Source organism: Bradyrhizobium sp. AUGA SZCCT0169 (assembly GCF_018130085.1).
In the GTDB taxonomy this organism is placed as follows: Bacteria; Pseudomonadota; Alphaproteobacteria; order Rhizobiales; family Xanthobacteraceae; genus Bradyrhizobium.
The window spans coordinates 57,273-114,943 of record NZ_JAFCMC010000007.1; the positions used below are offsets into that span (position 1 = coordinate 57,273).

Below are 57,671 nucleotides of genomic sequence, written 5' to 3' on the forward strand. Positions count from 1 at the left end.
GAGATGACGATGGATTGGAACCGGATTGAAGGAAACTGGAAACAGTTCAAGGGCGCCGCCAAGGAGAAATGGGGCAAGCTCACCGACGACGATCTCGATGTGATCGAAGGCCGTCGTGAGCAACTCGAAGGCAAGCTGCAGCAACGCTATGGCTTCGCCAAGGACCAGATCCACAAGGACGTGGACGATTGGTTCAAGACCCTCAGATAATCACTGCAAGATGAAAAGCCCCGGCATCGCCGGGGCTTTTTGTCGCTAGATCACGGCGATGTATTTCAACAGCGAGATCACGCCGAGGATGATCACCACGACTCGCGCGATCTGTTTGGCGCGGCCATCAAGCGGCAGCAGGTTGATGAGATAGAGAACGAGAATAACGACGAGAAACGTGACGAGTACGCTGACAAGCATGCGGGCCCCCTCGGCTGGAATAGCGCTGTTGGTATTTTGTTAACGTGTCACCTCACATTGGGTTCCGGGCGGGGAACCTGCGTGTAAAAATGAAAACTTCAACCATTTCAATGGCTCCGTAGTTCTACTACGCAGGCGCTGTCTAAGTATTTACCCTTTTCGCCCCAAATGACCGCGGCTTTGGGGGAGCATCATGTTGAACCGTCTGACCGTATCCGCGCTGCTGAAGACCGTCATCCTGGCCACCGCCTTCTGCATCGTGGTGGGCTTCTCGCTCAACGCCTGGGATGCCTGGGGCCGCCTGCAGGTGGCAAACCGCATCTCGGTGGTCACCGACGCATCCGCCAATATGTTCAAGGCGATGCATAATCTGCGTACCGACCGCTCCACGACCAACCGGTTGTTGAATGGCAACGCGCCGATGGACAGCGACATCGAAAAGTATCTGCGCGGCCTTCGTGACACGGAAATGCCGGCGATGAACAGCGCACTTGGTCAGCTCGGCAAGATCGAGTTCGCGCAGCAAGCGACGCTGGTCCCCGAATTCGACCGCCTGTTCAAGCAACTGCAGGTGCAGCAGAAGGAATTCTGGGAAGCCATGGCTCAGCCCAAGGAATCCCCCCGCCGTCCGGCGCTCGCCAAGGAGTACATGGACACGACGGGCGCGCTGCTCACCACCCTCGACAAGCTCTCGGGGACGCTTGCCGCCAATGTCAACCATCAGGATCCGGTGATCGACCAGTTGCTCGCGATCAAGCAGATCGCCTGGTTGCTGCGTAACACCGCGGGCGAAGCTTCGCTGTTGATTTCCAATGGACTGGGCACCGGAAAGGCGACGGCGGAGACCCGCATGGCCCACACCAAGTTCAGCGGTGGCGCCGAGGCCGCCTGGAATGCGCTGGAACTGACCGCCACTGGCATGCAACTGCCGCCGGCGCTTTCGAGCGCGATGGCTGCGACCAAGAAAGCCTATTTCGAACCGGATTATCTCGCCTTGCGCGAACGCCTGCTGACGGCGCTGATCGCCGGCGAGAAGCCTGAACTGACGGCGAACCAGTGGAGCCCGATCACGGTGGGACGACTCTCGGCCGCCGTCAACGTCGCCGAAGCAGCGCTCGACGCTGCCCGGGACCATACCGTGATGCAGTATTCCTCGGCGAGGCGTGCGCTGGTGGTGCAACTGGTGCTGCTGGTCGGCGCGCTGGCGTTGACGTTCGGCGCGCTGATTCTCGTCACCCGCCGCGTCATCAAGCCGCTGCACAATATGCGCGACGCCATGCTGAAGGTCGCCGCCGGCGACCTGACCGTCGACACCGGCTATGCGGTGCGCAAGGATGAAATCGGCGCGCTCGCCGGCGCGCTGGAGACGTTCAAGCAGCAGGCCGAAGACAAGGTCCGGATCGAGGCGCAGGAGCGCGAACGCAATGCCGGCGCCACCGCGCGGCAGCAGGCGATCGAAAGCTATGTCGGCGAATTCGAGAGCCTGGTGCGCCAATCGCTCGACCAGCTGGGCGACGCGTCCGGCCAGATGCGAACCACCTCGGATGGGCTATCAGCGGTTTCCCGCCAGACCAACGCGCGGGTTGAGGTGGCCGAAAAGGCCTCCAGCGAAGCCTCGATGAGCGTCGAGACCGTCGCGGCCGCGTCGGAAGAACTGAGCGCCTCGATCAACGACATCAGCCAGCAGGCCGCGCACGCCGCCGGCATTGCCAGCCGCGCGGTGAGCCAGGCGCGTGAGACCGACGGCACCGTGCAGGGTCTTGCCACTTCCGCAGGAAGGATCGGCGAAGTCGTCGGGCTGATCAACTCGATCGCCGCCCAGACCAACCTGTTGGCGCTGAATGCGACCATCGAGGCTGCCCGCGCCGGTGAAGCCGGCCGCGGCTTTGCGGTGGTGGCTTCCGAAGTCAAATCGCTGGCAAGCCAGACCGCGAAGGCGACCGAGGAAATCTCCGAGCAGATCTCCGACATTCAGAAGGTCGCGAACGAGGCGATCGAAGCCATCAAGGGCATCGGCGGCATCATCGGCGAGGTCAACGAGGTCGCGACCGCGATTGCGGCCGCCGTGCAGGAACAGGGCGCCGCGACGCAGGAGATCACGCGCAGCACGCAATTCGCCGCGCAGGGCACCAAGAACGTCTCCGACAACATCTCGGGCGTGAAAACCGACGCCGATGCGGCAGCCGCCGCTGCCGACGACGTCAAGCACGCCTCCGAGACGCTGGAAACGCAGAGCAAGCAGTTGGGTGCTCAGGTCACTCAGTTCCTCGGCAAGATCCGCGCGGCGTAGTTGCGCGGACCCATGTCGCGTCCCTAACCAATCTCATTCACTCCCGCGCCACCACCGGCACGCGTTCATATTTCGCGCGCAGCTTGTCCGAGGCGGGTGAGAAGTTCAGCTCGGCGCCGCGCTTGTCGGCGCTGCGGCCGGCCACCAGCAAACCGTTTTCTCCGGCGACGATGTCGCCCTTGCGCAAGGTCGGATCGGCCTCGATCTTGACCGGCGCGAGCCCGATCTGATCCTTGCCGTTGCAGGTGCACCCGGCCACGAGTTCGTTGCGATAGCGGAACGCGTTCGGCAGTTCCGAATAGGGCTTTCCGTTCTCGGCGGCGTTGTCGATGTTGCTGCCGTAGAACACCTTGGTCTCGCTGGCCGGGCAGAAGCTGTCGCAGGACGCCGCACGGCTGGCATTGTCGGAGCCAGTCACCGGGAAATAGCGTCCGTCGCAGGTACGCACGCAAAACGCCTGACCGCCGCCGCCATAACGCCGCGCCTCGCTGCGCTGAACCGGCATCGGTCCGCCGTCGTTCGCAAACGGCAACGAAATATACGGGCCCCTCGCCCGGCCCATGCCGCCGAACAGGGCCGAGAAGAAGTCCTGGGCCTGCGCCGCAGGCGCCAGCGCAGAAGCGCCTGCCAAAGCCGCCGCGCCCAGGATTGCCATTCTACTCACGTGCATTCGCTTCTCCCGCTGGGTCGTCGGCTCAGTTGAGCTGCGACGCCGTCAAATTCATTGCCTGCCGTCCCGAGGGCGGCGTCGTCAGCGCCGGACGGGCCGGCCGCACGCTGATGGTGGTGCGCGTCTCCATGCGCGGCGCGTTCTTCGGCAACACCACGACCTTGGTGCCGACATCGACCCGGTTGAAGAGATCACTGACGTCCTCGTTCGTCAGGCGAATGCAGCCTGAGGAAACGAACTTGCCGATCGTCGAGGGATCGTTGGTGCCGTGGATGCGGTACTGGCTGGACCCGAGATACATCGCCCGGGCGCCGAGCGGATTGCCGGGGCCTCCGGCCATGAAGCGCGGCAGATAGGGCTGTCGCGCGATCATCTCGGCCGGCGGATGCCAATCCGGCCACTCCGCCTTGCGGCTGATGGTCTGTACGCCGGACCAGGTAAAGCCTTCGCGGCCGACGCCGACGCCATAGCGAACGGCGCGGCCCTGCCCAAGCACGTAATACAGCGCGGTGTTGCCGGTATCGATCACGATGGTACCGGGCGCCTCCGACGTGTTGAAAGCGACCACGGCACGGCGCAGCCGCTCCGGCACGACGCCCGCGTCGGGCGTTGCCGGCTCAACCATCACCTCATCCGCGGGAAACGCGTTTGGCTGGGTGGAGGCATAACCCAGCAGCTGCGCGCTCGCCGCGCTGGAGAATACGGAGGGGGCCAGCAGCATGGTGCTGATGAAGACGAGCGCGTGGGTTACGCGCGACGGACGCCGGCGATGAGAGGACTTCGTCATGGGACTGCCCCGGTTGGATACGCATCGTGTGATGCTCTGGATGGGCAACGCGACCGGGGCTGCGCAGTTCCCTGCGACTCGAGCTGGCAGGCTTGCTGTCAAGCCGCCGGCACTCACGCTTCCGCGATGGAACTTTTGCCTCGACCTTCTGTTGTGTGACCTGAGAATTCGGTTCGCGGGGCGACGTCGCGGCTGCCATGTCATCACCGCCTCGCGCGGGGGAGAACCGTTGTGCGTGTCTCGCCGCCCAAACCTTTGCCAGAAGAACGCAGGGCGCCGTCCGATGAAAGCAGCCCGACGGAACGCAAGCCGGCGCAAGGCGAGCACAAGCCAACTGAACGAAAGCCATCCGACGGCAAGGCTTCTGACAACAAGGCTTCTGACAACAAGTCCACCGACCACAGGACCTCTGACCACAAGGCTTCGCAGGGCGACCGCCAGAAAGCCAATGCGGCGGAAGGCAAACCGCTGCCCGACAGCCATGTCGAACTGCCCCCGCTGATCAGCCGCGCCGAAATCGTCGCCTTCTCGCTGGTATCGTTGCTGATCATCTGCATCGTCGCCGTGCTCTACGCCGCGAAACCGTTCTTCCTGCCAGTCACGATGGCGTTCATCGTCGGCACGATGCTGTCGCCGGCGGCGAACTTCCTCGAGCGCTATCGGATTCCCCGGGCGCTGGGCGCCGTCCTGATCGTGTCTGCCGTCGTCACCGGCGCAGCCTTCATGATCGGCCTGATTGCGTCGCCGGTGATGGAATGGAGCGGCAGGCTTCCGGAACTGGGGGCGGAGCTGAAGGAAAAAATGCGCGTCTTCGACCGGCCGCTGGCACTGTGGCAGCAGCTGCAAGGCATGCTCGGCAGCTCCGACACGCTGGCGACATTCCACATACCGAAAATCGAATGGGTGCAGCCGACGCTTGAATTCCTGTCGCCGACCCTCGCCGAGTTCCTGCTGTTCGTCGCCACCCTGATCCTGTTCATCGCGAGCTGGAAGGACCTGCGACGGGCAATGGTGATGAATTTCGGCGACCGGCCGGTACGGTTGCGAACGCTGCGGATCCTCAACGAGATCGAGGAGCACCTGGGCAGCTATCTGATCATGGTGACGATGATCAATGTCGGCGTCGGCATCGCAACCGGCATCATCTGCGCAGTCACGGGCATGCCCAATCCGGCAGCCCTCGGCGCGCTGGCCGCGACCTTGAACTACATTCCGATCATCGGACCGGTCGCGATGTTCGTCGTGCTGGTGGTGGTCGGCCTTGTCGCCTTCCCGACGATCAGCGCAGGGCTGCTCGCGCCGCTGCTGTTTGCGGCGATGACCTTCCTCGAGGGCCATTTCCTGACGCCGACGATCGTCGGCCGCAGGCTCGAGCTCAACGCGCTGGCGGTGTTCATCGCGCTGGCGTTCTGGACCTGGCTGTGGGGACCGATGGGCGCATTCCTGGCGTCGCCGATCCTTATCGTCGCGCTGATCCTCAAGGAGCATCTGATGCCGGTCAATTCGCCGCAGTTGCCCTAGACTCAAAGGGTTTCGCAGCAGGAACTTCCGCTTCGGGCAGGCGTTTCCTCGATACGCAAATTGAGTGCCCCGGAGCTTTTGATGTCGATGACGAATGGCGAAGCCGCAAAGAGCATGACGGATAAAGCGACCTACGAACGCCTGGAAAAGGATGTAACCGCCGTGAAAAACGATATCGCAGCCCTCACCGACCAGATCACCGATGCGCTCAACAGTTTTGCCGGCACCGCGGGCAAGCAGGCGCGCCGCGGCTACAGGCAGGCGCGCGCCAATGCGGAGCAGGCGGTGGACGACATGTCCGAGCGCGGCAGCGCCATGATGGACGCGGCTCAGGATGCGGCCTCCTCGATCGAGGAATCGCTGGAAGACGTCATCACGCAGCGGCCGCTGGCAACCGTCGGCCTCGCACTAGGCGTGGGCTTCCTGCTCGGCGCGATGTGGCGCCGGTAATCCGGCGATGATGCAATGATGACCCGCGCCGGAAAGCCAGCCTTCGTCTCTCGATGGCGGCGCTGGCGCGAGGTCGTTTCTTTTGTTGATGCTCTTTTCAGATCGAGGCGGGCCCATGTTTCAGCGACTGATCGATGACTTCAAGGATTCGACCGGCACTGCGCTCCGGCTGACCTCGCTGGCGGCAGCAGCCGCCGTTGCTTTGCTCGTCACCACATCGTTTCTGTGCGCGGCCGCCTTCATCTTCGTGCTGGAGAAGTATGGCCCCGTTTATGCTTGTCTGACCGGCGCCGGCATCTTCTTCGTGGTGACGATGATCGCGACGATCTCCTACATGGTGCGCAAAAAACAGATCGAGGCGCGCGTCAAGGAGACCACAAAATCCGCCGCCCAAACCATGCTGGCCGATCCGATGCTGGTCGCGGCCGGCGTCCAGTTGGTGCGCGCGATCGGCATCAAGAAACTGATTCCGATTCTCGCGGTCGGCGGCCTGGCGCTCGGATTTTTGGCCAGCCGCGGCCAGAGCCAGGCCGGAGGCGAGGCCCCGGCGGAGTAGGTTGGTACTCTCTCTGCTGTCGTCCCGGCCTTGAGCCGGGACCCATACGCCGCGGCAGTTCTTGTTTGCAGAAGGTCTCTAACGCCAGCGCTCCTAACCGATGGGCCGCGGCGTATGGGTCCCGGCTCAAGGCCGGGACGACAGCGTGCTTGTTGCTGCACTGTACTGAACACACCTTCGCGTTCTCGCGACGCATTGCGCCCGAGCTTTGCCAGAAATCCTTGCCCTCGAAATATGAGGGCGCAGGGAAGACCGGGTGCGCGCTGCACCCGCGGTCCCGTGTGCGGTTAGCACAAAACAAAATGCACACGAGCATACAGGGCAGCGGAGAACACCCGGCCTTCCCTGCGCAATGGCTTTACGGCTTATATCGCGCTCTCCCCGGAGACGAGTTCTTGGTTGACTCCGTCGCCGCCGTTCGGCTCTCGCCTACCCGACAGCTTGACACCTGCAACGGGTGCCAGGACCACACGGTTTTGCCGTACGCTTAATCCACGCCGTCGTCAGACGTGAACCAGCGTCCACTGCAACCCGCCCAACGTCCGTGACGACGGCCGACGCCCTTCTGACCAGGGCGGGATGGCGATAGATGCGCACTGATTTGGGTCGGCCGACAACAGAAATATTTTCGATTTACAGAAATTCTCTACTTGACACGATTTCCGCAAATCAGAACTGATTTGCCCGTCGGGTTGTTTTGTCGCAGTGCCGTCATTGCGAGGAGCGAAAGCGACGAAGCAATCTAGAGCCGCTATGCCGCGCTATGGATTGCTTCGCTTCGCTCGCAATGACGAACGACACCTACCTTTGCGGCAGCCGCTCGAAACTCGGCATGCCCTCGGGGACGTGGTGGTAGGGCTGCTTGTCGACGGTGTAGATCGCGATCTGCGGGCCGTCGAACAGGGAGGGATCGTCGAGCGTGCCGACTTTCACCACGACACCCGGCAGTCCCGGTGGCCTGGTCACGACATGGGTGCCGCATTCGGCGCAGAACTCCCGCGTCACCGCGCGTTCCAGATCGGTGCGCTTGAACTGTTTGGGAGTCTCCTTGGTGTATTTGAAGCCGGCGATCGGCATCACCAGGAACATGTTGGTCGAGCCGCCGGTGATATACTGGCATTCGCGGCAATGGCACTGCGCTTTCATCATCGGGTCGCCCTCGGCCTGATAGCGCACCTTGCCGCAATAGCATCCGCCTTCGAGTTTCATGACGTCCTCCCGGTTATTGTTGCGGTCAATTCTGCGCCGCGTGCAGGATTTGGCAATGCTTTTTTAGCTCTGGTTTCTGTTCCATCGTGATTTCAGCGATTCCCGGATTAGTTTGTGCACGACGACGAAGGCGAGTCTGCTGGCAGGAGCATGGGATGGACGAGGACGGTTTCTGGAAAATCGTGCAGCGCGCGCACGATAGTTCGGGCGGCGATATGGACCAGAAATGCGACGCGCTGCGGCACCAAATCGCGGCACTGCCGAAGGACGAGGCGCTCGATTTTGCGCGGTTGTTCAATGAAAAGATGGACCAGGCTTATGACTGGCCGCTCTGGGGCGCCGCTTACGTCATCAATGGCGGCTGCAGCGACGATACCTTCTCCGATTTTCGCGCCGCGTTGATTTCCAGGGGACGTCAGGCGTTCAAGCTCGCGCTGTCGGATCCGGACTCACTGGCGGACGACGGCTTTGATGAATTGGACTGGTTCTACGAAGGCTATCAATACGCCGTCAACGATGGTGTCGAAGCGGTTGCCGGCAGTCCACCGCAGCGGAGTGCGCCGGCCCATCCTTCCGGAGCCGAGTGGCAGGAAGACGAGGTCTACGACCTGTTTCCGAAACTCGCCGCGAAGTTTGGATGAAAGCGCGCGCGCTTGTACGAATGGTGCGCGGTTGCCCCCGCCGCACTCTCGCGGTCGCGACAAACGCCTATTGCGTCCGCGCCAACCTCACTTGGCCGAGGTGCATTTCTTCGCGGCTGCGCTTCTCAAGAATTTCGAGCTGACCGCGCTCCACGAGCAGCATCAGGCGTCGTTTCAACCACTCAAAATCAATGCTGACGATTTCGTCGTCAAGTTCGGAAGCCATAGCCGTCCCAATGATCCTCGATACGCGCTGCCAATCATCGGTTGCCAACTCCATCAGCTGGGAATCAAAATAAGAAGCTTCCGCCGATACTAGCATGCCATTTTCGATCACGCGGAGCGGCGCATTCTCAGAGATCAGTTGCCGCCACACGTCGAGGTACTGCTCGCGCCTGTTGGTCGGCAATGGCGCGGCGAGGTCCCAAAGTTGGTTAAGGCGAATGTTGTCGTCGCGCAGGTGGGCCAAGCAGGGGGCCAAGACGGGCAGTCGCGGTGGGCCGCGCTCCGGGGAGGGAGAGATCAATACTTCGCTTAAATCAATGATGTCGAATGGGGTATCACCCGACTGCCATAGCCAATTCAGAAAGCCGCAATACTCATGTGCAGACCGTCGGCTCAGCCACACGATCTTTCGATGGTCAGGAAAAAGAGCATCGTCCCAATCTCGTCCAGAAGAGACCCGGCTTTCGGGTTCGGTCCGACCGAGTTCTTTTTCGAGCCATATCGCGCGCGCTGAGGGATCAGACGGATCGATCGGACCAAGGTTCAGATCATGCCACGTCGTAACGACCTGATCTTTCCGGCCCGCTTCCCTCAGTGCCCGGACGAGGTTGCTCCCGCCTGAGAGCGTGAAAACGAAATGAACGATGGTTTGCGTCATCATCGATCCTCAACGGAGGGACCGTGATGGCATCTTCAGAATCTCGCGTCCAGCCCGGCATGCATCGCGACGAAACAAAAAGAAAGGGGCTCCAACTTGCGCTGGAGCCCCTCAACGGTCAGGGCATTGCCGGGTATGTGCCCGAACCGGAGTTGTGGGTGCGACCCCTTGGGGATCGCACCCCGGGAGAACTCACATGTTGTAGGCGCGTTCGGTGTGCTCGGTGACATCGAGGCCTTCACGTTCGGTCTCGACGTTGACGCGCAGGCCGACGATGACATCGACGACCTTGAACAGGATGGCAGAACCGATGCCCGACCACACCAGCGTGGTGCAGACGCCCCAGAGCTGCGAGACCATCTGGGCTGCGAAGTCGTATTCCGCGATCTTGCCGATGGTGTAGTCCATGACGCCGGTACCGCCGAGCGCCGGGTTCACCAGGATGCCGGTGCCGAGCGCGCCGACGATGCCGCCGACGCAGTGGACGCCGAACACGTCGAGCGAGTCGTCATAGCCAAGCGCATTCTTCACCACGGTGCAGAAGAACAGGCAGACGATTCCGACCACGAGACCGAGCACGATGGCGCCCATCGGACCGGCGTAGCCGGCCGCGGGCGTGACTGCTACCAGGCCCGCCACCGCACCCGACAACGCGCCGAGCACGGAAGGGTGACCCTTGACGATCCATTCCGCGAACATCCAGGCCATCGCCGCCGCAGCCGTTGCAACGAAGGAGTTGGTCATGGCGAGCGCGGCGCCGCCGGAGGCTTCGAGGTTCGATCCGGCGTTGAAGCCGAACCAGCCGACCCAGAGCAGCGAAGCGCCGATCATGGTCATGGTCAGCGAGTGCGGAGCCATCAGCTCCTTGCCGTAACCGACGCGCTTGCCGATCAGGAGCGCACCAACGAGACCGGCGATGCCGGCGTTGATGTGCACCACGGTGCCGCCCGCGAAGTCGATCGCGCCCTTCTTGAAGATCCAGCCCTGGTCATCCCCGAAGGCGGTCTTCGCCGCATCGAAGGCGGCCTGCGCAGCCGCTTTGTCCGTCGCGGCTTCGAAGGTCTTGAGCGCGGCAGTAATCGCGTCCGGTCCAGCCCAGTACCAAACCATGTGCGCGATCGGCAGATAGATCAGGGTTACCCAGAGCGGTACGAACAGCGCGACAGCCGAGAACTTCATGCGTTCGGCGAAGGCGCCGACGATGAGTGCGGGGGTGATGCACGCGAAGGTCATCTGGAAGCAGATATAGATCAGCTCGGTGATGTTGACGTCGGCGGAGAAGGTCGCCGCCTGAGCGTCGAGAATCGTCTTGCCTTCCGGCGCGATCTTCAGGAACGCCTTGGAGAAGCCGCCGATGAAGTCCGATCCGCCGGTGAAGGCGAGGCTGTAGCCGTAGACCGCCCAGATCAGGGTGACGATGCAGACGGTGTAGAAAACCTGCATCAGGACCGAGAGCATGTTCTTGGAGCGGACCAGACCACCATAGAACAGCGCAAGGCCGGGGATCGTCATCAACAGCACCAGCACCGTCGACGTGAGCATCCAGGCGTTGTCGCCCTTGTTGACTGTGGCTTCCGCGTAAGCGGAGGTTGCGGCGAACATGCCGACGGCGAGGGCCGTCAGTCCCGCGCTATAGGGACGTTTGAACGTCATTTGTTGTACTCCTGAGTGTCTGGGTTGAGCGCGAGATCAGAGTGCCGCGGCATCCGCCTCACCGGTGCGGATGCGAACCGCATGGTCGAGGTTGATGACGAAGATCTTGCCGTCGCCGATTTGTCCGGTTTTTGCTGCCGAGGTGATGGCGTCGATGGTCTTGTCGACCTGATCCGAGGCCACCGCGACCTCGATCTTGATCTTGGGCAGGAAGCTCACCGCGTATTCAGCGCCGCGATAGATTTCCGTGTGGCCTTTCTGCCGACCATAGCCTTTGACTTCCGTCACCGTGAGACCGTGAACGCCAATGGCGGTCAGGGCGTCCCGGACTTCTTCGAGTTTGAATGGCTTGATGATCGCCATAACAATTTTCATGGGTCCTATCCCCGCTTGGCCCGGTTCAGACGGACCGGGCGTTCTCGACTGAGGTTCACCACGCGGAGAAGTTCACTTCGCGGGCACAGCCAGAACCCTTAGAATCAAATGCCGTGCCAGAACGGCGGATTTCCCTAACAGTTTATGAATCCGGGCCTTTTCGGCCTTTCGGGGAGGGGAACCAAACTGCGCTATTCCGTCGCGCTTAAAAAATAGGCATGGCTGGTCAAGGAGCGGGCACGCCAGACTCCGGACATAATCCTGCCCAGTGCGAGGGCAGGAAGCCGCTATTCTAGATGGGTAGTTCTACTGAAGCGCCTCGCCGTGCTGCGAAATATCCAGGCCTTCCAGCTCCTGCTGCAGTGACACCCGCAGCGGCACGAACGCGCTCACCAGTTTGAGCAGCACATAGGTGACGCCGCCCGACCACACCAGGGTGACGCCGATGCCGTAGAGCTGGATCAGCACCTGCTGCGGGTTGTTCTCGATCAGGCCGGCGCTGCCGCCGATGGCTGACGTTGCAAACACGCCGGCGAGCAGGGTGCCGGTCATGCCGCCAATGCCGTGGACGCCGAACACGTCGAGCGAATCGTCATACTTGAAACGGTGCTTGAGCCAGGTGCAGGCCCAGAAGCAAACCAGACCCGCCACAATGCCGATGATGATTCCATGCCACGGTGCGACGTAACCGGAGGCCGGCGTGATCGTGCCGAGGCCGGCGATCGCGCCGGAGATCATGCCGAGCACGGAGGGTTTGCGCCGCGTCGCCCATTCGATCGCGCCCCAGGTCAGCGCGCCGGCGCAGGCCGCCAGATGCGTTGCGGTGATGGCCATCACGGCGCGTGAATTCGCCGCCAGCGCCGAGCCGCCGTTGAATCCGAACCAGCCGACCCACAGCAATCCGGTGCCGATGACGGCGAGCGACAGGTCGAACGGGGAAAGATTGTCGCTGCCATAGCCGTGACGCTGACCCATCACCTTGGCGGCAACCAGACCGCCGATGCCGGCGGACAGATGCACGACGAGGCCGCCGGCAAAATCCAGGACGCCCATGGTGGCGAGAAAGCCGCCGCCCCACACCCAATGCGCCAGCGGCACATAGACGAACATGAACCAGCCGATCGAGAACAGCAGATAGGCCGAGAACCGCATCCGGTCGGCCACCGCGCCCGCCACCAGTGCCACCGTGATGATCGCAAACGTCATCTGGTACAGCACGAACAGTATTTCCGGAATCGTCTTCGCCGCCGGGTGGACGCTGTCCATGGTGACGCCGATGAGGAACCAGCGGTCCAGCGTGCCGATCCAGGGACCTTCGCCGACGAACGCCAGCGAATAGCCGAAACACACCCAGAGAATCGAGATGATCGCGACCGCAGCCAAACTCTGCGCCATTGTCGCCAGCACGTTCTTCTTGCGCACCATGCCGGAATAGAACAGCGCCAGGCCCGGTATCGTCATCATCAGGACGAGCGCGGTGGCGACGATCATCCACGCGGTGTCGGCCGCGTTGATGGTCGATGTCTGCGCAAAGGCCGGTGTCGCCGGCCAGACGTTCATCGCAAGAATGCTGAGCGCAGCGATCTTCGCTGCACGAATCGAGAGTGCCCCCATGGAATTTCCCCGGCCTGTTGTCGTTCTGTTGTCGTTTTTTGTTCGCGCGTCAGGCGTCGTTGCCCGCGCGCGTTGAACTGAACTGCAAACTTTAGAGCGCGTCGCTGTCGGTTTCCCCAGTGCGAATGCGAAGTGCGTGATCGATCGGCGTCACGAAGATCTTGCCGTCGCCGATCTGGCCGGTGCGCGCATGTGCGGTGATGACCTCGACCGCCTTGTCCGCGACGTCGGAGGCGACCGCGATTTCGATGCGCAGCTTGGGCAGGAAGTTCACGACATATTCGGCGCCGCGATAGATTTCGGTGTGGCCCTTCTGGCGGCCGTACCCCTTGACCTCGGTGACGGTCATGCCGTGCACGCCGATGGCCGTCAGCGCCTGACGCACCTCGTCAAGTTTGAATGGTTTGATGATCGCGACGACGAGTTTCATGGTCAGGCCTTCATGTCTCTTGGGATGCACTCTTGGACGTTTCTCTTGGAAGTTTCTCTTGGAAGTTCTCGGTTGGTCTTTTGGACGGTCTTTCCAGCGGTGTTTTTGACGATCTTTTTGACGTTCTTTCGGGCGTGTTCGGCAGGCAGGCCGCCCGGCGGCGCGCTGCCAAAATCCAAATCTGGCATCTTTCTATGCAAATGGCACAAAAAACTTGCAGGTTTAAGGGGAAAACATTTGCAAGCGGTGACCTCGGTCACTGTACAGGGAATATGATCCTCCGACAGAATGGGTTTTTCGCCAGCCGCCCCGCCGGCTTCCGCCGTTTCCACGACCAAAGGGATTAAAAATGTCGAACCGATCGTGGTTTTATGCAGCGAATGGCCAGCAACAGGGGCCTTTTCCGGAAGCCCAGCTGCGCGATCTCATTACGAGGGGGACAGTCAGGGCCGACACGCTGGTCTGGTCCGAGGGAATGTCCGGCTGGCAGCGCGCGGGCGAAATTCCCGGCCTGATGCCGGCGGGTGGCGCCCCGCCGTCGGTTACCCAACCGGGCGGCCCGCCGCCGATGAGCAGCGGCGCTGGCGGTTATGCGGGCGGAGGCGGTTACGGGGGTGGCCCGCTGTCGATCGATTTCGGCATCCTGGAGTTTGTCTGGCGCAGCCTCGTGATGATTATCGGAATGGTGCTGGTGATTCCGGCGCCGTGGGTCCTGGTCTGGTATCTCAACTGGATCGTGCCGTGCGTAAAGGTGCCGGGCCGTCCGAACCTCAGCTTCACCGGCAATGCGATGACCATCGTTCCCTGGTATTTCGGATTTATCGCGATCGTTATTGCCGTCGCCTTCCTCGGCAGTGACGTTCTCAGCAATCTGATAAACCTTCTCCAGATCGTGCTCTACTGGCTGTTCGCCAAATGGTTCGTCGCGAACCTCGCGTCCAACGGACAGCCGCTCGGGCTCAGCTTCACCGGCTCGGTCTTGGCCTTTCTGGGATACTCGATCCTCGGGGTGCTCGCGATATTTACGATCATCGGCTGGGCGTGGGTGTATACCGCGATGATGCGGTGGTTCTGCCGCAACATTCAGGGTACGCAGCGCGAAGTGCTGTTCATCGGCACCGGGCTGGAGTTCCTGTGGCGTGCGATCGTGGCGGCCATTGCGTCGATCTTCATCATCCCGATTCCATGGGTGTATCGATGGATGTGGCAGTGGCTGGCGTCGCAGACGGTGTTGGCCGAGCGAGGCGCGCAGCCGAACGGGTAGGCGTGATCGCTCGAAAACGCTATGTCCGGCGCTGGCGGATCGAGCCTTCCTGGGCCACCGACGCCACCAGCGTGCCGTCGGGCTTGAAGATCAGGCCGCGGGCCAACCCGCGGCCGCCCTGTGCGCTCGGTGAATCCTGCGAATAAAGCAGCCATTCGTCGGCGCGGAACGGCCGGTGAAACCACATCGCGTGATCGAGGCTGGCCGGCATCACGTTGCTGTCGAACAGCGTGCGGCCGTAGCGCGCCATCACGGCATCGAGCAGCGAGAAATCCGACGCATAGGCCAGCGCGCACATATGCAGCGCCGGATCATCAGGGAATTTTGCCGCGGTGCGGATCCAGACATTGATGCGGCCGTCGTCGATCTTCTCGCCGAAATAGCGGCCGAGTTCGACCGGTCGCAACTCGATCGGCCGGTCCATCTCGTAATAGCGCTGGATGAACTCCGGCATCTCCTTGAACACCGGTTGTTTCGCCACTTCTTCGGCGGAGAGCTTTTCCGGCGGCGGCACGTCCGGCATCTTGTCCTGGTGGTTGAAGGCGCCTTCCTCCTCGGCATGGAACGAGACCATGATCGAGAAGATCGCGTTGCCATGTTGAATCGCCGTGACGCGGCGGGTCGAATAGCTCTTGCCGTCGCGCAAGCGTTCGACCTGGTAGATGATCGGTACCTGCGGGTCGCCCGGCAGGATGAAATAGCAGTGCAGCGAATGCGGCAGCCGGCCTTCGACGGTGCGGCACGCCGCCACCATCGCCTGTCCGATCACCTGGCCGCCGAACACCCGCTGCCAGGCGGTTTTCGGGCTGTTGCCGCGAAACAAATTCACCTCAATCGGTTCGATGTCGAGGATCGAAATCAGGTCGGTCACGCTTGCGGACATGGCGGCACTTTCGGTTGCTTGGGTCATTCCGGGGCGATACGAAGTATCGAACCCGGAATCTCGAGATTCCCCGATGTGCGATAGCACATCTGAGGTTCACGCGAAGGCGCGTGCCCCGGAATGACGGTTTGGCCTTGTTTCAGGCCTCTGTTTCACCCAGCTATAGTCATGTAGCAAGTACAGACCATGACCCGCGAGTAAGGATTGCATGCCGGCACAGCGAAGTATTGTCATCTGCGGCGGCGCCTTTGCGGGGCTGGCGCTGGCGCTGGCGCTGCGTCAGGGCCTGGGCCGCGATATTCCTGTCATCGTGGCCGATCCGGCGCTGGCCTCAAAGCCGAGCCGCGATCCGCGCGCCACTGCGATCGTCGCCGCCTGCCGGCGGCTGTTCGAGGCGCTCGGCGTCTGGGGCCAGATCGCGCCCACCGCGCAGCCGATAACAGACATGGTCGTCACCGATTCCAGGCTGGAAGACGCCACCCGTCCGGTGTTCCTCACCTTCGCGGGCAATGTCGAGCCCGGCGAGCCGTTCGCGCATATGGTCGAGAACCGCTATCTGATCGATGCGCTGGTGGCGCGGACCGAGGCCGAGGGCATCGAGCTGCGTGCCACCGCCGTGGCCTCGTTCGATTCACGCACCGACGGCGTCGACGTGACGCTGGCGGACGGCACGATCATCGAAGCCAGCCTTTTGGTCGCCGCCGACGGCGCGCGCTCAAAGCTGCGCGAACGCGCCGGGATCGCCACCCATGGCTGGGACTATGATCAATCCGGCATCGTCGTCACCGTCGGCCATGAGCGCGATCATCACGGCCGCGCCGAAGAGCATTTTTTGCCGGCAGGCCCGTTCGCGATCCTGCCCCTGACCGGAAAGCGCTCGTCGCTGGTGTGGACCGAGAACCGCACCGAGGCCGCCCGCATCACCGCGCTCGGCGAGGACGAATTTCATGGCGAGCTCGAGCAGCGCTTCGGCCTGCATCTCGGCGAGGTCAAGACGCTCGACAAGCCGCGCGCGTTTCCGCTCGGTTATTTCGTCGCGCGCTCCTTCATCGCCGAACGTCTGGCGCTGATCGGCGACGCCGCGCATGTGATCCACCCCATCGCAGGGCAGGGCCTCAATATGGGGCTGAAGGATGTCGCTGCCTTGGCCGAAGTCGTGGTCGATGCGGCGCGGCTCGGCATGGATCTCGGCCAGGCCGACGTGCTCGAACGGTATCAGCGCTGGCGCCGGTTCGACACCATGGCAATGGGAGTTGCGACCAACTCGCTGAACTTGCTGTTCTCGAACGAATCGACGCTGCTGCGCACCGTGCGCGACATCGGATTGGGCCTGGTCGACCGCGCGCCGCCGCTGAAAAGCCTGTTCATCCGCCAGGCCGCGGGCTTATCAGGCGAAGTGCCGCGGCTGCTGAAGGGCGAGGCGTTGTAAGGACGCGAATGGCGAATGGTTTTCCTATTCGCCATTCGCCACTCACTATTCGCCCGCTTCAATCGATCTTCCTCGCCTCTTCCGGCAGCATGATCGGGATGCCGTCGCGGATCGGGTAGGCGAGTTTGGCGGAACGCGAGATCAGCTCCTGGCGGGCGGCGTCGAACTCCAGCGGGCCCTTGGTGATCGGGCACACCAGGATTTCCAGCAATTTCGGATCGACGGTGCTGTCGAGGCGTTCGGTCGAATTCATTTGTGATCTCCAGCTTGGCCGGTCCCTTAGCACACCAAACTTGTCATCGCGAGGTGGCTATCCGCAGCATTTCGTCGAGCATGGCCTGTTGCTGCGCTTTCGGCAGCGGCTGGTCCGACAGGGCAAACCCGAGAAACGCCCAATAGAGGATTTGCGCGCGGGCGCGGGCCACCTCCGCGGCTAGGCCGGATTGCGTCAACAGGCTCTCGACATAGCCGAGCCTGCGGCGGTCGATCGCCTGCACCGCCGCCCGCGCCGCGGGATCGACGCTGGCCCAGGTGCGGACCGCGTTTTCCAGCGCCAGTCTTGCGCCGAACACCCGGCGCAGCAGCACCTCGAGCGGATTCTCTTCCTTTGATGCGGCCTCGACCCCGGCGATGATCTGCTCGGCGGCGATTTCGCGCCATTGCTTGAGGATCGCGGCATGGAACGCGGAAATATCCGCGAAATGCCAGTAGAAACTGCCGCGCGACACCCCCATCGCCTTCGCCAGCGGTTCCGCCTTCAGCGCCGTGAAGCCGCTTTTCGCCAGTGTCTTCAGACCCTGGTCGACCCAATCCTGCCCCGAGAGTTGATCGCCCATGTTCCCGTCCTGCGACATCCCACCATACACTACTGTATTGACAGACGCCAAGCCTCGGCGCATAACCATACACAACTGTATGGAGGCGTCATCCGATGCGCGATATCATTCTGCAATGCGCCGGCGCCGCCGGAATTGCGGTGTCCCTGATTCACGGCGTGCTCGGCGAAACCAAGGTGTTCGCCAAAGCGACCATCCAGCCCGAGAGCCTGCGGACCCTGATCCGGCTGGTGTGGCAGGCCGGCACCGTGGCGTGGATCGGCGGCGCCGTGCTGCTGATCGCAGCGCCTTCCTTCGGCTCCGAGAGCGCGCGGCACTGGATCGTCATTACCGTGATCGCGATCTACGCCTTTGCCGCCGCGGCGAATGCGTGGTGGTCGCGCGGACGCGGTTTTGGATGGAAGGCGCTGACCGCCGTCGTCGCACTGGCGGTCGCGGGATATTAGGCATCGCCCGACGTCGAAAGAACTGCCGCGGTGGCAAACGGCGGTGCTCTCCTGCCGTTCGCCGGGCTCGACCGGCGCACGCACGGTGTCGCCAATTTTGTGCAGCACATCGTCTGGCTATGGCGCGAGCTACCCGTCCCCGTGATCGCCGCCGTTCACGGCATTGCGCTAGGCGATGGCTTCCAGCTCGCCCTTGGTGCCGATATGCGATACGTCGCGCCGGGCACGCGCCTCGGTATTATCGAGGCGAAGTGGGGATTGGTGCCGAGTTGGAGCAACCCGTGAATACGAACCGTTTTTCTCTATGATCGCAGCAAACGCATTAACGTCAACGCTGCCGCAGCCCGTATCACCACGGAAAGTTCCGTACTACTACGGCTGCGCTTCCTCGCTAGTTCCGCTTTCGCTCAGCGCAAAAGTAGTTCCGCACGCGGTTCCGGATCGAGCGGTTCAATCGATCAAATGCACACTAACGGGCAGATAGATCGAGGTTTTCCGTAGAATCCCTGATGTATTCAACCATTATACATTCGCTCTTTACGTGCGGATAACTACGCCCTCGGAACCTGCAAGAAAATTAAGGAGTCGAATAGCCAGCGCGGGTAACCATGGTGAGGTACAACCATGGCCGAATGACATGTTCCGCGTTCTTAGCTGCCTTACGGTCGAACACGACTGGAGATTTGTTCTCCTCGCCGGCCTCGTTTGCTTTGTCGCAAGCGTCGTCGCCATCCATATCTTTCATCGGGCGATCTCGTCGCAATCCAGGACGCGGCTGATCTGGATTGCAATTGCGGGCGCCGCGATCGGGTACGGGATCTGGGCGACGCACTTCATCGCGATGCTCGCTTACGAGCCCGGTGTTACGACCGGATACGGCGTGGCCTTGACGGCACTGTCGCTCGCCGTGGCAATGATACTGACGTCCGGCGGGTTCGGCTTCTCCGCCAATGCGCCCGGCCGGTGGCGTGCGCCCATCGGCGGTGGAATCATCGGCGCGGGCATTGCCAGCATGCACTATCTCGGCATGTGGGCGCTCGAAGTCCCGGGCCGGGTCACCTGGTCGCTCGATCTCGTGTTCGCCTCCATCCTTATCGGCATGGCGTTCGGTTATGCGGCGCTCGCGTTCGCGGTCCGCTACAAGGATTTGTGGGGAACATTTGTCGCGGCGGTTTTCCTGACGCTCGCAATTGTCTCGCATCATTTCACGGCGATGGGCGCGGTAGAAATTGTCCCCGATCCGACGCGGGCACCTGACGAGATGTCACTTTCTCCCGCCTTTCTCGCTGTCGCGATTGCGGGCGTGGCGCTGTCGGTGCTCGGGATGAGCCTGGTCGGCGTGCTGGCGGATCGCCGCCTCGCCAACCGGACGCGCAAATTCGAGGAAATCATCGATCAGCTCTCGCACGCGCGACAGCAGGTCGAAGGCTCCCAAAGAGAATTGCAGGAGCAGAAGCTCAGGCTCGATTCGGCGATCAATAACATGGGCGAGGGTCTCTGCATGTTCGATGCGGAGAAGCGGCTTGTCGTCTGCAACGATCGATACGCGAAGATGTATCAGCTGCCGCCGGAACTGTTGCGGGCGGGAACATCACACCGCGAAATCATCGAGCATCGCATCAGCAACGGCATCCTCAAGACCGGCACCAATGACGGCGCCGCAAAGGTGATGTCGGCCCTGAATGCGCTGCCAAGCAACGTCCCGGCAAGCCGAGTCGACGAGCTCGCCGATGGTCGATTGATCTGCGTTACGAGGCAACCGATGCCCGGTGGCGGCTGGGTGGCGACGCACCAGGACGTCACCGAGCAGCGCAGGTCCGAGGCCAAGATCACGCATATGGCCCATCATGACGCGCTGACCGATCTGCCAAACCGCGTCCTGCTGAGGAAGCGCCTGGAGCTCGCCCTTTCCATCACGCGCAGGGGAGGCGCCGATCTCGCGGTGCTCATGCTTGATCTTGACCGCTTCAAGGAGGTCAACGACACGCTGGGGCACCCCACGGGAGACGCCCTGTTGCAAGCCGTTGCGGCGCGGCTGCTGGGGTGCGTCAGGGAAACGGCGATGGTCGCGCGGCTGGGCGGCGACGAGTTCGCCGTCATTGAGTGCGTGGAAAATCCGCTGGTGGAAGCCGTGGCGCTCGCCGAACGCATCAAGGCTGCGCTTTGCGAGCCTTTCGATCTTGGCGATCACCGGGTCACCGTCGGAACCAGCATCGGCATTGCCGTCGCGCCACGCGACGGAACCGATTCCGATGAGATTCTCAAGAAAGCGGACCTCGCTCTGTACTCCGCCAAGAATGGCGGGCGTGGTTCCTTCCGCTTCTTCGAGCCGGAACTCGACGAACTCATGCATGCCCGCCGCAACCTCGAACGGGATATGCGGAGTGCGATTTCCAATAATGAGTTCGAACTGCGTTACCAGCCGATCGTCAACTTCAAGAACGGCAAGATCAGCGGCTTTGAGGCGCTGCTGCGTTGGCATCATCCCGAGCGCGGTTGGGTCATGCCGGGCGATTTTATCCCGCTCGCGGAAGAAACCGGCTTGATCGTGCCGATCGGAGAGTGGGTATTGCGGACGGCGTGCGCGGAGGCGGCAAAATGGCCTGCCCATCTCAAGATCGCGGTAAACCTGTCTCCGGCTCAGTTCAGAAGCAAGGACCTGGTTCGGGTCATTATCAGCGCCCTGGCTGGTTCGGGAATTGCGCCGCAAAGGCTCGAACTCGAGGTTACCGAAACGGCCATCATGCACGACAGCGAAGCCGTGTTCGCTGCGCTCGGTCAGCTGCACGAACTGGGCGTTCGAATTGCCCTGGATGATTTCGGCACCGGCTATTCATCCCTGAGCTTCTTGCAGAAGTTCCCATTCGACAAGATCAAGATCGACCGCAGCTTCGTCAGCGAGCTGACGAGTCCGAAGAAAGAATCCCGCGTCATCGCGCGCGCGGTGGTTCGATTTGCCGTAAGCCTCGGCAAGACCACGACGGCAGAAGGCGTGGAAACCAAGGAACAATGGGACATCCTCAGCGGAGAGGCCTGCCTCGAATCGCAAGGCTATTACTTCAGTCCGCCGGTAACGAGCGCCGAAGTCGCGAAAATGGTGCGCTCGCGGGCCAAGGCAGCCGCGAACGCGGCGTAGCCGGCGCGGTCTACTGCAGGCCGGTATCGCCGCCGCTGGTGCGCTTCTTGGCGAGGTCCATCTCGGTTACCGCGATCAGGATTTCCGCGCGCGTCTTCAAATCGGGCGCTTCCAGCATCGCCTGCTTTTCGGCGGGGCCATAGGGCGACATCATCGCCAGCGCATTGACCAGCGCCTCGTTGGGCGCGCTCTCGATGCCCTCCCAATCCACTTTCAAATTGTTGGCGTTGAGAAAATCGGTCAGCACCTCGAGCAGCGCCTCGCGGTCGACTGCCTCTTCGCCCTTGCGCGCGGTGAAGTCGTCAACAAAGGGGAAGAAATCCACCTTGCATTGCCGGTACGCGGTCAGCACCGTCAGCTCTTCGACCACCCGAAAGCGCGAGATGCCGGTGAGTTCGAGGATGTAGCGACCGTCGCCGGATTCGGCGAGCTGGGTGATGCGGCCGACGCAGCCGACCTTGAACAGCATCGGCCGCGCTTCGTCCTTGCTGTGGGAAATATCCGGCTGGATCATCCCGATCAGGCGGTGACCGTCGCGCAGCGCGTCGTCGACCATCGCCAGATAGCGCGGCTCGAAGATGTTGAGCGGCATCTGGCCGCGCGGCAGCAGCAGTGCACCCGGTAGCGGAAACACCGGAATGATTTCGGGAAGCTCGCCGGGTCCGCGGTATTCGGCATTGATCGGCATCTGCGGCCCCGGCTCTACTGCATGAGATGTCTATGTCTTGTGCGTATTCTTAATCCAAAACCGGCGTCCACGGTTGCGGAATACGCAACTCACGAGAACAGGATTGTCGACAGCCGCCTGCGGCCATCCACGGTCGCTTCATCGGCGCCGCCCCACGCTTCGAAGAACTGCACCAGCTGCTTGCGCGCGCCATCCTCGTTCCACTTGCGGTCCCGCTTGACGATTTCGAGCAGCTGGTTGGTCGCTTCGGCGCGGTTGCCTTGTGCGTTGAGCGCGGTCGCCAGATCGAATCGGGCCTGATGATCGAGCGGGTTTGCGGCGACTTTCTGTTCCAGCTCGGTGACCGGGCCGACCGATTGCGCCTGTTCGGCGAGATCGATCGAGACCTGCACGGCCTTGACGGCGGCGTCATTGCGTTTGGATTCCGGGACCATCGCGATGGTCTGCTTGGCCTGCTCGATGGCACCGGTCGTCACGTAGCATTTCGCAAGACCCGCCAACGCGGCGATATTGGTGGAATCGATCGACAGCACCTCGGCATAGATCTGCGCCGCGGCAGCCGCATCGCCTTCCGCCAGCACGGCTTCGGCCTCGGCGAGAATTTCGGCAATGTTCGGTTCGCCCGGTGCGGCCATGCCCTTGGTCAGCTTGTCGATGAAGGCGGTGACCTGGCTCTCCGGCACCGCGCCCATGAAGCCATCGGCGGGCTGGCCGTTGACGAAGGCGATCACGGCCGGGATCGACTGGATTCCCATCTGGCCGGGGATCTGCGGATGCTGGTCGATGTTCATCTTGACCAGCTTGACCTTGCCCTTGGCGGCGCGGACGGCCTTCTCGATGATCGGCGTCAACTGACGGCACGGACCGCACCACTCCGCCCAGAAGTCGATCAGCACCGGCTGGCGCTTCGATTCCTCGATGACGTCCTTCACGAAGGTCTGGGTGGTGGTATCCTTGATCAGATCGGGTACGGCCTGCGGCGCGGGGCCGCCGCCCTGCTCAATTATCGTCACGATGTATCCTCGCCTGATGTCTTGAAAACTGGTCTCGAAAGCTGTCCCAGAGATTGGCGCCCTTCTAGCACGGAAGGGCGCGAAGTTCTCATCCGCTAGATGGCGGCTTGGTCACAAAATTCAATCGGCCCGGCCCGCAGCGTGCTGCCCCGAACGATGGGCGGCCTCCCCATCACGTGTCCAGCCGGCGCGACGAATTGACCGGGAGGGCGGATCGGGGGCATCCGGGCGGAAGTCCGAATCGGCGGGATTCCCGGCAATTTGACCCAGGAATTCGCGCTGAGGAGACAGGGGAACCGATTACCGCGGTTTGGGCGCCGTTTTGGACCGATTCACGCCAATAAATTATGAAAATCGGGCTATCTCGGTGGTTTCGGCCGCGTTCGCACTGTTGCATTCACGGCCTGCATTTGGCATAGCTCTGCCGTTGCCGGCGAGCGATCGCCGACATCTCGGATGCGGGTGTAGCTCAGTGGTAGAGCACGACCTTGCCAAGGTCGGGGTCGAGGGTTCGAGCCCCTTCGCCCGCTCCAGATTTTCTTGGCACAAGAATGGGTTAGGAATTCCTATCCGGCCCCATGGCTGCTTACGAAGCTTTGGGGGAGCGAGCAGGGGAGCGAAACCCTAGCTCAACCCGACCGCCCCAAACTTGAACGTACCGCAGGATTGGCTGCAATCGCTCTCCGCAATGGTCGAGATTGGACTGCAGCAGCCGTTGCTGCGCGCAAACGGTTGCCAGCGGGATGCAAGTCATTGGCCACGACGGGGTCGCAGCTTCCAGACCTGTTTGCGGCATCAGCTCTCCTCGCCGGGATCATCGCTCAGAAACGAACTTCAGGCCTTACAGCAAACTGCCGGTATATTGGCGTAGGCATCGGAGGCATTTTCCTTCGACCGCGGCGGCTCTTGTTACAGAGGGGTGACGTAAGATCCCATCCGTCGTCTCGGGCGGCTTTTCTTTTGTTTACAGACGCCCTCCGGGCCTAGCAGCGCAATACGTTCAGCACTGTTGAGTTTCAGATTTTACATGGGAGATGATTGGCAAATGAAATCAGTGTGCATCTCCGTGGTGCTTGATTGAAGAATGTTCGATTAATACCCAAGCGTTAACGATGCGAAGTCCTTGGGAGCGCCAATTAACGCTTCATCCGTTTGCCGTTGCCCGGAAGCGCTTGGCCGCACCGCAGAGCCTAAGTCTATGAAAATACTAAATGCTGCCGTTGCGAGCCTGTCCCTCGCGTCACCATCGAGCACCGGTCTGATAGCCCCACCTTGGAGATAGCCCGTGCCGATAATTCCCTTTGATCAGCTTGTTAGTGCCGATTTGCATATCGACGCGGTTTATGACGGCGGCCGTAAAGGAAACGCCGGTGATGATCCGTTTGGTCCTCTTCTCAAGATGAGCAACCAAGGCGGATTTCGCTATCGCGGAGATCTGACGGGTGATCTTGAGATGCTTCTCCTGACATCGAACTTCAGTGACCCGGATTGGCCGGACACTTTGGATCGGGAAACCGGCATATTTACCTACTACGGTGACAACAAGGAATCGGGTCGCCTTCATGATACCGGACGACGCGGCAACGCAATTCTCCAGCGCATCTTCGGGGATGCCCACAGTGGGGGAGCTGGACGGAAACGCGTCCCGCCAATATTCGTTTTTCGCACGGGTGCATGGCGAGCAGCGACGTTTCTGGGACTCGCTGTACCTGGCTCGTCCGATCTACTCCGTTCAGAGGACCTAGTCGCAATCTGGCACACGTCGAAAGATCAGCGTTTTCAAAATTATCGCGCGCGCTTTACCGTGCTGGATGCCACCGACATTTCGCGCGCATGGCTGAACAGTCTGATCGCAAGCGAGCCGGACGACTCAAAAGCGCCTGAGGCTTGGCTCAACTGGCGGGACTATGGGCGCTTTCAGCCACTCTTGTCTGCCCGATCCATTGAGTATCGCAGCCGGAGCGAACAGCTACCAACCGCACCTGACGAGGTCGGGATGCTCCTGGCTATTCAGGATTATTTCCGTGAACGGCCCGTGGCGTTCGAACACTGTGCTGCGGCTCTCTCGCGTATGATGATGCCGGATATTGGTTTGCTTGACGTGACGCGGCCGTCCAGAGACGGTGGCCGTGATGGAGTGGGCCAGCTACGGATTGGTGCCGGCCCGGGCTCCATCCTCGTCGACTTTGCGATGGAGGCAAAGCTTTATACCGCGCCCAATGCCGTGAACGTGCGGGACATGTCGCGTCTTATTTCGCGCTTACGTCATCGGCAATTCGGGGTGTTGGTTACAACGAGCTGCGTTGACGTTCAAGCGTACCGAGAAATCAAAGAGGATCGCCATCCGATTATCGTTATTGCGGCGGTAGATATTATTCAACTGCTGAAAGCGAGCGGGCGCGGGACAGTCGAACTGGTGCAGGAGTGGTTGCATGCATCCTTTCCGCGGCTACCCTGAGGTCTGTTGAACGTAGTGCTGCTCAAAATAATGATGTGCCAGCTTTCCGGTGTACGCATCAAGATTGTCCTGGACGGTCATGATGCGACACGTCTCTTTTCCGCCATTAGCCGGTCCACGTAAGCCGCGTCCGACCATCTGCATGTACAGCGAGGGGCTAAACACGGGACGCGCGATCACAATCAGGTCTGTGGCGGGGGCGTCAAACCCTGTCGTTAGCGCCGAGTGATTGCAAAGAACAGAAACTTCGCCGCGCTGAAATGCCTTAATAAACCAACGCCGCGACACGCGATCGGTTTCGCTGCTCACGCTTGCTGCGCGAATACCCATCACATTCAGACGAGCCGCTAATCGATGAGCGTGTTCAACGGACGTGGCAAAGACCAAAGCGGATTTCTCACGCGCACTCGTGATCTCTTCAAGAATTTTATCGTTCCGCTCGACGCTCTCTCCGAGCCGCTTCAATGCGCTATCATTAAGTTGTTGGAATCTCTCCAGATGCTTCTCTTCAACGTCGGTTAGTATGAAGCGTTCTTCGATCTTCAGACAGCTGTATGTGAAGTTTGCCAGTACCCCACGTTTCTGCATCATCTCAAATAGATCGCCCTGCTGCGATGGAATGAGCCGGTTGTCAAAGCGGCTCGCCAGAAGGCGCGTTTCCTCGCTGCTGCGGCCGCGGAACGGCGTAGCGCTCAAACCTACAACAGGTGGTTCCCGTTCGCTGTTCAGCGCATCCGGGCTAAGCCAGCGTAACATTCCAGTGTAGGCCGGTGTCAGCGCGTGATGACATTCATCGATGACGATTAATCCCGGCCGGCTGACCCATCCGAGCGTCGGATCGTTAGTGCGTGACGCGAGCGTCTGGATAGACGCGACAATTACAGTCGGCTCTTCCCGCCCGGCTGGTGTGGGATTGATCTGACCGCCCCATAACCGTATGAGGCGCAAGGTCTCGCCTGCAGCTCCGATATTTGACCAGAGTTCTCGGAAGCATTGGACGGCTTGTTCACAGAGCTCGTCGGATTGTGCGATCCAGAGCACAAGACGGTTCGTACTGTGAGTCGCCAGAACCTCTCGTACAGCCGTCTCCGCAGCAACGCGCGTCTTGCCGGCTCCAGTAGGTAGGCTTATTACTGCGCGCCGGCGGGGACTTTGCTTATCGGCGAGAAGCATCTTCAAGCTGGCAACGACATCTTCCTGGAAGTCGTGCAGCGGCTTGAGCGGGAGAGGGCCGGAAATTGCCAGCTCTGCTTCACGACGCTCAAGCGGCGAGTGACCGTATTCCGCAGGAAATCCGATCGCAGCTACAAAATCAGCGGCTTCATTTGTACCCCACCGCGCGGGAGGTTCGAGGCCCTGGTCTCTCATTGCATTCCGAACAAGGTCTATCGCCAGAAGCGTTGGACCGGAGAGTGTCAAAGCAACTTGGGCAAGTCGCAGCGGATCACCTGATAGCATAGCCTGAACGTCGTCTTCGAATAGGCGAGCAAGACGGGTTGCGCCGCCTGCTGCTCGTAGTAACCGGGCGGGAAGATCTGGTTCTGCGGCAACGAGCCTGCGTCGGGCGGATACGCCAGAATTGAGAACCTTCTCTTTGGCATGCGGATCATCAATCCAGCCCGCAGCTGTCGCCGCATCGACCAACAGGGTGGTGCGGTCATGCCAGTTCCGGCTCGTCAGAGCTTCTTGGGCAATCAGCAATAAACCGTTCTTGAGCGTCCAGTCGACATACGTCGAGTGCTCGCCGAGCTTGCGCAGCATGAGATCGGGCAGTGTCACCCTTGCTTGCATGACAACATCTGGTATCAGCACGTCGCGCAATGCAGGTTCCAGATCGAGCAGGAGTGCAACTTGCCCCTCCTCACCGTCCTGAATTGTTTCCAACGTAGCTTCCTGATCGAGGGAGCGTGCGCCGCGGAGTACCCATAGCTGCGCGGCTTCCTGTGCCAGACAAACGGCTGTCACGCCTGCCGCGCGCGCGAGTGAAATTTCGCGCATTGAAGTCGTAATGTATGTATCAATGAGCGGCAAGGAGCCTTGTTCAGTGCTGATTAGCGCTGGAACATATCCTTTTTCGGCAGCGATATTATACAGCCCAGCAAGGCCCTGCGGATCGCACCTTTCGCCACTGGCAAAACGTAACCAAGCCGACCAGACATCTTCATCCGCCAGTGGTTCATCGACAATCTTCTCGCGGAGCACCGCAAGACCGCTACCTACCGTCTGAAGAGACGGGAGAATACCGGCTAGGTTTATTGTATCAGGGGTAAGGAGAAAGGGGAGTGCCATCTGCTGGGTATGATTGGCAAGCACACCCTCCTGTAGCAGCAGGATCAAAAAAGGATGACGATAGCTGGTCGTTGAATAGGATTTGCGCCGGGTAGAGTGGCTGAACACGACTGGTGCATACTCCGATGATGCACTTGTGGTCAGAAGATTAAGATAAAAGGCAGTAACACGCGAGCGAGAGCTTGGTGGCGAGTAAAGAAGCAGTGGCCATCCGGCTGGCATAGAAACTTCGTCGGGACCGAGTAGACCAAAGTCTGGCTTGTACTGCAGGAACGCGTGGTATTTCCGGGTGTGGTCTCGCAGCCAACCTCGGAACCAGAGTGCGGCTTCGCCCTCATCACCTGGGATATATGTATGCGACCATTTGGAAGCAGGGGTCTCCGTGACGCCAAGTTCAGTCAGCCACGGATCATCGCCTGCGTGAAAGGTGGTATCAAGCAGAAGGCCGCTGATCTGACGGCGGGTTGGCTCGTCGCTGATAGCTTCAAGATCGCTCGGCGCTATTAATTTTCCCGGCCGTATGACTTCATCAGCCGGACGCCATCCTGTTTGTGTGCGGACATGGATGTGGTGGCGAGGCGCCTCCTCGGTGAAATCATCCCATGGCATCCGACGTATAAGCTTCCAAACCTCTGTCCAGTCGTTCTTCTCCGCTGCGCGATCCATCCACACGGAAAGCAGATGTTCCCAGTCCATAGTCTCATCATCAGGGACATTGAAACGGGTCCGCAGGATCCGATTTAGATCGACCTCACCGCGAAGAAAGGGATGTACTGGATAAAGCGGTGGCTCAGCGAGCTCGGCAAGCGACACCTCGGGTGCCGTCGCCAATTGACCGCCCGCTGTAAGGATAATTCGCACATGATCACGAATACGATCCCATTCGTACCCACGAACAGTTTCTGCGTAGCGATTAACAAAGCGCAGCGTATCGCCAGCCGCATGGGGGTCGTTAGTTGCGGTATGTTGAATCCAGGTGAGCGCTGAGACAGTCCGCAGACGGGGTGGATGCTCCGCTTTATATGTTGCAGCGGCTAGGCGATCCGCAAGCCGACCGAGGCGCCCAATACGTTGTGTGCCAAGGGTGCAGGTCGGATGAAGGAATTTCGCACAGGTTTCCGGATCGGCGAGGTGAGACCATTGTTTGATCAGTTCGGGATCATCGTGAGGTGCGCGATATAGATTCGCTGGCAGCGCCAGCTCGTGGTCGCAGTTGGGCAAAACCGGTGCATTCGCAAGCAGTGTCCATAATGCATTTACCAGGGGGGCCGCGGGTTCGGTCAAAGTAATTAGTTCACGGGGGAAGGCGTCCAGGACGGCACCTGGGTCTGCTTCGGTGGCCAGCTTCGTAATGTTGGCAACAATCAGCTCCGCGGCGCTTTGCATCAACGCAGCATTCCAGGCGCCGGGTATCAGTGCAGTACGGTCGCTATTCAGTTTCCAGGGAGCATTAAGAATGCCAAGCGTTCGGGTCTCAGTTGTTGTGGGGAAGAAGGCGAAGAAACGTCCAGCCTCGCGCACCCCGCTGATCGGCGCGGCCCAAATCAGCGGCACATTCTCACGGGAATGGACTGTAGTGGCATCGTCCTTTGCTGCCTGATCGGTTATCTCAACGCTTGTTTCAAACACGCGCCAGCGTTGCGGCGGAGTTCGGTCGTTAGCGACGTCTTCGATCGTGACACTGCCGTCCTCCGTCGTCACGCGGCGCAGATGGCGGAAGCTGTCTGGTGTACGTAGCTCCAGCTCAACGTCGCAGGGGAGAAAAAGTAAAAACTCGGCGGGAAACGCTTGGATCTCTGACGCAACTGCTTCTCGCGCGCCAGCGGCAATGAGTTCGGCGAATACAATCGTGCTCGCCCAACAAAAACGGTCAGCCCCCGGCGCCGTTGCCACCTCTTCATCCCAGGTGCCGGGCTCAGCCAGACGGAGACCGGGAGCTGTCGTATTTGGTGCTAGGTTGAGATGCGACCGGATAAGGTCACGGCTGCGGGCCGGATCGAAATGCAGACAGACGCTGCGGCTAAGAACATCAATAGTGCCGCCCAGACGGAGAAGAGATTTGAAGCCAAGTCCAAAGCGGCCGATCTGTCCTGCGCGCTTTCCTGAAGCGTGCGAATTTAGCAGGGCCCGCACGCCCGCCGCATCCACCGGCGTGCCCGTATTTGCAGACCACAGACCGCGATAGTCCGCCTCAACAACGATCCTCCCGACGCTCTGAGGAGCGCTGGCGTCTGCAATAGCATCGGCCGCGTTCTGGATCAGTTCTGCTACCTGCCGATAGGCGTAGCCCCCGGCGAGAACAGAAGTCTCAATGTTCGCATGTTCTTCGACATCGTGTGGGGCAGTGCGGTATGCCGCCAGGCGTTGCTGGCAGAGCTCCTCTGCATAGGCGACCAAGTCCAAAGGGCCTTCCGCCAGTCGTGCTACAGATTGTTGGATCACGCATCCCCTTGCCGGCTGTTTGCCACTTGCCCATGGCAGGATGTTACCATAGGTTGCCAAAATAAAAGGGGGGAATGTGACCAGCGTTAACGTCACCGTCCGCAAGGGAAATCAAATAATTACGACGGTTGAACGTCCGCTTCACGACACGGCGAATGGACCCGCCGTTCGGTTTCGCCGTCGCCTTTGGTTACTGACCGACAACACCATCGATTTGGACGGACCTCAACTAGAAGACGAGGAGCAGCCGGAAGCGATCGAGCTTCCTCCTCCGTTCGAAGAGGGGCCGGACAGCGCACAGAACCATGTTATCGCACTGCCAGCCAGCGCGCGTATGTTGGTCAATGCTGGGCCTGGCACCGGTAAGACACATGCTGCATGTCAGCGGATCGCCTCGCTGATAAACAATGGGATTTCGGCTAATCGTATCTGGGTCGTAAGCTTTACGCGCACCGCCATCGTTGAGTTCCGGAACCGGATTGCAGCCTCGCTTCGTAATGCGACGGACGCGGCTTCAGTCAGAATTGCCACACTCGATTCACATGCCTGGGCAATCCAGTCAGGATTTTCTCCCACCGCAACTCTCACTGGCGATTATGAGGATAATATTCAGTCGGCTATGGAGCGTGTGCGTGGCGATGCCGATGCCGCTGATTATTTTCATACTCTTCAACACCTGATCATTGATGAAGCGCAGGACGTGCTGGGCATCCGCGCAGAATTTGTTGCGCAGATTATTGACAAGCTGAGACCTGAAGCTGGGGTAACGGTCTTTGCCGATGATGCGCAGTCAATCTTTGGGTTTACCGAAGATGATGGAGCAAAGACTACATCCACACGCTTGCTGGCTCTGCTGCAAAACAGAGGATTTAGTGAAACGGATTTGACGCGTGTTCACCGCACGAGGGACCCACGGCTGCGCCAGCTATTCACCGATGTCCGCCGCCGTGTCCTGGCGTCAACCAACCGGCCCAAAGCCCATTGTGAGCAAATCCGACAGGAGATTATTCGCCTTGCGCATACAGGGATCGGCCCCGCAAGCGAGCTGACTCTGAAGGGGATGAACGATAATACGCTTGTTCTCATGCGCCGGCGCGCTGAAGTTCTTGAGCGCTCTGCGCGTAACGGTGACGTGCCACACCGGCTGCGCATGGCAGGCCTCCCAGTCCGGCTGTTGCCCTGGCTGGCCGCGATCTTCTGGGATTTTATTGATGGTACAAAATTTCCCTGGGTGGAATTTGAGAAGCGTTGGAGCGAGCGGGTACACGGACCGCTGGCGGTGCGCACTACAACGGCCGCAGAAGCTTGGCCGCTTCTCGTCGAAACAGCCGGCATCAATGCCCGGGTGATTGACCTGCGAGTGCTTCGCAGTGTTCTCGGGCGTAGCAGTCCACCGATGTTGTTCTGTTCACCGGAATACGGTGATCATGGACCGATTATCGGGACCGTCCACGCAAGCAAAGGCCGTGAAGCCGACGAGGTGCGCCTGTTTCTATCACCCCTGGATCCCGAAGCGGATAATCCAGAGGAGGAAGCGAGGGTGGGATTTGTAGGCGCAACCCGTGCGCGCACACAACTTCATGTGGGCGAAGGCTCGCCCATCAGAAACCGGCAATTGGATAGCGGCCGTGTATTTCGTACCACCCGGACCCGCAAGCTCCAGGTTGAAATTGGCCGGACGCAGGATCTGAACGCCAATGGGCTGGTCGGTCAGCGCGCGTTCGGCAGCGCGGCCGATGCGAAGGGGGCGCAGGATATTTGGTGCGCTCAGCCGTTGCATCAGCAACTGATGGCTCTGCAACAGCGAACGCTAGACTACGAATACGAATTGCTCAATGAAAACCGCAACCGTTTGGCGGTTTTAAGTCCGGCCTTCAAGATCGAAATGAATGAAATCGCCAGCAAGGTGGATAGATGGCCGGCAGCAAACGCTTTTCCTTATATCCGGTCGCTTGGCCTGCGTAGTCTTGTGCTTTCATCCGATCATCCAGAGCTTGAAACCTTGCATGATCCCTGGCGTCGCAGCGGGTTTCTTTTTGCACCTCTTCTAACAGGCTACTCCAGCGGCAGGTTTGGCAGAAATGGTTAACGCGACCCATTCATCATCAGCGCCACGACAAATCGTGGTGCAACGTCTACACGATGATCTGATCGGGCCCCGTGAACCGGCGGAATCGCTCAAGGCCCGGCCATCCGATGTGTGGCTCACTGGAATTCTATGGCCCTCTAATACGGAGCTCGCGCCAGAAGAAGACGAACGATTGGCCGTAGCGGGTAATGGGGAGAGCACCGGCGAAGACACGGACGACCAAGCGCGGCCAGCGGCTGTTCCTATGCGGCGGCCCTCTACCGCAGGTCTGTCCTTCGCAGCCAAAAGAACCGGCGCAGGCGATCCTGAAATAAACGTGCGGATCACATTTGGAATCTATCACCGCGATGATAGCAACCCCAATGACCGGAGGTGGGTGCGCACCCCCAAGGTTCTTGATTGTATTCGCATTCCTCTAGTGGGACGTTTTAAGGATTCACCGCTCGAAGTTCCAGAGCTTCCTGGCCTGAGACTAAACATCAGAGTTGCGGACTTTTCTGACGGGCGGCTTGCGACAGTGACGCTCGTCAATGCCTGTCAGATGGAGGAGCCGGATCGCAATCTATCTGAAACATTGACGATGTTTCAGGTGGCGATGGAGCTTACGCCCGTTGAAGGCACGGTGTTTATCGCTCGTCCGTCGCGTCGCGCGTCGGTTGATGCTGACGATGCATCTGCCGGGTTGCTTTATCGGCATGCCCGCGAATATGCGGCTGGTCACACATGTTCCGCCGACTGGACCGTAAGTGGTGCCGCGGATAATGCGACCGTTGAATCGCTACGGATATCTTGGTTACCTTCCGCCGAAACACCAGCCGTCAGCAGTTCTGGACACGCTGTATTCCGTGAGCTTGGAAAAGGCGGCTCGGAACCTCTATCTGCGTCATGGCTCGTATCGGCTCCCGCGGCTGCGCTGACGGCAGCCTTACTTGAACTCTGCGAAGCCTATAACAGTTGGATCAAGTTACAGAAAGATGCGTCCTCCACCCTTGATGCTGGGCAAAAGAATGTAGCCCAGCGTCATCTCGATCGGGCGAGCGACGTTCTCAACCGTATGCGCAACGGCGTTGCCCGTCTTACGTCCGATGCTGACGCGATGCTTTCGTTCCGGCTTGCGAATCTTGCGATGCATACGCAAAGCATCTGGAAAGACGGCACAGCCCTGCAGTGGCGGCCGTTCCAGCTCGGCTTCCTTTTGCTGAGTCTTGAATCAGCCATTGATGGTAAGCACCCTGATCGTGAGGTCATGGATCTCCTGTGGTTTCCGACTGGCGGCGGCAAAACCGAAGCATATCTTGGTCTAATTGCGTTGGTAGCATTCCATAGGCGGGTGTCCCGGAAGAATCCGGATGCGGGTGCCGGCGTGGCCGCCATCATGCGCTATACGCTGCGTCTTTTGACGACGCAGCAGTTTATTCGTGCTAGCGCGATGATCTCGGCCTGCGAGGCCATCCGGCGGGGTAAAATTCCAACGCCGCAGCCAGTAAAGCTTGGCGCTGCACCTTTTGCCATCGGTTTGTGGGTGGGAGGCGATGCCACACCCAACGACCGCGAGAAAGCATTCGCCAGCCGGACCGACAGAACGCTTTCCAGTCCTCGCCAGCTAACCGACTGCCCCTGTTGTCATGATCCTCTGGAATACACACAAGTAACGTCCAGCGACCCGGTGATTGTGCGGTGTATCAAAACTACCTGCACTCTTCACGGAGATTCGCTGCCGGTCTGGACCGTCGATGAAGACATATATCTGCAGCAGCCGACACTTCTGATTGGTACCGTAGATAAGTTCGCTCAGATCGTGCGCAACGAGAGCACGGCGCGGTTATTCGGCGTTGGCTCCGACGCACAACCTCAGCTAATTCTGCAGGATGAGCTGCATCTTATTGCTGGGCCGCTTGGCACACTTGCGGGCCTGTATGAAAGCGCACTCGACGTCATCCTTTCAGTTGATGGAACGCGGCCAAAAATTATTGGGTCAACTGCAACCATCCGACGTGCGTCAGAGCAGGTGATGGCTTTGTTTGACCGCCAGACTTGTCAATTTCCACCGCCTGGTCTTAATGCCGCCGATTCCGGATTTGCGGTAATCGATGAGAAACGACCTGGACGACTTTATCTGGGTGTCTCGACCTCCGGACGATCTGCGAAGTTCACGCTGCAGGCGGTAGCGGCATCGCTGCTGCAGACAGCAGCTGCTTTGCCCGCAGCGGTGAGGGACCCGTATTGGACACTCGTGACATATTTCAACTCATTACGTGAACTGGGTGGCGCCCTGGTTCTGTTCCAAGACGACGTTTACGACACCCTCGATCAGATCTCGACCGCCCGAAACGAAGCTATCCGCGAGCCTGAGATGATCGAAGAGCTGACTTCGCGGCGTTCACAAGGCGAAATTCGTGACCTGTTGAAGGACCTAGATCGCAAAGAAGATAGCGGAATGGCTCTCGACGCTGTGCTCGCAACAAACATGCTTAGCGTCGGTGTCGATATCCCACGCCTTGGGCTAATGTTGGTAAATGGTCAACCGAAAACTATGGCCGAATATATCCAGTCCACGAGCCGTGTCGGACGCGGGAACGTGGCTGGTCTCGTCGTTCCGGTTCTTAACGCCGCCAAGCCTCGTGACCGCTCTCATTATGAGACGTTCCGAACCTGGCACGCCACGTTGTATCGTGATGTCGAAGCTACCAGCGTCACGCCGTTTGCTTCGCGAGCTCGCGACCGGGCGCTGCACGCTGTTCTTGTTGCTATCATCAGGCATTGTATCCCAAACATGTTGAGTAAGCCGATGGCCATCGATGACGCTATGCGTGCGCAGGCTGAAGAGCTTATCGAGATCGTAGCGCAGCGGGCGCACCGCATCGATCCTCTCGAAGTAACTGTTAAAGATGAGCTTATGGAGCGGCTCAAACGCTGGATTCGTCTGGCGCCGAAATTCTATTGGCACACGCGCCAGCGTAAAGCATCGCTTCTTCAAGGCGCAGAAGAGGCTGCGGCCATGAGGGCTTCAGGGCACAGCCCGGGTCAGGCATGGCCAACGCCAAACAGCATGCGTAGCGTTGAGCCGGTAACCCCGTATCGCATGACCGAACGCTTAAGAGGATCGCAGAATGCCAGTTAAAGATATTGGCGAGCTACGCCGTAGCACAGCGATCGGGACGTTTGGGCCAGGCGCTGTCGTCGATTTTCGTACAAAGGAAGCCGCAGTCTCGGCCGTGGTCAGCGGTCTGGAAGAGTGGGACCGCAACTTCAAGCCTGCCGGTATGCTCAATCCGCAAACGGTCTTCGAAGTACGTTTGCAGAAAAAGTTGAATGTACAAGGCTTCCGCCTACCTCCTGTGCGGGATCCACTCAATGAGCATGACGATGAAAAATCGCTTGTTGCGGTCCGCTTCCCGCATTGGCTGCAATGTCCGGGCTGCGACAGGATTGGAGACGTGAATCTATGGGACTTCGATCCTGGCGAGGCTGCGCGTTGGTGCGGCGAATGTTCACGCACGCGCCCGCCATCGGACAGGCAATATGTGGTGCCGGTCCGCTTCATCACAGCATGCGAACACGGCCATCTGGATGATTTTCCTTGGAACATGTGGGTGCAGCATAAAGAGGGATGCACTAATCCCCGGGGTTTTTTGCGGCTGCGCTCAGAACAACCTGGCCTGTCGGGAATTATTCTGAGTTGTGATCAGTGCCAAGCACGCAGATCCCTGGACGGTATCTTCAGCACACGCAATCGCGTACTACCGCCTTGCCGCGGCCGTCGCCCCTGGCTAGCGGATGGCGATGAGACCTGCGCTGCGGCCGATACAGTCCGCACGATGCAGCGCGGTGCTTCAAACTTGTATTTTCCAGCGATTGAATCTGCGCTCAGCATCCCACCATGGTCGGATCGTCTGCAGGAAGCGATGGGCGTGATGTGGGACGTTGTCGCAAAGTCTCCGCTTGAACAGCGACCGACCACCATTCGTCTTCTGGAGACCCACCTCGCGGATGTCTTGAATGAACTTGAGCTCACGCCGGAGCAGCTGAGCGTCGAGATCGAGCGACGCCTGCGAGCGCATGACGATATTGAACTCGGAGATCTGCGACGCGAAGAATATCGACAGTTGAATACAGCGGTCGCGGCGACTGGCTTTGATCAAGAGTTCGAAGTGCGGCCGCGGCCAGTACCTGAAGAGATCCGGCCATGGATTTCGCGCCTTGTGAAGGCAGTCCGGCTGCGCGAGGTTCGGGCGATGACTGGCTTTACTCGCATCCATCCAGTCAGTGATCCAACAGCACCTAACATTGCCAGACTATCTGTCACACCCCTCACCTGGCTGCCAGCTATCGAAGTACGTGGCGAGGGCATCTTTCTTGTGTTTGATGAAGATCGTCTGCGCGCATGGGAGGCAAAACCAGATGTCCGTGAGCGTGCTGCGACGATTGACGAACGCTACATTGCGGAATGGCGTGAGCGTAATGGCAATGACGTTCCGCCGCCGTTGTCCATTTTACCGCGCTTCCTTCTTATTCATACCTTTGCTCACAGCCTGATGCGACAGTTGACGCTGGATTGTGGTTATTCTTCTACCGCGCTTCGCGAAAGGCTCTATGTCGGGACAGATGACGGCGGTATGGCAGGTGTTCTCATTTACACGGCGACGGGCGATGACGACGGGACCCTTGGCGGCCTACAGCGTCAGGGTGATCCAGAGCGCATCGGGCGTACGGTGATCGCAACAGTGCAATCACAGGCTTGGTGCTCATCAGATCCTCTCTGCATCCATGGCCGACTGACCAACACTGAAGCTATGTCGCAGGCCGCCTGTCACGCCTGTGTGTTAGCCCCAGAGACCGCTTGCGAGCATTTCAATCGTTTTCTCGATCGTGCCATGCTAGTGGGAATGCCGGATAATCCAGCCATCGGATTCTTCTCGGGTCTTCTTGCCGGTGGTGAAGGATGACTGGAGCAACGATGTGGCCGCGCGAGCTGTCACGACAACTTCGCCAGGACCCACTACGCCGCGCCGAGGTGAAGGTCTTTGATGCGCTAGCGGAGGCGCTCTCTGGTGGTTGGCATATATTCTACAGTCGCCCCTGGCTCGGCCTCACTCAGACTGGTGGCGAACGCGATGGCGAGTGCGATTTTGTGGTCGTCCATCCCGACCGCGGTGTTCTTACCCTTGAAGTAAAAGGCGGCGGGATTTCATTTGATCCCTCAAACGACCGCTGGACCAGCCGGGACGGGAAGGGGAATGAGTGGGAGATCAAAAATCCCGTCGCGCAGGCGATGCAAGCCAAGCATGTCATTCTGAACAAAGCTAAATTACAGCGAGGCTGGCCGCAGGTGTTCATCCGTTTTCGGCATGGTGTTGTGTTTCCGGATGCGCCGCCTCCCGCCGGCGATCTGGGTGCGGACCGTCCTCGCGATCTGTTCTGTTGCCGACCGGATATGACGCGTCTTCGCGGATGGATTGAGAAACGGCTTTCCGGCGGTGAATCAGAGCGCGGTCCCGGTTCGTCCGGCCTTGCAGCGCTACAGAATATTCTGGCTAGACCCTTTATGCTGAGAACGCCGCTGGCCTATCGCCTCGAAGACGATGACGCGGCCATTACTGCACTTACGCCTGAGCAGTTTCGGGTTCTCGATCTGATCGCCGATATCCCGCGTGCCGCCGCTGGCGGCGGTGCTGGAACGGGCAAAACTATATTGGCCTGTGAAGATGCCCGGCGCCTGGCGGAAGCGGGAAGAAAAACTCTGCTGACCTGTCGCGGCCTCCCACTTGCGGCGGATATCCGTCAGCGCATGAAGGGGAGCGGCGTTACCGTTCTTGCTTTTGATGAACTAGGAGCAACGTTCGCGTCAGATTCCAGCGAAGATGATCCCGCGGAACGGTTGATGGGAGCGGTGGAGTCCGATGAGAACATCCGTTTTGGTGCAATTATCGTCGATGAGGCGCAGGACTTCAGAAATCACTGGTGGGTCGCCCTGGATGCGCTTCTCGTCGCCAATCCGGAATCCCGGCTGCACGCCTATTTTGATACCAACCAGCAGGTTTATGGCTCCGCGAGCACGCAGCAGCTTCAGAGCCTGTCGATGGTTCCGATCCGTCTTACGCGAAATCTTCGCAATACCCAGGCCATTCATAGTGTCGCCAGCCATCATTATCAGGGGCCGGTTATTACGGCGGACGGACCGGCAGGAGTTTCCATCGCGTCGCATCCGGTCGCAGACCAAGACATCTTTGCGAAAGTCGCTAATCAGATAAGACTCCTGACGGGAACTGAGAGTGTCAAACCTGCAGATATTGCTGTTCTCGTCCCGGACGATGCTGCCCTCAATGTCTTGCGAAAACTCGCATTGCCCGCCGTGTTGTGTAGCACGATTATTGACTTCAAGGGATTGGAGCGTCCGGTGATAATTGTCGCGGCCACGCGTGCCATCGCTGATCAGGACGAGCTGGCCTATGTTGCCCTGTCCCGAGCCCGGACGCACATGATTCTGATCGGAGAAGCTGTCATCCTGGACTGGCTGGCACCATCAGCCCTTCAAAGGGGCAATGATGTACAAGTTTAGCCTGGTAATCGCAACGCGCTTTGGTAGATTCCGAAGAAGGTCAGCCGTGTGGCGCGCAGCTACTAACTCTCTTCAGACTCTGATCGGGCGACTGAATGAATAGCGAGGTATTTTCACGCAAATTGAAGCGGCTGCGTGCCGGCGGCGCAGCGCGCGTCTTGGATCTTTTTTCCGGTTGCGGAGGCTTGTCGCTGGGCCTGCAGGCGGCTGGTTGTTCCATCCGCGCAGCTGTCGAAATCGATCGAGACGCGGCCCGGTCGCATGGTGCGAATTTTCATCCGTGCGATCCACGGCACGCAAAGGCGCGTAATATCACAACCCCACCGGAAGACTTCGCCGCGGAGCTTGGTCTTGGGCCTGTTGCCGAAGCCATTGATATCATCGTGGGTGGTCCGCCGTGTCAGGCGTTTGCACGCGTCGGTCGTCCAAAGCTTCGCGAAATTGATGAACATCCGCAGGCGTTCCGTAACGACCCGCGCGCGCGCCTGTATCAGGAATACTTGCATTATGTTGGTGCGTATCAACCGCTTGCTGTGCTGATTGAAAATGTTCCCGATGTGCTTAATCACGGGGGCCAGAACATTGCCCAGGAAATCTGCGAAGTTCTCGAACGCAAAGGCTACGTCTGCGGCTACACACTGCTCAATGCGGCCTTCTTTGGCGTACCGCAGATGCGCGAGCGCATGTTTCTGATCGGTTACCGACGCGAAGTCACTAATGCGGTGACGTTTCCCGAGCCCAGCCACTGGATGAATTTACCGCCCGGCTACGAAGGTTCACGCGCCGTCGCGCTAAAGGTCCTCAATGGCCTTTTCCAAGTTTCTCATAATTACACTGATCCACCTGCCAGTCACGATGGCCTGTCGGCGGCAGTCACGGCTAGCGAAGCTATCGGCGATCTTCCTCCGATCGATGCCCGCCGCCTCTTGAAAGAGGGTATTCTGCGGCGTGGTGCGAGGCGCTTCGATAACATCATCGCCTGGGATCGCCGTCGTCGCGTCTCGTCTTACGCGCACATCATGCGCACGTGGCCAGGGTTTCTCGCTCCAGAAGAGGGCTTAAGAGATCATGTGATCCGATATCTGCCCCGTGACTACCCGCTGTTTGCTCGACTCAATCCGGGAGATCAGTACCCTGAAGCTTGGCAACGAGCCACGGATATGTTCGAAGAAAGATTGGAGAAGTTGCGCCGTAAAGGCCAGCCGCTTCAAAAGGGTTCGGCTGCGTACGAAGAACTTAGGGATTCGATAGTGCCGCCGTACGATGCGACCAAGTTTCCAAACAAATGGCGAAAGATGTGGGTAGACCAGCCAGCCCGCACCCTGATGGCCCATCTAGGCAAAGATAGTTACAGCCATATCCATTATGATAGCAACCAAGCCCGGACTATTTCGGTTCGCGAAGCTGCGAGACTTCAATCGTTTCCTGATGGCTTTTTATTCTCTGGCACGATGAATCCGGCTTTTCGCCAGATCGGCAATGCTGTGCCACCACTACTGGCCAAGGTGCTTGGGCGGGAGATTTTAAAGGCGCTTAAGAGCAAAGAGCGTGCGGAAAATGTGCGCCGGCGAGCTGGGACGTAAACATGGCTGATGTCCTAACCCCTGCGCAACGCCACCTAAATATGAGCCGCATCCGCGGTCAGGATACAAAACCTGAAAAGCTGCTCCGAAAAGGCCTCCATTCGCGAGGGTTACGCTATCGGCTCCATGTTCGAACGCTGCCAGGTCGCCCGGACTTGGTGTTTCCCCGGTTTCGGGCGGTGATCCAGGTGCACGGTTGTTTTTGGCATGGGCATCATTGCCCGATGTTCAAAATGCCCGCGACGCGCACAGAGTTCTGGATAAAAAAATTGAATGGAAATCGCGATCGAGATCAGAAGACGCTTCGTAGTTTGCGGCAGGATAATTGGCGCGTTTTAACGATATGGGAATGCAGCCTGCGCGGGCCAGCCCGCCGAACACCAGACGAGGTTGTTCGCTTCTGCCAGTCGTTTTTAAGCAGTCATCAAGTAGGTCAGGAAGTCTCTGGTCGTTGGGATGAGGTATATTCAATCGTGCGCGATAGAGCGGGTCGAATAGCTTTTGAAGAAAAGCGCTGACGATATCGCGTCATTAGTCTCGCGTCATTAGTCTCTTGGGTGGGGCGAATATTCGATGTGTATCGATTCGTGAAAACGAAGTTAGTACAGACATAGAGAGTGCTGGGTAGCTGGGTCATTCGAAAATCGCATTCTTGAGCGCTGTATTCGCGGCGTCACCTGAAGCACGAAACTCTCATTCTGTTCAATGCGGCTCATTTTTCATCCAAGCTCGTCCGTTCTCTTTCAATGACAGCAAGAACTTCGTTCCACTCTTCAGTTTCGAGGACAGTATCAATAGTTTCGAATTCGTTGTCCTGCCGCGTAACAATGAAGCGGGGGCCATCTTGAAATTCACGAAGCGACTTGTCGACAAAATCAATCCAGATGTGAAGGCCAAGGTCGTCGCTTGTGATACTTGGACACGCATTGTTGTGCCAAGAAGTGTCAACGAAATTGCCATGTGCAGGCATCGCGGGCATGTCGGTTACTGGATAATCGGGGAATTCGGTCTGGAAGGTTGTGGTCATTTCCTCTCCGTCACGGGGCAGGATCTCCATTACGAAATATAGAAGGAAGCGGAGAAGCATCAAATGAATTTCATTTCTGCTCCCCCGCAACTGCCCCACAGTCGTTTGTCGCTGTTTGGTGCACTCCCCCTCGGTGGTGCGGTGCAGTTCAAAATGCCCCGCAGCTCCCCCGACTTCCTTTAATCTTGGCAACGGTTTAATTATCCAAGGGATTTTTGCTAAGAGCGTGATCCTGCGCAGGTTGAGCTCTGGAGATTTGGGGCTCAGGGTAGGCGCCCGCCCACTCTTAGAAGCGATCAAAGCCTTCAGGCGGCGGCCTCTGACGGATAGCGGACGTTATCTCAGATCGCCAGCCACGTCCGCTTCCGAGCAGTTTCACGGGACGAGAAACGATGCGTCTTAAACGCGGGAGCCTAAGGCTTATCCTTTTCGGCACTCCTTCCCCGGTTGCCCGAGACACGAATTAGCCGGCGGGCCGGCGCTATTTGCTCGTCTTGCGTTGACGGTTGTCCTACTATCGGTATGAAATTGGCTAACATGGACATGCCGTGAAGAAGGGTCATTGCCGTGGTCACGAAACGGCGCGATTTGCCCGGCGGATTGCGACACCGGTGTAGCCATTGTGGCTTTGAAATCCGGCCGACTGCGAACTTTTGCGGCGGCTGTGGCCGATCCAGGGCCTTCGGGACCGCGACAGACCATAACGCCCTCACTTTTCTGCAATCGAAAGTGCCAGCCAAACTGGCCGAGCGGATTTTGCATTCCGGCGGGGCCATGTCCGGAGAACGCAAGCATGTCACAGTTTTGTTCGCCGACGTCCGTGGTTCGACGGCGCTGATCGACAGGCTCGATCCAGAAGAGGCGCTCGAAATCCTCGGACCAGTGCTCCAGGTGCTGATGGATGCGATTCATCAGCACGATGGATTTGTGAACCAAGCCCGTGGGGATGGTGTCATGGCGCTTTTCGGAGCACCCATCGCAACGGAAGACCATGCCGTGCAGGCTTGTCGCGCGGCGATGGCCATGCAGGCCGGCATTGAAGAGCTGAATCGCAAAAGGATCAGCAATATCTCCCTGCGTATCGGAATTAACTCGGGTCACGTCGTCATTCACTCGATCGGCAGCAACCTGACGATGAATTACGATGCGGTCGGAAAAACCGTGCATTTGGCGGCCCGGATGGAAGAGCTCGCGGCGCCGAACGGGATCATGCTAACCGCAGCAACTCAAAACCTGGCCAAGGGCTTCATTGTCGTTGAGCCACGAGGCACGGTCATGTTGAAGGGCGTGGCGGAGCCGGTCGAGGCGTTCGAATTGGTTGGGATGCGTTCGACCACTCGCTGGCAGGTGCGTTCTTCGCAAGGTCTCAACGCGCTTGTGGGCCGGGAGGCAGAGCTCGACACGCTGAGGGCGCTGCTGCGAAGAGCCACGAGCGGCAACGGACAGGCCCTGAATGTCATTGGCGCTGCCGGGTTAGGAAAATCGCGACTGATTCATGACTTCGTCAGCGAGCTTCCTAGCGGGTGGCTGGTGCTGGAAGCCGCGTGCGTTCCTCAGCATACCCAGTCCAGCTATTATCCGATCAGCGATCTGATCCGTCACATGTTTGGCATAGACGTCGATGACTCGCCCGACACCGTCGCAAGGCGGTTAAAAGAGCAGACCGTTTCGTTGGAGCCCACTCTGTCCAGGTACCTTCCCGCAATTTCTTCGGTGCTGGACATCAGTGTCGAAGACCAGGAGTGGAAGAACTTCGAGCCGACGGAAAAGCGTCGGGAAATCGTCGAAGCAATTACGGCTCTGGTCCTATTTCAGGAGCGGCGCACACCCCTGCTGATCATAGTCGAGGACGTCCATTGGATTGATAGCGAAACGAGAATCATTCTTCACAATGTCCTGAGTCTGTTGCGTGGCGTGCGAATTTTCCTCGTGGTGACGCAACGCCCGGAAGGCGATTTGGCTGACCCGGGTCTTCTTCGCCTGGAAGTGTCGGCGCTTGCAGAAGTTGCTGCACAAGAGATGCTCGATAGCCTTATTGGTCGTGATGTCACCCTACAGTCCGTAAGAAACCGCATTGTCGCCAAAGCGCAGGGAAATCCGCTATTTCTGGAAGAGTTGGTTCAGTCTCTCGCAGAAACAGGAAGCTTCGAGGGAGAAGCAGGGGCCTATCGCCTCAGTAAACCCGCCGAGCGTATCGAAATCCCGCAAACCATCCATACAGTTCTGGCCGCCCGAATCGACCGATTGGATGGGGTGCCGAAGACCCTGCTGCAGACGTCTGCCGTGATCGGAGCGGACGTTTCGATCACGCTGCTCTCCGGAATGCTCGAGGTGCCGGCAGGCAAGATATATGGAGACCTCAAGGAGCTTGAGAAGGCGGACTTCCTTCGTAGGGTGAAGCGCGTCGGATCGGAATACTCCTTCAAGCATGAGTTGATCCGCGAAGTTGCCTATGGAACGATGCTGTTGGGGACGCGCCGCTCGCTACATGCCAAGGCGGTCGCATTAATCGAATCCCGCTTTGGCGATCGGCTCGACGAGCACATCGACCGGCTGGCCGATCATGCATTCATGGCGGGACTTTGGGAAAAGGCCGTGCCGTATCAGCTCCGTAGCTGTCGACGTGCTGTGAGGCGCGGCGCCAACCAGGACGCGATCGGGATTTATCATCGGGGGCTGGAGACCTTGTCGCACTGGCCGCCTTCGGCCGCGAAAATCAGGGCCGAAATCGATTTCCGCCTGATCGTTGTCATTGCCTTGGAGCCGCTCGGCAAGCATCGCCTGATTGCCGATGTGCTGCGTGAGGCTCGGGAGCTGGACGACCCCTCAAATGATCCGATACGCAATGCCGCCGTCAATTGTCAGCTCTCGGTTGCCCTTTGGCGCATTGGAGAGCACGAAGGTGCAATGGAAGCGGCTAAAGCTGCGAACGGCATCGCGCAGCAGATCGCTGACCCGGCTCTTACGTTTGCATCGTTGCACAATATGGGGATGGTGCTCCACGAAACCGGAACCTACAAAGATTCGATCGAAATACACGAACAGTGTTTCGCGTTCGAAAGTCCGGAGCTTGATGCGAAGCGCGCTGGTTGGGCCGCCTATCCAAGCGTCGTGCTTCGTACCTTCTTGGCTGATTCCCTGATCGAAATCGGAGAACTGGAACGAGCCGAAAACTTGGCCAATGATGCCATAACAAGAGCCGAGGATCATTTCTACTCGCGCGCAAATATATCGCATGTCCTTGCCCGGCTCAGGATTGCGCAGGGACGACATGTGGAAGCGTTGTCGATCCTGCGGGAGTGCTGGCAAACCTGCCTCGATCGCGGCATCGTGCAGATGTACCCGATACTCGCCGCACGGATGGGAGAGGCCTATCTTGCGTTGGGCGATGTCAAGGCCGCTGCCGAGATTCTTTCTAAGCCGGAGCGACTGGACATGCCGCTCGGCGAAAACGCTTTTGGCTGGGGTTGGCTTTTCGTCGCGCAGGGGCAGGCTTTCCTAGCGGCGGGCGATCACGCGCAGGCACGTACTTCAGGGCAGCGAGCCCTGGCGCTCGCGATTGAACGTGGCGAGCCGCCCCAACGGGCCTATGCGCTGAAATTGTTGGGCGATGTGTCGTTGGCAAGGGGTGACCGGTCCGAAGCCCAATCCTACCTTGAGCGCGCTCTCGAGCTCGCAACAAAGTGTGACATGCGGCCGTTGATGGACCAATGTCGTCCCGCCCTCGAGTCCGCTCGCACGTCGCGCGCGATGTGAATCAAACGCGACATTGCTTGAGGTCATGCGGGGGCGGCGATATCGCGCAGCGCACGAAGTCCCGGAAGAAAGAAATAGGCTCCGCCCCGGACCGTGACGAACGGCTTTGCACGGTCGACGCGAAGGTTGGCCGGCCGGCTCTGGATCGTGATTCCTTCTCCATCAGGGAAATGACTGATTGGATCCGTTCCAGTGTAGAGACCGTTGAAATGAGGGTTGTTAATCCATGAGTGCTGGATCATTTCGAATTGCCCTGCGATATCGGCGTTCAGGGCAATGAACAACATTCCTCTCTCGGCTTTGTCACCATGGCCATTTGCACCATTCGGCTCCCATCGTTCGCCATATGGCCGGCCGCGCCTGATGATGCGATGCATCTTTGAAAGATGCATCGCTGTTTCCGGATCGGGTCCGAGAGAGTCACGCGGATTTGCCCGCCGGATGTGTGCTCCGATCGGGCACCTCAAGCCGGAGCGGTCCTCGTAGTAGTAGAGAAAATTGTTCTTCGCATCTTCCTCGCTTCCATTGGGCTTCTCGGCGACAAGCGGTTCGCCGTCCTTCCCCCGGCCGAGCAGGCGTGCGGCAACCCAGTCGTCGGTCTCGCCGATTTTTCTGGCTACGTCGGAAACAAAGGTGTTAAAGGCCGGGACATTCTGTTCGAGCTGGCGAAAAACAAGGTAGGTGCCGTTCCGCCTGATATCCCGATCATGCCCGTTGGTCACGCGCGCTTTGCGCTCGTTCTCGTAACCGAGCAGGAACTCGCCCGCCTTTACCTCGGCGTTCGGCTTGATCTCGGATTTCCTATTCTTGGGATTTGCGCCTTTGCTTTTTTTCGGGCGGCCCTCGATCTTCGGCTGAGAAAACCCGTCCTCAAAGCCGAAGTGCTCCCTCTCTTTGGGGAAGAGTTGACCCATTAGTACGATTGGTTCGCCGTCGACAATGTCGGCCATTGCCGTCATTTCAGCCTGGATCAGCTGATTGATTCCCGTCTCCTCTGCGAACAGCATAAGGAGGCCATCGATTTCGCGGGATTTCTCATTCCAGCCGCCCCAATGCCAGTACTCTGGTGAGCTGTCTTCGAGGTCGCCAAGTACATTCGTCCGGCGAGGTATCGGCGCCCCCAAGGGTCGCACAGGGGCCATTCCTTCGAGGAATTCGAACGAGAAGGAGCTAAGCGTGGATTGGTCGACCCCGAAATGCCGCAGGCCAGAGGCCGTCAGCGCCAGATTTCTGGCGGGTTGCGTTTTGCTGCTGGGTCCGGGCTGGACTGGCGTCAGCCGCGTCGTGAGGTCGGAAAGCCACTCTCTCTTGCGCGCGAGATCACCGGATTGGAAACGCAACAACAGATAGGCCGAACGCTTTAGTTCTCCGTACCCACTGAGGACGATACCTTGTACATCCTCCCATTCTACCCTGTCTATCTTGCCCATGATGGTCCCCACTCAAAGGTTTTGAACGATGGCGTCGACCGCGCTTGGGGCGGGTCGCTTGGACAGGGATTGTCGAATAGCCGTGCTCGTATTGATGTTCACCACGCTCAGCGTGTGATAGGCGCTGTACCACATGATCGTCTCGATCTGGCTCTCCCGCACGTAAGCTTTGAACGGCTGCTCAGCCTGAGCCCCTATCCAGAAATAGAACCGCGTTTCGGGGAAGCTGCAGCGCGCGCCTGCTTGACCTTCGACGTAGGTGTTGGTCCAAATGGCGTTCAGCCCCTTGACCGCGGCCATGTCGATGAATTCGTTCAAATAGCTGTTCCAGGCGCCTCCATAATTGTCGAGAAACAGCAGCCGTCGACCACTATCAATGAGAATCCAGCGGGCCGAGAGGATAGTCGGGATATCGCCAAGCGTGCCAACATTGAACCAGAAGCGGGACAGGAGATTGATGAGAAACAGCGTGCCGCGCAACGCAATACCATGGACAAAGCCTGACTTGACGAGCGTCAGGCTTGCAAGGTGGTTCTGGAAACGGTTGTTGCCGCCTTCTTCCCGCGCGTATTTTTTCGCATTATCGGCGGATCTCGCTACGAGCGCTACGGGATCCTCAAATTGCCGCTTGTCTATCACTTCGCGGCCGTGCGCGACGAATAGGAGCAAGACGCCAAGCGCGTACAAGACAAAGACGCCGATGAATGCGTAGGCGGCGATCAACAGTCCTTGGTAGATCAGCCCGTTGGTAGTCTCTTTGGTCATGATCGGCGACAGATACCGGCTGACGATGAGGGCTCCGCAGGCGAGGACGAGCACCATCATAAACCGGACCAGGTCGAGCCGCAGGCGTCGCCAGTTTTCCCGCGGGCCTTTGAGTTTATTCACTTCGACCGATATGTTCAGAGATGTTGCGAGGTATTGCAGGCCGGCCAGCGCGACGAACAGCAGGAAGAGGACGAAGAGAAGGATCGGATGCACCAGCCAAGTGGAGAGCTGGGTCGCAACAAGCAACGTTCCCATGTTGGGAATAAGCGCCTGCAAAACCGCGCCAATGAAAAGGACGAGCACACCATACCGCAATATCACCAGGACGTGCAGCGGAACGCGGCTGGTGAAGAATTGATCGCGCGGATGTTTGCTCCAGCTGATGAAAACGAGTTCGAGTCCACGGAGCAGCAGCCAGCTCACGGCCAGTCCGATGGGGAGAAACACCTCCGGCGGCAATCTTACCGGGAAGTTCGGGAAGAGCTGCATGAGAATGCGTTTGCTGTTGCGATCCACAACTGCAAAGGCTGCCTTGATCGACTCCAATAACGGCGGCCAGCCGTAGGCCACCGCCAGCCAGTCGCAGGCAGCGCCGATCAGGCAAGCCAGAGCAAGAGCCGCAAGAACTATCGCCACGGCGGTCAGGTTCCGGTACTGCACTTCCCATGGCACGGGTGCCGGTCGGTCGGCCCAGCGACTGTCTGCATTCCCGGTGACGAAGCCGCGCAGCTGCGCAAAGAGTCCGTCCAGACGCGTCGCAAAGGCCGCACGACGTTGCTGCCCGGTGAAATAGTCGACGATTTCGGACTGCAGCCCGTTTTCACTCTTGATTTCCGCGACGGTCCGGCCGGGGTTGCCGGAGAAGTAAATGTGAGCTCCCACATCGTGATCTACCAAATACCCTTTTGCGAGCTCGGGAGATATTAGACCGGAAGCCGGGTAGCCCACGCAGTGCTGGTAAAGCCCGTGGATGCCTTCGCCTGCTGCGCGCAGCAGGTCTGAAATAAAATCCCCCTTCGACCCATCAAACGTAGCTTCGAGTACAAGGCTTGGCTCGAAATCGTGCGTCCCCTCCAATATGATGCAGCTGGCGAAATGGAGACTTGGAATACGGTCAAACCGGAAGTCCGGTCTGCATCGCATGTCGGGTTCCGGCTCGGCGTTGTCGCGGAGATATTGACGACATTGCTCTGTCTGAGAGGCCTTTATCGGTGTGATAATCGTGACGTAATTCGTCATGGGATCTATCCGCGCGATGCTTTCGCCTTGCTGATCATTGGAACGTGACAAACAGGCCGACAGCCACCGGTCCATCAAACTGCAGCTGACCCTTCGCGCCCTTTGTTCGTGAGAGCCCTTTCAGCAGCAGAAGCGATCTGAAAACCTCCAGCAGGGCTATTTCGGCTATGTATCGTCCGAAACACTCCCGCGCCCCAAAGCCAAAATGCAGATATTGGTCAAACGGTCGCTTGGCCTGGAAGCTCGACGGGTCGGGCACCGCTTCCCGGTCGAACATGGCCGACAGCGGGGGAGCAAGAACCCTCGTTCCGGCGCGCACGAGACGTGCATTTTTCGTACCGTACGCAATCACTGTATCGCGCGGTGTATCGCGGACCAGGAGTGGCAACATTGGCCGAAAGCGCAGTGCCTCATAGACGAAGTGCCGAAGAGTGGTACGAAGTGCGTCCACGCGTTCGTCGTCACCGCACTTCATGGCCTGATCGAGCGCAATTGCTACTTTCTGCGCCTCCTGCAAGGCGTCGGGATGGGCGAGGATCTGATCGATAGCCCCAGCAGCCGCTCGAACGATTGTCGCTCCGCCCGTAGCGAGCAGACCGGTCAGATAGCGCCGTATCCAGTCTTCATCGAACCAAACCGGTGCGCCGGAAGTGCCTAGCCGTTGAACGAAGCGGGTGAGAAGAGTGTCGCTGGGCGCAGTCGGATGCGATCCCGCCGTGGGTGAGGCGGCGCTGGAAATCTCGTTCAGCACGAGATCAGTGATTTTCGCGATGTGGGAGTGCGAGCGGGACCAGGGCTTCGAGCCGATCGGTGGCTTGACCATGATGATGCCGGCGAGATCACGCATCGCATGAGCCATGTCTCGCGTGCTCCCCGCCAAGGGAGGAACACCAAAGTACTTGTCTGCGATATCGACAACGACCGGTTCAAGCAATTCGGAGACAACGTCGATATGACCCTTCGCTGCTACAATCTGCTGGCGGCATCGCTGGTCAACGATCGCCCTGAGCCTTGCGGGGTCGGCGGTCAGGTCAACAGCGCTCTGAAGCCACTGGCGCTCTTGCGCATGTCGCTGGCGCCAGTCCACCGTCATGAGAAAATTACCCCACGGCATTCCCGGCTCGATGGACTCGCCTAGCGTGAAGTCGTCGAAGCGCTCGAGCACCGCGCGCACCTCGCGGGCCTGCGTGACGACGAGCAGTTTGCTGAAGATAAATATCGGTCGAAAGCGTCGCAGGACGCTGAAAAGAAACTTGAAGAGACCAAGTTGACAGAGGAAATGGCACTGCACGCGGTAAAGCTGCATGCGCAACGTAAGGCGTCGCGCTTCGATGAAGCGTTCCAGCCGAGAGACGAATTGGAAATAGCGATCCGGCGACTCACGTCGCATGGTCGATTTGAAAATGTTTGTGTCCATCGACAGCCCCCGAAGCCTTGCTGCACAATTCCGCCGGGGCACCAAGGCCGTCAATTTACTGTGGCTGCAACCGTTACCTCAGGTCGCGCAATGCTAATGTGAACTGCTTCACAGTTGCAGGGAGCGAACGTGCGAAAGGTGGTTGGGTGTCTTAAGTACCACAATCTTAGATAAGCTTGATAAACAGCAACTGGCGGCCCTTGTCGGCTCCCGGCCGCCTCGCTTTCGTATCGTGGCAAGCGAGCTTCCTAATACGTGCGCCTCCGCTGCATAATCCGCGCTTCGAGAGCTAACCTTAATCGACGAGGGCTGTCACGCCGTTTACGGCTTTGGTCTTTGGATGCGCAAAGCAGACGAAGTCGCAGCTGGCTGTAATGTCCGTTGTTAGAGCCGAATAGGCGGCATGCTGACTTTTCGGAGAGGAGTTGCGATTGTCCGCGGCGCTCCGCCTTGCCGCTCCCCTGTGGCTCCCCGTCCGGTGCATGATCAACTCCATATTAGCTGCCTGAAGGCGCTTGTCGCCTCGACCCCAACCTTCACAGGGTTGAGGTCCGGCAATCGCAACGAGGCAGGATATCTTGAGCTTGGCTTAAAAGATACCTCTCACGATTGGAAGAAGGATTGCGGCAAGCCGGGCTGCCGGAATGACCATGGCAGCTTAGGTGCTCGCCCATGACGACGAAGTGATCGAATGAGTGCGACTTCCGCTAATGGCAGATTGTGTTGAAAAAGTCCTCTTTCGCTGATGACTGAAAATTCTCAGGACCGCTGGTGCGTCTCTCTCGCGGCGAGGTGAAGGACCACATGAATTCCCTAGGCCTCGGATCCGATCAAAAACAATCTACGGCGGACTTTGATTTTTCGACCAGTGTCGACCCACAGCGGCTAAACATATCAGAAGGGCTGACCTTTCCGCCTTTGCGAAGTTACGCGGTGTGTGTGATCCATTTCACTTGACTGCAACCTTTAGTCGCTTGCAGATTGGTTACTTTGAAAATTGGCGTTGGCGTAGCGTTTGGAGTTTCGGAGGGAAACATGGTTAGCCATGTCCTTGCATCAGCTGCGGAGCCGAATTCGACAGTCGCGCCTGTGGCGCCAGAGAACGAAGATGCTCAAATTCGCCGCTTGGTCGGACTATTACGGGAGCGCGGCCCTAACGGCCTGTCTCAGGTATTCGCACCACTTTTAGAAAAGCGCGACAAAGCTCTGGCAGAAGAGCTTTCGGCTGAAGGCGCCAAAATTCTTCGAAAGTACGACAATCTCTTCGCTAGCGCCCTATCTATGCGCTACGACACGCTTGATGCTGCGCTGGTCCGTACGGGGTTTGCCGTCGCCGAGATCGATGGACTAGGTGTTATTTCCTATGCGAACGACGCTCTTCGGAGACTTCTGCCTGACGCCGTTGGACGCGATTTCGCCTCCCTCTTCGGACCACGTTACAACGATGTACGCGCCGCACTATCGGCACAAGAACGACAAAGCCTTCGGCTGGATCTGCATCGCGGCAATCTGCCGTCTATTCACCTGCGGGGCGAATTTGGCCCGCTGACTGACGAGCTCGGACGGGCCGGAGCGTATGCACTTCTCCTCGATGTAGAAGCAGAGGATGCACGGTTCGATACATTACCGGACGGGATCCTGAGGCTTGATCCAAACGGTAGTATCGTTTTTGCGAATTTGCGCGCCGAGCAGCTCATCGGAGCCAGTAGAACCGAATTGCAAGGCCGGGACGCAGCCTTGTTCTTTGCAATCTGCGATCTCGGGGACAGCTCAATTGACGTCGCCAATTGGCTGAGGTCGCCCGACGGTCGCAAGAGGAAAGCAGAACTTATCTCCGTGAAAGGAGTAACTACGCCGATCCGGCTCACGGTCGCCCCGTCTTTCGATACAGCCGAAAGCCGCGCTGGTGCAATTCTCACTATTGTCCCAATGGCAGAGGAGCTCGTACGTGCGGAGCTTCAGCAATTACTAAGTACGCCAGAGTACAAGCCGGAAGAGCTTGTCCTCGGTGTAATGGAGGCAGTTCGCAAAATAGTTCCTTACGATCTTGCTACCTTCGGTGTGTACACCGAGGACATGAGGTACCACAAAACTCTCGTGGTACATCCCCAACCCGAGTGGATTTGGACTACAGCTTGGTTCCCACTTGGGGACGAAGTTCGCGCCTTCTTATTAGGCGAGCGAACCTGGGGCAATGATTTGCGCTCCACCGCAATCGAGCTGACGCCAGGGATTGAGGACGACCTCGTCCTACAGAACATCGTCAAAAGCGGAATGGAAGGATTCGTAACGCTTCCGATTTCCGGTGGTGGGCAAAGTGTCCGCGCCTCGCTGACCTTGCTTTCGAAGAAGGCTGCTTGCTACGACGGCTCAGAACTCCCACGCATGCGCGACTTAGGCGTCGAAAAAGCACTTCTGGTCGCCGAAGCAAATATAGTGCGACGTCGCGAAGAACGCGTTCGCGCGCTCCAGAAGCAACTTAGCAATGCGCATAGACACGAAGAATTGGCTAGTCACCTCGCCGAAGGCATTGCCGAATGTTTTGGGTGGGATTATGTCGCGATCTTCTCAGTCGACCGAAGGGATAACCTCTTCCGCATTATATACCAATGTAACTACACCGCGAGTCCGGACGTTGACCACAGTTATACTCAACCTCTGAACGAAGGTCTCCTAGGCGCGGCGCTAAGGGACAACGCACCACTAGCAGAGCAAGACATTCAGTCCGGATCCCAATTTGGCTATAAGCCCGTTGTCCCGGACCGTCGTTCTGCCTTGGCATTCCCTATACGCGTGGTTCGACAGTCATTGAAACCAAGTCGCGACGAGATTGAATGGATCCTTTCTATTGAGTCGGGTTTGAAAAACGCATTCCAAGGGCCCGATATGGTCGCTATTAATGACCTGTTAGCGCAATGCGAGGAGGTCTTGCGCCTGCGGTGGTTGAGGGCCGTTCAATTGTCCCTCCTTGATGCTGTAGAGCAAGCGGTCATTGTCGTTGGCCGTGCAGGCCATGTGCGCCTCACAAATAGATGGGCCGACGCGCTGTTCGGTCGACCCGGCGGCGCACTTCTTGGCGAGAGACTTGCTCGTTTTGGGGCCGATGATGCTAGCCGCCGATTGCTGAGCTCGACAGCTCCGGTTGCACAGGCACATCTGACCTTGTCTATCGACACAGCCGTCTACGTCCCTGCCTTGGCAAGCCAGCGCATTCTGAACGATGACTTCGGCCACTGTCTTTGGCTGTTTACTGACCTTCGTGAACAAGCCCAGCACAGCAATTTGATCTATCTGGAGGAAACGGTGAACGAGGTAGCTCAAAACGTTCGCTTGCCTCTTATGCTGGCCCAAAGCTTACTCAAGAAGGCAGTCTCAACCGCCAAAGACACCGCCATCATTGATCTTGTCGGCAACGCTTGTCGTCAACTTGACAAGGCTGACATTACATACGAGCGGCTTGCAAGCACATTAGCCATCAGGCAAGACCCCGATCGACCTAGACAAATCTTCGATGCAGTGGACACACTACGGGAAGCGGTGTTTGACCTTCCTCAACAGGATTTTGACCTGTGCGAGCTTTCCGGCTTTCCGTCGGACAATGAATTTGAGCCTTGCTACGTCTTGGGGTGGCCCGAGCAGTTGAGGTTCGCCTTTAGATCTCTATTGGGTTATGCGCTATTTCGACGGCCGAACACGTCCAAAGTAAAGGTGCACCTTCAGCATTTAGAAGGTCGCAAGCTTCGCATCCAGCTGTCAATACCTAATGTCGACGATCTAGAGCTAGTGGCTTTTCCAACCAGACGCGGACAGATGGATGCGGCGGCCCAGCATGCGCGCGAAATCGCATCCCTATCATTTGAAACAGTTGAACTCGCAATCAATCGTAATAAGGGCAAACTCGCCAAATTAATTGAGAATTCGACACTGACATTTGCGATCGAACTCCAAGCGATGGAGCCGGTGCATTAAGAGCAGGAGCTTACATCATGCCTAAGTTTCTTCTCATCTCCTCGGATTCTTCTTTGCAGTATGAACTCAGAGAAGCGCTTGGGCCAACAGCACGTGTTGATCTTGTCGCGATCGACGCTGAATCGGCCTATAAAAGTCAGCTCATAAGGGACCCGCTTGATACGGTGTTGCTGTTAGACGCACAGATACCGCGACGTGCGAATTCGCCACCTGACAGACAGGAACTAGCGGCGCTCTGGCTGTTACAGGAGCTAAGAAAGTCTGGAATTCAGACGCCCGCTTTAGTCATCACGTCGCGTCCACTGGGCGTAACCGAACTCGACGAGTACTGCACTCCTGAGAATCATGCAATTGCATTGCCTCAGCGCCGACTTCAGCCTGCGGTGCTCCACTCGTTTGTCGACATGCTCCTTTGCCGACCCGGCGATCCGAGAGCGGCATGGAATGTTATCGAACTTGATGTTAAGCGCACCTCTGTCAAATGTTTTGTTGGCAATCGCTACGGTGGCATGATCGAGTGGGCGGAGGCATCCACCCGATCGTATTCGGCCGCCCATACGCTCGCCTTAGCTTACGCCCAGCCACCATTTAGACCGGGCTGGGTTCGCGAATTTCATCGTGATGGTGCGCTGTTGTTCCGCGAGCTTATCATCGCGACACTTGGTCCCGGACTATTTTCTCACCTAGAACTTTCAGCCGGCGGTTTATACAATCTGGCATTTCGCTTTCGCGTCGAAGAGGCCTCTCTATACTGCGCGCCTTTCGAAGCCACGGTCCGTTTGTCTGGATTGCCGTGGGGTAGTACAGAAGACGATTTCACCCAGAATCCCTTCGTGCTGGTGAACGCTCCAATCGCCCGACGAATGAAGGTCGCGAACATTCGCGCGGCGACGAGAGAGACGCAACAATTGCGTGCCGCCAGGGTTTTGTTTGTTCGTTCTCAGGTCGGTGAAAATCCAGCTGGTACGACAAGCGGCGATATAGTTGGCGTGCCGGTGCGCGATCCGGATACTGGTAGGTTCCGGCTCAGTCATCTCAAGTTTCGTCGGCTTGAAAACATAGATCAAGAACTGAATGACCTCAGGGCCTTGAACGCCAAGGACTGTACGATCTTTACATTGGATGAGTTGGACTTGTCGGCCTCTCGGGACCCCAGAGGAGCAGAGGCGGTGCTGATGGAGAAGCTTAAGCTGAACCACTACGATGTAGTGCATTTTGCGGGGCATTCGCTAACGACGAGTGATGGACTAACGCAACTAGTGCTGCCGGGTGAAATACCGGGGAAAGCCGAGGGAATGTCGGTTCACACCTTTGCCGATGGTGCGGCGGCGGCCGGTGCCCGGCTGGTTTATCTGTCCTCTTGCCAGGGGAGCTCCGCCAACGCGGTTGCCAACCTCGGTCAGCGAAGCATCCCACATGTAATAGGGTTTCGATGGGACGTAGACGATAGACGAGCCGCTGACTTCGCGAAGTATTTCTACACCGACTTGTTTAGCAGAGATTCGAGTAGCATCTGCGGTGCGTTTAGAACGGCTTGCCGAGGCGTATATGAACCTATGCACATAGAGTCGTCCCCTATTTGGGCGTCTCCAATTCTTGCTTCCTATTCTGATAATTGGGCAGCCCAATTTATTCTCGAACAGATCGAAAGTGAGCATCGCGTCTGAAAAGAAGCGCTCGGAGACATCTGCGCAGCGCGAAGCACCTCGACACCTTCGAAGCGGCAGCGAGGTGTGGGGGACGGGCTAGCCAGCGTGCGAGCAGAAGCACAAATCCGGATGCGAGAATTAAGCCAAATTGCGTAACGAAGCGGCGCACTGTCCAGTAGGAAGCCTCTCTACACTGGGTGCAAACAAACGACTAGGCATCCTGGTACATCCTGGTCGAGGTTTCACTCCAACACTGCGTTCGACACACTAGCTTGTATTTCCCTCCTTGGTAATGCGCGGTGCGCATGTGGCGGGAAAGTTGGTCCGGAGCCTTTCCTAGTATCACTGGAAGCTTAGTAGGAGACGAGAGGAGGACGAGATGCTTCTCGAGACCATAGTATTTGACGCCGCGATGTCGGTATCGGCAACCCGCGCACGCCTCGCGCGATACGGGCTTTGGTCGGATCCGAAACAGCCAGAAGCGCGTGCATGGATCGAACAGACAGCAAGCCGACTCCTATTGTCGTTCGACGAGACTGCCAAGCGCTTAGCGGTCGACCCCAAGATATATGGGGCCGCTATCCGGCGCCAATGGTTTGCAAGCATATTGTGGTATTCACGCCCGACAGCAGGTGTGCTCGAAGCTTGCGCAAACGCCAATTCAAACGAGACCCTGCTGAATGCCCTGAATCTGCAAGAATCTGACAGCAATGAACCCGTTCCTCTGCCGCCTCCAGGGCCGATTCCTGCGGATGGTGTGGTGCTCGACGGCAGCACACCCGTTGCAGTTAGTGTGCCGGGCCTTCAAGAGCCTCCGCCTGCATCCGAATTCGATACGGGCGGGGGCCGCACCACAACGCGCGGTCCGACCACTGTTGAGGCTCGGTCGACTCGTACGGAGATCCTTGCATGGCCGCGACTCGACGCACCGGCTTATGCGCCCGCCCACGTCCGGTTCGACGTGGTTGTCGGGTTGTCAGCCGAAAGGCAGGCGGTCGTATTGGGAGAGATTCTCAAAATACCGGTGCCACCAGGCGCGACGTCAATCGATGTCATCGTCGAGCTAGTTGCGGACGGCATTGATGCACCCGACGGTTGGATGCGTACCTTACAGATTGACGTGTTAAACCCGACTGCAGCACAAGCAAAGTTTGTTCTCGTCGGTCGTGATCCGATTGGACCGGAACCTGTACACCTCACAATGCTGGAAGTGCGCTACCTGCGCGAGGGTATGATTTGCGGTGCCGCGGCACGTCCGCTCGTCATTGGACGTTCCACAGACGCCGCGCCTCCGACGCCGACTGGCTTCGGAACCCTATGGCTCGATCAACCGGCTGTCCATGCGCCAATGACTTTTTCCAAAGAGGTACTAGCAGCCGATTTGATTATCGAAATTGCAAAACCTGACCGCAACGAAGGTAATGGGCGCTACGTTTGCCGGCTCTCTTCGCCTCACAGGATATCAATCGATCCTGGTCCCCATTTCATCGATCTTGGCGATGATGCCAAGACCTTCGCGAGATCGAGCGTGGTCGATCAAGTGCGCCAGCATACCGGCGGCGCGCTCATCGAGAACGTGTTGGAGGCCGTCGGCAGCCTCGTCGCGGAGAAGCTGCCAGCTGCAGTATTCGATGCACTGCGGGAACTAGCGAAGCGCTTCAGTCTAGATCCTCCCTCCGTTCTCATCTCCAGCGCCGAGCCATTTGTTCCCTGGGAGCTTGCGTTGATGGACCCACCGCTCGACGCAAGTCGGCCATCATACCTCGGCGCGCAAACTGTCCTTGGTCGCTGGCTTCGCGATCATGCCGGCT

At 58.8% G+C, this 57,671-nt stretch carries 41 protein-coding genes, 1 tRNA gene and 1 pseudogene (1 of these 43 only partly in view); 24 read left to right on the top strand and 19 right to left on the bottom strand.

Annotation, left to right across the window (positions count from 1 at the left end):
• Positions 1 to 9 precede the first annotated feature (9 nt).
• Positions 10 to 210 carry a CsbD family protein gene (locus tag JQ609_RS11045; protein WP_212208585.1) on the top strand — a complete coding sequence of 67 codons (201 nt, stop codon included), beginning with the start codon at positions 10 to 12 and terminating at the stop codon, positions 208 to 210.
• A 45-nt stretch (positions 211 to 255) separates the two neighbouring features.
• Here the strand turns inward: JQ609_RS11045 and JQ609_RS11050 are convergent, their stop codons facing one another.
• Positions 256 to 411: a Thivi_2564 family membrane protein gene (locus tag JQ609_RS11050; protein ID WP_211999735.1), complete on the bottom strand. Its 156-nt coding sequence runs from the start codon at positions 409 to 411 to the stop codon at positions 256 to 258.
• 193 nt (positions 412 to 604) lie between these two features.
• On the opposite strand from JQ609_RS11050, the gene JQ609_RS11055 reads away from it, so the two are divergent.
• Positions 605 to 2,701, top strand: a complete 2,097-nt coding sequence (locus JQ609_RS11055) for a methyl-accepting chemotaxis protein (RefSeq protein WP_212273434.1) — start codon at positions 605 to 607, stop codon at positions 2,699 to 2,701.
• A 37-nt stretch (positions 2,702 to 2,738) separates the two neighbouring features.
• Here the strand turns inward: JQ609_RS11055 and JQ609_RS11060 are convergent, their stop codons facing one another.
• Together JQ609_RS11060 and JQ609_RS11065 are read right to left on the bottom strand one after the other, a co-directional pair.
• Positions 2,739 to 3,371 (bottom strand): DUF2865 domain-containing protein, encoded by a 633-nt coding sequence (locus JQ609_RS11060; protein WP_212273435.1) that lies wholly within the window; start codon positions 3,369 to 3,371, stop codon positions 2,739 to 2,741.
• Between the two features lie 25 nt (positions 3,372 to 3,396).
• Positions 3,397 to 4,158 carry a L,D-transpeptidase gene (locus JQ609_RS11065; protein WP_212273436.1) on the bottom strand — a complete coding sequence of 254 codons (762 nt, stop codon included), beginning with the start codon at positions 4,156 to 4,158 and terminating at the stop codon, positions 3,397 to 3,399.
• Positions 4,159 to 4,626: 468 nt separating this feature from the next.
• Here JQ609_RS11065 and JQ609_RS11070 point away from each other — a divergent pair, with 468 nt between their 5' ends.
• The 3 genes from JQ609_RS11070 to JQ609_RS11080 all read left to right on the top strand — a co-directional run bounded on the left by JQ609_RS11070 (position 4,627) and on the right by JQ609_RS11080 (position 6,685).
• Positions 4,627 to 5,679 (top strand): AI-2E family transporter, encoded by a 1,053-nt coding sequence (locus JQ609_RS11070; RefSeq protein ID WP_212273551.1) that lies wholly within the window; start codon positions 4,627 to 4,629, stop codon positions 5,677 to 5,679.
• An 81-nt stretch (positions 5,680 to 5,760) separates the two neighbouring features.
• Positions 5,761 to 6,129 carry a YqjD family protein gene (locus JQ609_RS11075; RefSeq protein WP_212208589.1) on the top strand — a complete coding sequence of 123 codons (369 nt, stop codon included), beginning with the start codon at positions 5,761 to 5,763 and terminating at the stop codon, positions 6,127 to 6,129.
• 115 nt (positions 6,130 to 6,244) lie between these two features.
• Complete coding sequence (locus JQ609_RS11080; protein WP_212273437.1) at positions 6,245 to 6,685, top strand: hypothetical protein; 441 nt, start codon at positions 6,245 to 6,247, stop codon at positions 6,683 to 6,685.
• An 801-nt stretch (positions 6,686 to 7,486) separates the two neighbouring features.
• Here the strand turns inward: JQ609_RS11080 and JQ609_RS11085 are convergent.
• On the bottom strand, positions 7,487 to 7,894 hold the full coding sequence (locus JQ609_RS11085; protein ID WP_192740635.1) for a GFA family protein: 408 nt from the start codon (positions 7,892 to 7,894) through the stop codon (positions 7,487 to 7,489).
• Between the two features lie 155 nt (positions 7,895 to 8,049).
• On the opposite strand from JQ609_RS11085, the gene JQ609_RS11090 reads away from it, so the two are divergent.
• Positions 8,050 to 8,535 (top strand): DUF4240 domain-containing protein, encoded by a 486-nt coding sequence (locus tag JQ609_RS11090; protein WP_212273438.1) that lies wholly within the window; start codon positions 8,050 to 8,052, stop codon positions 8,533 to 8,535.
• A gap of 67 nt (positions 8,536 to 8,602) precedes the next feature.
• Here JQ609_RS11090 and JQ609_RS11095 read toward each other — a convergent pair whose 3' ends face one another.
• The 5 genes from JQ609_RS11095 to JQ609_RS11115 all read right to left on the bottom strand — a co-directional run bounded on the left by JQ609_RS11095 (position 8,603) and on the right by JQ609_RS11115 (position 13,490).
• Entirely contained in the window at positions 8,603 to 9,421 is an 819-nt protein-coding gene (locus JQ609_RS11095) for a DUF3658 domain-containing protein (RefSeq protein WP_212273439.1), read from the bottom strand.
• Between the two features lie 189 nt (positions 9,422 to 9,610).
• Positions 9,611 to 11,071: an ammonium transporter gene (locus JQ609_RS11100; RefSeq protein ID WP_212210259.1), complete on the bottom strand. Its 1,461-nt coding sequence runs from the start codon at positions 11,069 to 11,071 to the stop codon at positions 9,611 to 9,613.
• A 36-nt stretch (positions 11,072 to 11,107) separates the two neighbouring features.
• On the bottom strand, positions 11,108 to 11,446 hold the full coding sequence (locus tag JQ609_RS11105; RefSeq protein ID WP_008142813.1) for a P-II family nitrogen regulator: 339 nt from the start codon (positions 11,444 to 11,446) through the stop codon (positions 11,108 to 11,110).
• A gap of 306 nt (positions 11,447 to 11,752) precedes the next feature.
• Positions 11,753 to 13,006: an ammonium transporter gene (locus tag JQ609_RS11110; protein WP_249119232.1), complete on the bottom strand. Its 1,254-nt coding sequence runs from the start codon at positions 13,004 to 13,006 to the stop codon at positions 11,753 to 11,755.
• A 145-nt stretch (positions 13,007 to 13,151) separates the two neighbouring features.
• Entirely contained in the window at positions 13,152 to 13,490 is a 339-nt protein-coding gene (locus tag JQ609_RS11115; RefSeq protein WP_192740630.1) for a P-II family nitrogen regulator, read from the bottom strand.
• Between the two features lie 32 nt (positions 13,491 to 13,522).
• Here JQ609_RS11115 and JQ609_RS11120 point away from each other — a divergent pair, with 32 nt between their 5' ends.
• Both JQ609_RS11120 and JQ609_RS11125 read left to right on the top strand, forming a co-directional pair.
• Positions 13,523 to 13,837, top strand: coding sequence for a hypothetical protein (locus JQ609_RS11120; protein WP_212273440.1), 315 nt, complete (start codon positions 13,523 to 13,525; stop codon positions 13,835 to 13,837).
• Between the two features lie 2 nt (positions 13,838 to 13,839).
• Complete coding sequence (locus JQ609_RS11125; protein ID WP_212273441.1) at positions 13,840 to 14,754, top strand: DUF4339 domain-containing protein; 915 nt, start codon at positions 13,840 to 13,842, stop codon at positions 14,752 to 14,754.
• A 19-nt stretch (positions 14,755 to 14,773) separates the two neighbouring features.
• Here JQ609_RS11125 and tesB read toward each other — a convergent pair whose 3' ends face one another.
• Positions 14,774 to 15,637 (bottom strand): acyl-CoA thioesterase II, encoded by an 864-nt coding sequence (gene tesB / locus JQ609_RS11130; protein WP_212273442.1) that lies wholly within the window; start codon positions 15,635 to 15,637, stop codon positions 14,774 to 14,776.
• A 208-nt stretch (positions 15,638 to 15,845) separates the two neighbouring features.
• On the opposite strand from tesB, the gene JQ609_RS11135 reads away from it, so the two are divergent.
• A complete protein-coding gene (locus tag JQ609_RS11135) occupies positions 15,846 to 17,066 on the top strand; it encodes a ubiquinone biosynthesis hydroxylase (protein WP_212273443.1) in 1,221 nt (406 codons plus the stop codon).
• A 58-nt stretch (positions 17,067 to 17,124) separates the two neighbouring features.
• Here JQ609_RS11135 and JQ609_RS11140 read toward each other — a convergent pair whose 3' ends face one another.
• On the bottom strand, positions 17,125 to 17,319 hold the full coding sequence (locus JQ609_RS11140) for a Trm112 family protein (protein WP_212273444.1): 195 nt from the start codon (positions 17,317 to 17,319) through the stop codon (positions 17,125 to 17,127).
• A 43-nt stretch (positions 17,320 to 17,362) separates the two neighbouring features.
• Positions 17,363 to 17,902, bottom strand: a complete 540-nt coding sequence (locus JQ609_RS11145; RefSeq protein ID WP_212273445.1) for a TetR/AcrR family transcriptional regulator — start codon at positions 17,900 to 17,902, stop codon at positions 17,363 to 17,365.
• Between the two features lie 95 nt (positions 17,903 to 17,997).
• On the opposite strand from JQ609_RS11145, the gene JQ609_RS11150 reads away from it, so the two are divergent.
• The 3 genes and pseudogenes from JQ609_RS11150 to JQ609_RS11160 all read left to right on the top strand — a co-directional run bounded on the left by JQ609_RS11150 (position 17,998) and on the right by JQ609_RS11160 (position 21,484).
• Positions 17,998 to 18,348 (top strand): hypothetical protein, encoded by a 351-nt coding sequence (locus tag JQ609_RS11150; RefSeq protein WP_212273446.1) that lies wholly within the window; start codon positions 17,998 to 18,000, stop codon positions 18,346 to 18,348.
• A pseudogene (locus JQ609_RS11155) lies at positions 18,349 to 18,615 on the top strand (enoyl-CoA hydratase-related protein); the annotation flags it as partial.
• A gap of 370 nt (positions 18,616 to 18,985) precedes the next feature.
• Positions 18,986 to 21,484, top strand: coding sequence for an EAL domain-containing protein (locus JQ609_RS11160; protein WP_212210267.1), 2,499 nt, complete (start codon positions 18,986 to 18,988; stop codon positions 21,482 to 21,484).
• A gap of 10 nt (positions 21,485 to 21,494) precedes the next feature.
• Here JQ609_RS11160 and JQ609_RS11165 read toward each other — a convergent pair whose 3' ends face one another.
• On the bottom strand, positions 21,495 to 22,172 hold the full coding sequence (locus JQ609_RS11165) for an LON peptidase substrate-binding domain-containing protein (RefSeq protein WP_212210268.1): 678 nt from the start codon (positions 22,170 to 22,172) through the stop codon (positions 21,495 to 21,497).
• A gap of 89 nt (positions 22,173 to 22,261) precedes the next feature.
• The gene (trxA, locus tag JQ609_RS11170) at positions 22,262 to 23,185 is read right to left on the bottom strand and encodes a thioredoxin (protein WP_212273448.1); all 924 of its coding nucleotides are present in this window, start codon (positions 23,183 to 23,185) and stop codon (positions 22,262 to 22,264) included.
• A 458-nt stretch (positions 23,186 to 23,643) separates the two neighbouring features.
• Here trxA and JQ609_RS11175 point away from each other — a divergent pair.
• Together JQ609_RS11175 and JQ609_RS11180 are read left to right on the top strand one after the other, a co-directional pair.
• Positions 23,644 to 23,718 (top strand) — tRNA-Gly (locus JQ609_RS11175).
• Between the two features lie 752 nt (positions 23,719 to 24,470).
• Positions 24,471 to 25,643: a restriction endonuclease gene (locus JQ609_RS11180; protein WP_212273449.1), complete on the top strand. Its 1,173-nt coding sequence runs from the start codon at positions 24,471 to 24,473 to the stop codon at positions 25,641 to 25,643.
• On the opposite strand, the gene JQ609_RS11185 is transcribed toward JQ609_RS11180, so the two are convergent.
• Positions 25,635 to 30,335 carry a DEAD/DEAH box helicase gene (locus JQ609_RS11185; RefSeq protein WP_212273450.1) on the bottom strand — a complete coding sequence of 1,567 codons (4,701 nt, stop codon included), beginning with the start codon at positions 30,333 to 30,335 and terminating at the stop codon, positions 25,635 to 25,637. The two genes, JQ609_RS11180 and JQ609_RS11185, sit on opposite strands and share 9 nt — an antisense overlap.
• Positions 30,336 to 30,450: 115 nt before the next feature.
• Between JQ609_RS11185 and JQ609_RS11190 the strand changes: the two genes are divergently transcribed.
• From JQ609_RS11190 to JQ609_RS11215, 6 genes are all read left to right on the top strand, one after another.
• Positions 30,451 to 32,463 (top strand): UvrD-helicase domain-containing protein, encoded by a 2,013-nt coding sequence (locus JQ609_RS11190; protein ID WP_212273451.1) that lies wholly within the window; start codon positions 30,451 to 30,453, stop codon positions 32,461 to 32,463.
• Positions 32,456 to 35,584, top strand: coding sequence for a helicase-related protein (locus JQ609_RS11195; RefSeq protein ID WP_249127861.1), 3,129 nt, complete (start codon positions 32,456 to 32,458; stop codon positions 35,582 to 35,584). The genes JQ609_RS11190 and JQ609_RS11195 overlap by 8 nt, the downstream gene beginning before the upstream one ends.
• Positions 35,574 to 37,409 carry a DUF1998 domain-containing protein gene (drmB, locus tag JQ609_RS11200; protein WP_212273452.1) on the top strand — a complete coding sequence of 612 codons (1,836 nt, stop codon included), beginning with the start codon at positions 35,574 to 35,576 and terminating at the stop codon, positions 37,407 to 37,409. The genes JQ609_RS11195 and drmB overlap by 11 nt, the downstream gene beginning before the upstream one ends.
• Positions 37,410 to 37,420: 11 nt before the next feature.
• Positions 37,421 to 39,022 (top strand): nuclease-related domain-containing DEAD/DEAH box helicase, encoded by a 1,602-nt coding sequence (locus JQ609_RS11205; RefSeq protein WP_212273453.1) that lies wholly within the window; start codon positions 37,421 to 37,423, stop codon positions 39,020 to 39,022.
• A 95-nt stretch (positions 39,023 to 39,117) separates the two neighbouring features.
• Entirely contained in the window at positions 39,118 to 40,605 is a 1,488-nt protein-coding gene (locus tag JQ609_RS11210) for a DNA cytosine methyltransferase (RefSeq protein ID WP_212273454.1), read from the top strand.
• A gap of 2 nt (positions 40,606 to 40,607) precedes the next feature.
• Positions 40,608 to 41,123: a very short patch repair endonuclease gene (locus JQ609_RS11215; RefSeq protein WP_212273455.1), complete on the top strand. Its 516-nt coding sequence runs from the start codon at positions 40,608 to 40,610 to the stop codon at positions 41,121 to 41,123.
• Positions 41,124 to 41,317: 194 nt separating this feature from the next.
• On the opposite strand, the gene JQ609_RS11220 is transcribed toward JQ609_RS11215, so the two are convergent.
• On the bottom strand, positions 41,318 to 41,932 hold the full coding sequence (locus JQ609_RS11220; RefSeq protein WP_212273456.1) for a hypothetical protein: 615 nt from the start codon (positions 41,930 to 41,932) through the stop codon (positions 41,318 to 41,320).
• A 429-nt stretch (positions 41,933 to 42,361) separates the two neighbouring features.
• Here JQ609_RS11220 and JQ609_RS11225 point away from each other — a divergent pair, with 429 nt between their 5' ends.
• Positions 42,362 to 45,388 carry an adenylate/guanylate cyclase domain-containing protein gene (locus JQ609_RS11225; RefSeq protein WP_312014836.1) on the top strand — a complete coding sequence of 1,009 codons (3,027 nt, stop codon included), beginning with the start codon at positions 42,362 to 42,364 and terminating at the stop codon, positions 45,386 to 45,388.
• Between the two features lie 23 nt (positions 45,389 to 45,411).
• Here the strand turns inward: JQ609_RS11225 and JQ609_RS11230 are convergent, their stop codons facing one another.
• From JQ609_RS11230 to JQ609_RS11240, 3 genes are read right to left on the bottom strand one after another with little or no spacing between them, the layout of a single operon-like run.
• Positions 45,412 to 46,818: a Dyp-type peroxidase gene (locus JQ609_RS11230; RefSeq protein WP_249127863.1), complete on the bottom strand. Its 1,407-nt coding sequence runs from the start codon at positions 46,816 to 46,818 to the stop codon at positions 45,412 to 45,414.
• Between the two features lie 12 nt (positions 46,819 to 46,830).
• Positions 46,831 to 48,825 (bottom strand): hypothetical protein, encoded by a 1,995-nt coding sequence (locus JQ609_RS11235; RefSeq protein ID WP_212273457.1) that lies wholly within the window; start codon positions 48,823 to 48,825, stop codon positions 46,831 to 46,833.
• Positions 48,826 to 48,859: 34 nt separating this feature from the next.
• The gene (locus tag JQ609_RS11240; protein ID WP_212273458.1) at positions 48,860 to 50,242 is read right to left on the bottom strand and encodes a cytochrome P450; all 1,383 of its coding nucleotides are present in this window, start codon (positions 50,240 to 50,242) and stop codon (positions 48,860 to 48,862) included.
• A gap of 1,035 nt (positions 50,243 to 51,277) precedes the next feature.
• Here JQ609_RS11240 and JQ609_RS11245 point away from each other — a divergent pair.
• From JQ609_RS11245 to JQ609_RS11255, 3 genes are all read left to right on the top strand, one after another.
• Positions 51,278 to 54,211: a PAS domain-containing protein gene (locus tag JQ609_RS11245; RefSeq protein WP_212273459.1), complete on the top strand. Its 2,934-nt coding sequence runs from the start codon at positions 51,278 to 51,280 to the stop codon at positions 54,209 to 54,211.
• 17 nt (positions 54,212 to 54,228) lie between these two features.
• Positions 54,229 to 55,878: a CHAT domain-containing protein gene (locus tag JQ609_RS11250; RefSeq protein ID WP_212273460.1), complete on the top strand. Its 1,650-nt coding sequence runs from the start codon at positions 54,229 to 54,231 to the stop codon at positions 55,876 to 55,878.
• A gap of 361 nt (positions 55,879 to 56,239) precedes the next feature.
• Positions 56,240 to 57,671, top strand: partial view of a TCAD7 domain-containing protein gene (locus JQ609_RS11255; protein ID WP_212273461.1) — the 5' portion only. It continues 737 nt past the right edge of the window; the window shows 1,432 of its 2,169 coding nt (coding positions 1–1,432); it begins with the start codon at positions 56,240 to 56,242; its stop codon lies off the right edge, out of view.

Bases quoted from the DNA above. Each gene is read 5' to 3' on its own strand.
- JQ609_RS11045 (WP_212208585.1), top strand. From the start codon at position 10: ATGGATTGGAACCGGATTGAAGGAAACTGGAAACAGTTCAAGGGCGCC.
- JQ609_RS11050 (WP_211999735.1), bottom strand. From the start codon at position 411: ATGCTTGTCAGCGTACTCGTCACGTTTCTCGTCGTTATTCTCGTTCTC.
- JQ609_RS11055 (WP_212273434.1), top strand. From the start codon at position 605: ATGTTGAACCGTCTGACCGTATCCGCGCTGCTGAAGACCGTCATCCTG.
- JQ609_RS11060 (WP_212273435.1), bottom strand. From the start codon at position 3,371: ATGCACGTGAGTAGAATGGCAATCCTGGGCGCGGCGGCTTTGGCAGGC.
- JQ609_RS11065 (WP_212273436.1), bottom strand. From the start codon at position 4,158: ATGACGAAGTCCTCTCATCGCCGGCGTCCGTCGCGCGTAACCCACGCG.
- JQ609_RS11075 (WP_212208589.1), top strand. From the start codon at position 5,761: ATGTCGATGACGAATGGCGAAGCCGCAAAGAGCATGACGGATAAAGCG.
- JQ609_RS11080 (WP_212273437.1), top strand. From the start codon at position 6,245: ATGTTTCAGCGACTGATCGATGACTTCAAGGATTCGACCGGCACTGCG.
- JQ609_RS11085 (WP_192740635.1), bottom strand. From the start codon at position 7,894: ATGAAACTCGAAGGCGGATGCTATTGCGGCAAGGTGCGCTATCAGGCC.
- JQ609_RS11090 (WP_212273438.1), top strand. From the start codon at position 8,050: ATGGACGAGGACGGTTTCTGGAAAATCGTGCAGCGCGCGCACGATAGT.
- JQ609_RS11095 (WP_212273439.1), bottom strand. From the start codon at position 9,421: ATGATGACGCAAACCATCGTTCATTTCGTTTTCACGCTCTCAGGCGGG.
- JQ609_RS11100 (WP_212210259.1), bottom strand. From the start codon at position 11,071: ATGACGTTCAAACGTCCCTATAGCGCGGGACTGACGGCCCTCGCCGTC.
- JQ609_RS11105 (WP_008142813.1), bottom strand. From the start codon at position 11,446: ATGAAAATTGTTATGGCGATCATCAAGCCATTCAAACTCGAAGAAGTC.
- JQ609_RS11110 (WP_249119232.1), bottom strand. From the start codon at position 13,006: ATGAACGTCTGGCCGGCGACACCGGCCTTTGCGCAGACATCGACCATC.
- JQ609_RS11115 (WP_192740630.1), bottom strand. From the start codon at position 13,490: ATGAAACTCGTCGTCGCGATCATCAAACCATTCAAACTTGACGAGGTG.
- JQ609_RS11125 (WP_212273441.1), top strand. From the start codon at position 13,840: ATGTCGAACCGATCGTGGTTTTATGCAGCGAATGGCCAGCAACAGGGG.
- tesB (WP_212273442.1), bottom strand. From the start codon at position 15,637: ATGTCCGCAAGCGTGACCGACCTGATTTCGATCCTCGACATCGAACCG.
- JQ609_RS11135 (WP_212273443.1), top strand. From the start codon at position 15,846: ATGCCGGCACAGCGAAGTATTGTCATCTGCGGCGGCGCCTTTGCGGGG.
- JQ609_RS11140 (WP_212273444.1), bottom strand. From the start codon at position 17,319: ATGAATTCGACCGAACGCCTCGACAGCACCGTCGATCCGAAATTGCTG.
- JQ609_RS11145 (WP_212273445.1), bottom strand. From the start codon at position 17,902: ATGGGCGATCAACTCTCGGGGCAGGATTGGGTCGACCAGGGTCTGAAG.
- JQ609_RS11150 (WP_212273446.1), top strand. From the start codon at position 17,998: ATGCGCGATATCATTCTGCAATGCGCCGGCGCCGCCGGAATTGCGGTG.
- JQ609_RS11160 (WP_212210267.1), top strand. From the start codon at position 18,986: ATGTTCCGCGTTCTTAGCTGCCTTACGGTCGAACACGACTGGAGATTT.
- JQ609_RS11165 (WP_212210268.1), bottom strand. From the start codon at position 22,172: ATGCCGATCAATGCCGAATACCGCGGACCCGGCGAGCTTCCCGAAATC.
- JQ609_RS11195 (WP_249127861.1), top strand. From the start codon at position 32,456: ATGGTTAACGCGACCCATTCATCATCAGCGCCACGACAAATCGTGGTG.
- drmB (WP_212273452.1), top strand. From the start codon at position 35,574: ATGCCAGTTAAAGATATTGGCGAGCTACGCCGTAGCACAGCGATCGGG.
- JQ609_RS11205 (WP_212273453.1), top strand. From the start codon at position 37,421: ATGTGGCCGCGCGAGCTGTCACGACAACTTCGCCAGGACCCACTACGC.
- JQ609_RS11210 (WP_212273454.1), top strand. From the start codon at position 39,118: ATGAATAGCGAGGTATTTTCACGCAAATTGAAGCGGCTGCGTGCCGGC.
- JQ609_RS11215 (WP_212273455.1), top strand. From the start codon at position 40,608: ATGGCTGATGTCCTAACCCCTGCGCAACGCCACCTAAATATGAGCCGC.
- JQ609_RS11230 (WP_249127863.1), bottom strand. From the start codon at position 46,818: ATGGGCAAGATAGACAGGGTAGAATGGGAGGATGTACAAGGTATCGTC.
- JQ609_RS11235 (WP_212273457.1), bottom strand. From the start codon at position 48,825: ATGACGAATTACGTCACGATTATCACACCGATAAAGGCCTCTCAGACA.
- JQ609_RS11240 (WP_212273458.1), bottom strand. From the start codon at position 50,242: ATGGACACAAACATTTTCAAATCGACCATGCGACGTGAGTCGCCGGAT.
- JQ609_RS11245 (WP_212273459.1), top strand. From the start codon at position 51,278: ATGGTTAGCCATGTCCTTGCATCAGCTGCGGAGCCGAATTCGACAGTC.
- JQ609_RS11250 (WP_212273460.1), top strand. From the start codon at position 54,229: ATGCCTAAGTTTCTTCTCATCTCCTCGGATTCTTCTTTGCAGTATGAA.